The sequence below is a fragment of the Micromonospora sp. NPDC049175 genome (assembly GCF_043197345.1).
Taxonomy (GTDB): domain Bacteria; phylum Actinomycetota; class Actinomycetes; order Mycobacteriales; family Micromonosporaceae; genus Micromonospora.
In genome coordinates this window covers 112,216-169,445 of the sequence record NZ_JBICSY010000006.1, presented here as the reverse complement: position 1 = coordinate 169,445, position 57,230 = coordinate 112,216, and the positions used below count along the sequence as shown (strand labels likewise).

General features: G+C 73.9%; 49 protein-coding genes, 1 pseudogene and 1 riboswitch (2 of these 51 only partly in view). Of the genes and pseudogenes, 30 read left to right on the top strand and 20 right to left on the bottom strand.

Annotated features, from left to right (window positions below):
- The 4 genes from ACGFH8_RS24065 to ACGFH8_RS24050 form a co-directional block, all read right to left on the bottom strand.
- Positions 1–720, bottom strand: the 5' portion of a protein-coding gene (locus tag ACGFH8_RS24065) for a metallophosphoesterase (protein WP_393370850.1). Its footprint begins 93 nt before the window's first position; the window shows 720 of its 813 coding nt (coding positions 1–720); its start codon is at positions 718–720; its stop codon lies beyond the left edge, outside the window.
- Between the two features lie 19 nt (positions 721–739).
- On the bottom strand, positions 740–1,282 hold the full coding sequence (locus ACGFH8_RS24060; RefSeq protein WP_393370847.1) for a hypothetical protein: 543 nt from the start codon (positions 1,280–1,282) through the stop codon (positions 740–742).
- Between the two features lie 65 nt (positions 1,283–1,347).
- Complete coding sequence (locus ACGFH8_RS24055; protein ID WP_393370845.1) at positions 1,348–2,058, bottom strand: hypothetical protein; 711 nt, start codon at positions 2,056–2,058, stop codon at positions 1,348–1,350.
- Entirely contained in the window at positions 2,051–2,506 is a 456-nt protein-coding gene (locus ACGFH8_RS24050) for an RNA polymerase sigma factor (RefSeq protein WP_393370843.1), read from the bottom strand. Before ACGFH8_RS24050 ends, ACGFH8_RS24055 begins: the two co-directional genes overlap by 8 nt.
- Before the next feature lie 247 nt (positions 2,507–2,753).
- Between ACGFH8_RS24050 and ACGFH8_RS24045 the strand changes: the two genes are divergently transcribed.
- The 13 genes from ACGFH8_RS24045 (at position 2,754) to cobA (ending at position 20,304) form a co-directional block, all read left to right on the top strand.
- A complete protein-coding gene (locus tag ACGFH8_RS24045) occupies positions 2,754–3,089 on the top strand; it encodes a hypothetical protein (RefSeq protein WP_393370840.1) in 336 nt (111 codons plus the stop codon).
- A 255-nt stretch (positions 3,090–3,344) separates the two neighbouring features.
- Positions 3,345–3,474: riboswitch (cobalamin riboswitch) on the top strand.
- 333 nt (positions 3,475–3,807) lie between these two features.
- The gene (gene cobN, locus ACGFH8_RS24040) at positions 3,808–7,476 is read left to right on the top strand and encodes a cobaltochelatase subunit CobN (RefSeq protein ID WP_393370838.1); all 3,669 of its coding nucleotides are present in this window, start codon (positions 3,808–3,810) and stop codon (positions 7,474–7,476) included.
- Positions 7,473–9,773, top strand: coding sequence for a VWA domain-containing protein (locus ACGFH8_RS24035; RefSeq protein ID WP_393370835.1), 2,301 nt, complete (start codon positions 7,473–7,475; stop codon positions 9,771–9,773). Before cobN ends, ACGFH8_RS24035 begins: the two co-directional genes overlap by 4 nt.
- Positions 9,774–9,846: 73 nt before the next feature.
- Complete coding sequence (gene cobO, locus ACGFH8_RS24030) at positions 9,847–10,458, top strand: cob(I)yrinic acid a,c-diamide adenosyltransferase (RefSeq protein WP_393370832.1); 612 nt, start codon at positions 9,847–9,849, stop codon at positions 10,456–10,458.
- Entirely contained in the window at positions 10,452–11,807 is a 1,356-nt protein-coding gene (locus tag ACGFH8_RS24025; protein WP_393370830.1) for a cobyrinate a,c-diamide synthase, read from the top strand. The genes cobO and ACGFH8_RS24025 overlap by 7 nt, the downstream gene beginning before the upstream one ends.
- Positions 11,804–12,610: a precorrin-2 C(20)-methyltransferase gene (gene cobI / locus ACGFH8_RS24020; protein ID WP_393370828.1), complete on the top strand. Its 807-nt coding sequence runs from the start codon at positions 11,804–11,806 to the stop codon at positions 12,608–12,610. The genes ACGFH8_RS24025 and cobI overlap by 4 nt, the downstream gene beginning before the upstream one ends.
- Positions 12,607–13,452: a precorrin-4 C(11)-methyltransferase gene (cobM, locus tag ACGFH8_RS24015; RefSeq protein ID WP_393370827.1), complete on the top strand. Its 846-nt coding sequence runs from the start codon at positions 12,607–12,609 to the stop codon at positions 13,450–13,452. Before cobI ends, cobM begins: the two co-directional genes overlap by 4 nt.
- Positions 13,449–14,600: a cobalt-precorrin-5B (C(1))-methyltransferase gene (locus ACGFH8_RS24010; RefSeq protein ID WP_393370824.1), complete on the top strand. Its 1,152-nt coding sequence runs from the start codon at positions 13,449–13,451 to the stop codon at positions 14,598–14,600. The genes cobM and ACGFH8_RS24010 overlap by 4 nt, the downstream gene beginning before the upstream one ends.
- The gene (gene cbiE / locus ACGFH8_RS24005) at positions 14,597–16,096 is read left to right on the top strand and encodes a precorrin-6y C5,15-methyltransferase (decarboxylating) subunit CbiE (RefSeq protein ID WP_393370822.1); all 1,500 of its coding nucleotides are present in this window, start codon (positions 14,597–14,599) and stop codon (positions 16,094–16,096) included. The genes ACGFH8_RS24010 and cbiE overlap by 4 nt, the downstream gene beginning before the upstream one ends.
- Entirely contained in the window at positions 16,093–17,892 is a 1,800-nt protein-coding gene (cobJ, locus tag ACGFH8_RS24000) for a precorrin-3B C(17)-methyltransferase (RefSeq protein WP_393370819.1), read from the top strand. The genes cbiE and cobJ overlap by 4 nt, the downstream gene beginning before the upstream one ends.
- Positions 17,880–18,071 (top strand): 4Fe-4S binding protein, encoded by a 192-nt coding sequence (locus ACGFH8_RS23995; RefSeq protein ID WP_393370817.1) that lies wholly within the window; start codon positions 17,880–17,882, stop codon positions 18,069–18,071. Before cobJ ends, ACGFH8_RS23995 begins: the two co-directional genes overlap by 13 nt.
- On the top strand, positions 18,068–18,664 hold the full coding sequence (locus tag ACGFH8_RS23990; protein WP_393370815.1) for a precorrin-8X methylmutase: 597 nt from the start codon (positions 18,068–18,070) through the stop codon (positions 18,662–18,664). Before ACGFH8_RS23995 ends, ACGFH8_RS23990 begins: the two co-directional genes overlap by 4 nt.
- On the top strand, positions 18,661–20,304 hold the full coding sequence (gene cobA, locus ACGFH8_RS23985; protein ID WP_393370813.1) for a uroporphyrinogen-III C-methyltransferase: 1,644 nt from the start codon (positions 18,661–18,663) through the stop codon (positions 20,302–20,304). The genes ACGFH8_RS23990 and cobA overlap by 4 nt, the downstream gene beginning before the upstream one ends.
- A 3-nt stretch (positions 20,305–20,307) precedes the next feature.
- Here cobA and ACGFH8_RS23980 read toward each other — a convergent pair whose 3' ends face one another.
- From ACGFH8_RS23980 to ACGFH8_RS23950, 7 genes are all read right to left on the bottom strand, one after another.
- Entirely contained in the window at positions 20,308–22,461 is a 2,154-nt protein-coding gene (locus ACGFH8_RS23980; RefSeq protein ID WP_393370810.1) for an FtsX-like permease family protein, read from the bottom strand.
- Entirely contained in the window at positions 22,458–23,138 is a 681-nt protein-coding gene (locus ACGFH8_RS23975) for an ABC transporter ATP-binding protein (RefSeq protein ID WP_393370807.1), read from the bottom strand. The genes ACGFH8_RS23980 and ACGFH8_RS23975 overlap by 4 nt, the downstream gene beginning before the upstream one ends.
- Positions 23,135–23,659: a PadR family transcriptional regulator gene (locus ACGFH8_RS23970; RefSeq protein ID WP_393370804.1), complete on the bottom strand. Its 525-nt coding sequence runs from the start codon at positions 23,657–23,659 to the stop codon at positions 23,135–23,137. The genes ACGFH8_RS23975 and ACGFH8_RS23970 overlap by 4 nt, the downstream gene beginning before the upstream one ends.
- A gap of 78 nt (positions 23,660–23,737) precedes the next feature.
- Complete coding sequence (gene crcB, locus ACGFH8_RS23965) at positions 23,738–24,100, bottom strand: fluoride efflux transporter CrcB (protein ID WP_393370802.1); 363 nt, start codon at positions 24,098–24,100, stop codon at positions 23,738–23,740.
- Entirely contained in the window at positions 24,097–24,573 is a 477-nt protein-coding gene (locus ACGFH8_RS23960; RefSeq protein ID WP_393370799.1) for a fluoride efflux transporter FluC, read from the bottom strand. The genes crcB and ACGFH8_RS23960 overlap by 4 nt, the downstream gene beginning before the upstream one ends.
- Positions 24,574–24,655: 82 nt before the next feature.
- The gene (locus ACGFH8_RS23955) at positions 24,656–25,414 is read right to left on the bottom strand and encodes a class I SAM-dependent methyltransferase (RefSeq protein ID WP_393370796.1); all 759 of its coding nucleotides are present in this window, start codon (positions 25,412–25,414) and stop codon (positions 24,656–24,658) included.
- A 140-nt stretch (positions 25,415–25,554) separates the two neighbouring features.
- Complete coding sequence (locus ACGFH8_RS23950; protein ID WP_393370794.1) at positions 25,555–26,775, bottom strand: MFS transporter; 1,221 nt, start codon at positions 26,773–26,775, stop codon at positions 25,555–25,557.
- 137 nt (positions 26,776–26,912) lie between these two features.
- Between ACGFH8_RS23950 and ACGFH8_RS23945 the strand changes: the two genes are divergently transcribed.
- The 7 genes from ACGFH8_RS23945 to ACGFH8_RS23915 all read left to right on the top strand — a co-directional run bounded on the left by ACGFH8_RS23945 (position 26,913) and on the right by ACGFH8_RS23915 (position 33,498).
- Entirely contained in the window at positions 26,913–27,362 is a 450-nt protein-coding gene (locus ACGFH8_RS23945; RefSeq protein ID WP_393370791.1) for a MarR family winged helix-turn-helix transcriptional regulator, read from the top strand.
- A 78-nt stretch (positions 27,363–27,440) separates the two neighbouring features.
- The gene (gene paaK / locus ACGFH8_RS23940; protein WP_393370788.1) at positions 27,441–28,760 is read left to right on the top strand and encodes a phenylacetate--CoA ligase PaaK; all 1,320 of its coding nucleotides are present in this window, start codon (positions 27,441–27,443) and stop codon (positions 28,758–28,760) included.
- 58 nt (positions 28,761–28,818) lie between these two features.
- A complete protein-coding gene (locus ACGFH8_RS23935) occupies positions 28,819–30,069 on the top strand; it encodes an FAD-dependent oxidoreductase (protein WP_393370786.1) in 1,251 nt (416 codons plus the stop codon).
- 64 nt (positions 30,070–30,133) lie between these two features.
- Complete coding sequence (locus ACGFH8_RS23930; RefSeq protein WP_393370784.1) at positions 30,134–31,240, top strand: nucleotide disphospho-sugar-binding domain-containing protein; 1,107 nt, start codon at positions 30,134–30,136, stop codon at positions 31,238–31,240.
- A 55-nt stretch (positions 31,241–31,295) separates the two neighbouring features.
- Positions 31,296–31,862 carry a dienelactone hydrolase family protein gene (locus ACGFH8_RS23925; protein ID WP_393370782.1) on the top strand — a complete coding sequence of 189 codons (567 nt, stop codon included), beginning with the start codon at positions 31,296–31,298 and terminating at the stop codon, positions 31,860–31,862.
- A gap of 196 nt (positions 31,863–32,058) precedes the next feature.
- On the top strand, positions 32,059–32,877 hold the full coding sequence (locus ACGFH8_RS23920) for a class I SAM-dependent methyltransferase (protein WP_393370780.1): 819 nt from the start codon (positions 32,059–32,061) through the stop codon (positions 32,875–32,877).
- Between the two features lie 57 nt (positions 32,878–32,934).
- On the top strand, positions 32,935–33,498 hold the full coding sequence (locus tag ACGFH8_RS23915; RefSeq protein ID WP_393370779.1) for a YciI family protein: 564 nt from the start codon (positions 32,935–32,937) through the stop codon (positions 33,496–33,498).
- Positions 33,499–33,594: 96 nt separating this feature from the next.
- Here the strand turns inward: ACGFH8_RS23915 and ACGFH8_RS23910 are convergent, their stop codons facing one another.
- Positions 33,595–35,838 (bottom strand): AAA family ATPase, encoded by a 2,244-nt coding sequence (locus ACGFH8_RS23910; protein WP_393370776.1) that lies wholly within the window; start codon positions 35,836–35,838, stop codon positions 33,595–33,597.
- A gap of 193 nt (positions 35,839–36,031) precedes the next feature.
- Between ACGFH8_RS23910 and ACGFH8_RS23905 the strand changes: the two genes are divergently transcribed.
- The 5 genes from ACGFH8_RS23905 (at position 36,032) to ACGFH8_RS23885 (ending at position 44,493) form a co-directional block, all read left to right on the top strand.
- The gene (locus ACGFH8_RS23905; RefSeq protein ID WP_393370773.1) at positions 36,032–38,929 is read left to right on the top strand and encodes an AAA family ATPase; all 2,898 of its coding nucleotides are present in this window, start codon (positions 36,032–36,034) and stop codon (positions 38,927–38,929) included.
- 135 nt (positions 38,930–39,064) lie between these two features.
- Positions 39,065–39,835 (top strand): DUF5995 family protein, encoded by a 771-nt coding sequence (locus ACGFH8_RS23900; RefSeq protein WP_393370772.1) that lies wholly within the window; start codon positions 39,065–39,067, stop codon positions 39,833–39,835.
- A 380-nt stretch (positions 39,836–40,215) separates the two neighbouring features.
- Entirely contained in the window at positions 40,216–40,617 is a 402-nt protein-coding gene (locus ACGFH8_RS23895) for a PH domain-containing protein (RefSeq protein ID WP_393370769.1), read from the top strand.
- A gap of 87 nt (positions 40,618–40,704) precedes the next feature.
- Positions 40,705–42,801 carry an amino acid transporter gene (locus ACGFH8_RS23890; protein ID WP_393370767.1) on the top strand — a complete coding sequence of 699 codons (2,097 nt, stop codon included), beginning with the start codon at positions 40,705–40,707 and terminating at the stop codon, positions 42,799–42,801.
- Between the two features lie 174 nt (positions 42,802–42,975).
- On the top strand, positions 42,976–44,493 hold the full coding sequence (locus tag ACGFH8_RS23885; protein ID WP_393370764.1) for a hypothetical protein: 1,518 nt from the start codon (positions 42,976–42,978) through the stop codon (positions 44,491–44,493).
- A 134-nt stretch (positions 44,494–44,627) separates the two neighbouring features.
- On the opposite strand, the gene ACGFH8_RS23880 is transcribed toward ACGFH8_RS23885, so the two are convergent.
- Together ACGFH8_RS23880 and ACGFH8_RS23875 are read right to left on the bottom strand one after the other, a co-directional pair.
- Positions 44,628–45,587 carry a TIGR03557 family F420-dependent LLM class oxidoreductase gene (locus ACGFH8_RS23880; RefSeq protein ID WP_393370761.1) on the bottom strand — a complete coding sequence of 320 codons (960 nt, stop codon included), beginning with the start codon at positions 45,585–45,587 and terminating at the stop codon, positions 44,628–44,630.
- A 91-nt stretch (positions 45,588–45,678) separates the two neighbouring features.
- Positions 45,679–46,593 carry an NAD(P)-dependent oxidoreductase gene (locus ACGFH8_RS23875; protein WP_393370758.1) on the bottom strand — a complete coding sequence of 305 codons (915 nt, stop codon included), beginning with the start codon at positions 46,591–46,593 and terminating at the stop codon, positions 45,679–45,681.
- Positions 46,594–46,689: 96 nt separating this feature from the next.
- Between ACGFH8_RS23875 and ACGFH8_RS23870 the strand changes: the two genes are divergently transcribed.
- Entirely contained in the window at positions 46,690–47,031 is a 342-nt protein-coding gene (locus ACGFH8_RS23870; protein WP_393370756.1) for a winged helix-turn-helix transcriptional regulator, read from the top strand.
- 84 nt (positions 47,032–47,115) lie between these two features.
- Here the strand turns inward: ACGFH8_RS23870 and ACGFH8_RS23865 are convergent, their stop codons facing one another.
- On the bottom strand, positions 47,116–47,322 hold the full coding sequence (locus ACGFH8_RS23865; protein WP_306271566.1) for a hypothetical protein: 207 nt from the start codon (positions 47,320–47,322) through the stop codon (positions 47,116–47,118).
- A 252-nt stretch (positions 47,323–47,574) separates the two neighbouring features.
- Between ACGFH8_RS23865 and ACGFH8_RS23860 the strand changes: the two genes are divergently transcribed.
- Both ACGFH8_RS23860 and ACGFH8_RS23855 read left to right on the top strand, forming a co-directional pair.
- A complete protein-coding gene (locus ACGFH8_RS23860; protein WP_393370752.1) occupies positions 47,575–48,402 on the top strand; it encodes a hypothetical protein in 828 nt (275 codons plus the stop codon).
- The gene (locus tag ACGFH8_RS23855) at positions 48,399–49,148 is read left to right on the top strand and encodes an Asp/Glu racemase (protein WP_393370749.1); all 750 of its coding nucleotides are present in this window, start codon (positions 48,399–48,401) and stop codon (positions 49,146–49,148) included. The genes ACGFH8_RS23860 and ACGFH8_RS23855 overlap by 4 nt, the downstream gene beginning before the upstream one ends.
- An 18-nt stretch (positions 49,149–49,166) precedes the next feature.
- Here ACGFH8_RS23855 and ACGFH8_RS23850 read toward each other — a convergent pair whose 3' ends face one another.
- From ACGFH8_RS23850 to ACGFH8_RS23830, 5 genes and pseudogenes are all read right to left on the bottom strand, one after another.
- A complete protein-coding gene (locus tag ACGFH8_RS23850; RefSeq protein WP_393370747.1) occupies positions 49,167–50,324 on the bottom strand; it encodes a low temperature requirement protein A in 1,158 nt (385 codons plus the stop codon).
- 441 nt (positions 50,325–50,765) lie between these two features.
- Positions 50,766–51,944: a hypothetical protein gene (locus tag ACGFH8_RS23845; RefSeq protein WP_393370745.1), complete on the bottom strand. Its 1,179-nt coding sequence runs from the start codon at positions 51,942–51,944 to the stop codon at positions 50,766–50,768.
- 267 nt (positions 51,945–52,211) lie between these two features.
- Positions 52,212–53,561 carry an FAD-dependent oxidoreductase gene (locus tag ACGFH8_RS23840; RefSeq protein ID WP_393370743.1) on the bottom strand — a complete coding sequence of 450 codons (1,350 nt, stop codon included), beginning with the start codon at positions 53,559–53,561 and terminating at the stop codon, positions 52,212–52,214.
- A 175-nt stretch (positions 53,562–53,736) separates the two neighbouring features.
- A pseudogene (locus ACGFH8_RS23835) lies at positions 53,737–54,060 on the bottom strand (TcmI family type II polyketide cyclase); the annotation flags it as partial.
- A 91-nt stretch (positions 54,061–54,151) separates the two neighbouring features.
- Positions 54,152–54,949: a BTAD domain-containing putative transcriptional regulator gene (locus ACGFH8_RS23830; protein ID WP_393370741.1), complete on the bottom strand. Its 798-nt coding sequence runs from the start codon at positions 54,947–54,949 to the stop codon at positions 54,152–54,154.
- A 444-nt stretch (positions 54,950–55,393) separates the two neighbouring features.
- On the opposite strand from ACGFH8_RS23830, the gene ACGFH8_RS23825 reads away from it, so the two are divergent.
- On the top strand, positions 55,394–55,732 hold the full coding sequence (locus ACGFH8_RS23825; protein ID WP_393370738.1) for a TcmI family type II polyketide cyclase: 339 nt from the start codon (positions 55,394–55,396) through the stop codon (positions 55,730–55,732).
- Positions 55,729–57,230, top strand: the 5' portion of a protein-coding gene (locus ACGFH8_RS23820; protein WP_393370735.1) for an acetyl-CoA carboxylase carboxyltransferase subunit alpha. Its footprint extends 226 nt past the window's final position; the window shows 1,502 of its 1,728 coding nt (coding positions 1–1,502); its start codon is at positions 55,729–55,731; its stop codon lies beyond the right edge, outside the window. Before ACGFH8_RS23825 ends, ACGFH8_RS23820 begins: the two co-directional genes overlap by 4 nt.

Here is a 57,230-nt window from a genome sequence, read left to right as displayed (position 1 = left end):
GACGTCCTGCGGCGCCACACCGAAGTGCTTGGTGAGGGTGCTGTGGCCGTGGACGAGCACGGTGCCCCCGAGCGTGCGTAGCATCGTCGACACCCGGTCGTCGGGGTTCGCCAGCACCGCGTCGCGAAAGGCACCCCGGTCGCTCATCCGGCCACAGAACTCCAGCCAGGCCGTGGGGTCGCCGGAGGCGAGAGCCATGCCGACCGCCGCGTTCACGGTGTCCACGCTTCGCCCCATCTCCAGGTAGCGGGCGGTGTCGGAGTGCACGAGCAGGAACCCGTCGACGACCGCGACCGCGGGCAGCCGCGTCATCCACTCGACATGCCGGGGCGTCAGCCGGCGCAGGTCCTCCTCCCGTCCGCCGAACCGGGCCCAGCCGCCCCGAAACCCGCCGGGCTCGTCCCACCCGGCAACGGGCGTGGTGCCGAACCGGTACGCGGCGAGCAACTGCGCCTCGTGGTTGCCCAACAGCACCCCGACGTGGCCGCCCGCCGCCCGTGCGGAGTCGGCGAGCCGCCGGATGTCGTCGATGACACCGACACCGTCCGGGCCGCGGTCGACGTAGTCGCCGAGCAGCCACAACCGCGCGCCACCCCCGGCCCAGTGGCCGGTGTGGTCGACGAGCCCGGCCTCGCGGAGCGACTCCCGGAACTCCGACCGGTGGCCGTGGATGTCCGCCGCCACGTACAGCGGCGTGAGATCGTCGAGCAGAGTCACCATGGCCGCCACGGTACGTAGCTCAGGGGGCGTAGACCAGGTCCATCGTGTCGGTGTGCCCGGACCAGCGCAGGTCGAGATGCCAGCACCCGGCCTGCGGCATGTCGATGATCGACGGGCCCGGACCGCCGGCGACCTCTCGGGTCACCCGGGTGGCGGTGCCGTCCAGCGTCGCGGTGATCACCAGGGTCGACGGCGCGGTCGGGTCGGGTGAGGTCGTGGAGGCGCGGGCCACCCACAGGATCTTGTTGTTCGACCCGTCCTCGCGGACCTGGCGCAGCGGTTGGGCGAACAACACCGCCAGGATGTCGCCAGTCTTGCCGAAGACGTGCGGGACCTGGCTGCCCCCGTGGAACCCGGCGTCCGCCCAGTCGGGCAGCGACGTCGTCTCGATCCGCGAATGGCAGCCCGTCGCGGCGCTCGCCGCGCCCGTGGCGCCTGCCGCGCTCGCCGCGGTGGTGGCGGTGGTGGCGGACGGTGCCGCCGACCCGCCGCTGGCCGTGGTCGTGCAACCCGCCAGCAGCACCATGGATGCCGCCAGCAGCGACCTGCCCCATGAACTCATCTCGATCCCTCCGTACCGCGTCGGCGACTCGTATCTTGAGGACACCTGTCGCGCCCGTCCGGTTCCTAGCGCAGCGAACGGGCGATCTCGATCGCCTCGGCCTGGGTGCGGGCGCCCTCGAGCCGGTAGCTCACGTCGGCGTCCTGCCAGATCAGGGTCGAGGCGGCCAGCCGGGCGCTCTCCTTGTGGACCGTGCCCGCCCGGTCCACGTACGACAGCACGTGCGGGCCGTCGACCCACACCGCGAAGTCGCCGTTGACCTCGACCCACTCCGCTCCCGGCGGGATGACCTCCTTGTGGAAGGACAGGTTGAGACGACCGTCGAACGCGTCGATGCGCAGCGCGCCACCGTCGTAGAGCAACGTCGCCACCCGGCAGGTGCCCGTGGGGTCGGGGTCGGCGACGACCACCCGCTCGGGCGGCCCCAGCTTCGCCGGCAGGCGGATCGGGAACCGTACCGCTCGTCGTGCCTCGTCCAGACCGGCGATCCGCTGCCCGGGCAGCGGCGACGCGACGCCGCTGGGCGTCGTCTGGTCGGGCGAGACGGCGATGCTGACGCCGGCGAAGCGCAGCAGCCCGGACACCACGTCGGCGACGGCGGCACGGGTCGGCGGCAACACCGCCACCAGTACGGCGGCCAGCGCCGCCGCGGCGAGCGGACGCCACCGCAACGCCGGCCGGTGGAGCCGTTCGCGGACCTGGGCGCGCACGTCGGGCGGCTCGGGCGTCTCCAGCCAGGTGGACAGGTCACGCAGTTCCCGTTCGAGGTCACCCATGCCGGACCTCCTCCCGGTCGAGGAGGCCGCGAAGCTTCGCCAGGGCCCGGGACGTGCGCGACTTCACCGTGCCCCGGGGCCAGCCCAGCGTCGCCACCGTCTCCTCCTCGCTGAGGTCGAGGAAGAACCGGCAGACGATCACCTCACGGTCGCGTACCGGAAGTTGCCGTAGGGCCCGCACCAGCGCGGCGCGGCGCTCCCCGGCGAGGACCGCACCCACCGCGTCGTCCTCGGCGATCTCCGACGCCGGGTCCGCCGCCGCGGCGCGCAGGACGAGCCCGTCGCGCCGGCCGCGCGACCGGTGCAGGTTGCGGGTCTCGTTGGCGACGATCGCGAGCAACCAGGACCGGAAGGACGACTCGCCCCGATAACGGGACAACTTGCGGTACGCCTTCACAAACGCCTCCTGGGTGACGTCCTCGGAGTCCGAGCCCGCGCCGAGCAGCACCGCCGTCCGGTACGCGGACGCGGTGTGCCGAGCGACCAGCAGGTCGTACGCCTCCAGGTCACCTGCGCGAGCGCGGGTGACGAGCGCCTCGTCGTCCAGGGGAACCTCCGTTCGGGATCACACTCATGACACCGCCCACGCTCGGCGGGTTCCAACCCTCGTCGGGTCAGCTGTCTCCCACCCGGCGTGCAGCGTATTGCCAGGATTTGGTGCTGCACTGGAGGGGCGTCGAGGGAAGGGGTGGGGCATGAGCTGGTTCAGTCGGCGGTCACGGGGTGCCGAAGCGACCCCGACGAAGCTGGACCGGGAGGCGACCCGGGACGACCTCGCCGCGCTGGAGGCGTTCGTCACGAGCCGGCGCGGGGTGGAGTTCTACCTGGAGCCGGAGACCACCGCGACGGACACCACGGTGGTGGCGATCGCCCACGACGGGGAGTGGATCCGGCGCCGCACCGGCACACCACGGGCGGCGGGGTCCATCGCCCGCAAGCACGCGGTGCCGCTGTACGAGGCGGGCCGCACCGGCTATCCGGAACGGATGCGGGTGTGGAGCCGCGCCCACCCGGAACGCCACGCCCGCTGAGGCGGGTCCCCGGCTCAGGCTCGTCCGCTCAGGCGGTCGCGACGGCTGAGTGGCAAAGAGGAGCCGCACAGGCACTCGACCCCCTCTGCGGGCGCCCTCCGCCACCGGCCCATCAGCTTGCCGTCTGGTGCGTCAGGCGACCCCTGCGCGCCGATATTTCCGCAGGTCAATGTGGTGAGCGTGGCCGGACGACGCCGGGGTCGGCGTTGACCGGCGGCGCGGCGGTGTGGCAGCATTCGCGGCCTGACGGCAGTGAAGGAAGTCGGTGCGATTCCGACGCGGTCCCGCCACTGTCACCGGGGAGCGATCCCCCCTCGTGAGTCACGGCCGTGTGTCTGCGGCTGGAAGGCCGGGGGAGAGCGTCGATCCGGAAGCCAGGATACTTCGGCCGTCGGGATGTGCCCCAGGGCGTGGACACCCGAGGAGGACCCGATGACGCACAGCGTCTCATTCATCGACGATCATCGTCATGACCCGCATCGCGGGCGCTGCGCCGCGCCCACGGCCGGCCGCGCCGGCACGTCTCGGGCCGGCCGCCGCGGCGTACGCCAGGCCGTTGGCTTTCGGTACCGCTGAGTCGAACGCCTGGCGCTGACCGGCCCCGACGTCCGCGTCGGCATGCCGTCCACCCGGGCCGTCGTACCGGCTGACGCCGTACCCACCCGCTTCGTCCGGGCCGCCTCCGTGGCGGCCGGGGCGTCACTCTCCGGAGCCTGCCGTGCGCATCCTGCTGCTCTCCACCGCCGACACCGACCTGCTGGCCGCCCGCGCCAGCGGCGCCGACTACCGGCTCGCCAACCCCGCGCGGGTCGCCGCCGACGAGGTGCCCGCCCTGCTCGACGGGGTCGCCCTCGTCGTCGTACGCCTGCTCGGCGGTCGGCAGGCGTGGCCGGACGGTCTCGCCGCGGTGCTCGCCACGGGTGTGCCGACGGTGGTGCTCGGCGGCGAGGCGCTGCCCGACGCGGAGCTGATGGCCATCTCCACAGTGCCGTCCGGGGTCGTCACCCAGGCGCTGGCGTACCTGGTCGAGGGCGGGCCGGACAACCTGGCGCAGTTGGCCCGGTTCCTCTCCGACACGGTGCTGCTCACCGGCGAGGGGTTCGCCCCGCCCGCGCCGACCCCGGCGTACGGCGTGCACGGCGAGCACCCGACCGACCCGCGACGGCCCACCGTGGGGATCGTCTTCTACCGGGCGCACGCCCTCGCCGGCAACACCGACTTCGTCGACGTCCTCGCCGACGCGGTCCACCGAGCCGGCGGCAACCCGCTGCCGATCTTCTGCGGCTCGCTGCGGGGGCTGACCACGGGCGCGGGCCCGCTCGGGCTCTTCGCCCGCTGCGACGCGCTGCTGGTCACCGTGCTCGCGGCCGGTGGCGCGGTCGCCGCGGACGCCTCCGGTGGCGGCGACGAGGACGCCTGGGACGTCGGCGCCCTGGCCGCCCTGGACGTGCCGATCATCCAGGCGCTGTGCCTGACCAGCACCCGCGAGCAGTGGGCCGGCAGCGACGCCGGTCTGTCCCCGTTGGACGCGGCCATGCAGGTGGCCATCCCCGAGTTCGACGGCCGGATCGTCAGCGTGCCGTTCTCGTTCAAGCAGATCGACGCCGACGGGCTGTCGGTCTACGCGGCCGACGCCGACCGGGCCGCCCGGGTGGCCGGGATCGCCGTACGCCACGCCCGACTGCGGTACGTGCCCGCCGCCGACAAGCGGGTCGCCGTGGTGCTCAGCTCGTACCCCACCAAGCACTCCCGGGTCGGTAACGCCGTCGGGCTGGACACCCCGGTCTCGGCGGTCCGGCTGTTCGCCGCGCTGGCCGAGGCCGGCTACGACCTGGGTGACGCGCCGCCGCCCGACGACGGCGACGCGCTGATCCACGCGCTGATCGCCGCCGGTGGACACGACGTGGAGTGGCTCACCCCGGAGCAGTTGGCCGCCGCCGAGGCCCGGATACCGGGGCCGACGTACCGGCGGTGGTTCGACCAGGTCCCGGCCGAGCTGCGCGAGCGGATGCGGGAGCACTGGGGTGAGCCGCCCGGCCAGCTCTACACCGAGAACGGGGACATCGTCCTCGCCGGGCTGCGCTTCGGCAACGTGGTGCTGCTGATCCAGCCGCCGCGCGGCTTCGGGGAGAACCCGATCGCCATCTACCACGACCCGGACCTGCCGCCGAGTCACCACTACCTGGCCGCGTACCGCTGGTTGACAGCGCCCGTCGCGGACGGCGGCTTCGGCGCGGACGCCGTGGTGCACCTGGGCAAGCACGGCACCCTGGAGTGGCTGCCCGGCAAGGGCCTCGGCCTGGCCGCCGACTGCGCCCCCGACGCGGTCCTCGGTGACCTGCCGCTGGTCTACCCGTTCATCGTCAACGACCCGGGCGAGGGCACCCAGGCCAAGCGCCGCGCGCACGCCGTGGTGATCGACCACCTGGTGCCGCCGATGGCCCGCGCCGAGACCTACGGCGACCTGGCCAAACTGGAGCAACTGCTCGACGAGTACGCCACCGTGCAGGCCCTCGACCCGGCGAAGGTGCCCACCGTGCGGGCGCAGATCTGGGACCTCGTCCGCGCCGCCGAGCTGCACCACGACCTGCACGCCGAGGCGATGCCCGACGCGGACGACTTCGACGAGTTCGTGCTGCACCTCGACGGGTACCTCTGCGAGGTCAAGGACGTGCAGATCCGCGACGGGCTGCACATCCTCGCCGACGCGCCCACCGGTGAGCCCCGGGTCAACCTGGTCCTCGCGGTGCTGCGCGCCCCGCAGATCTGGGGCGGCGCCCACGCCCTGCCCGGCCTGCGGCAGGCGCTCGCCGTCGCGTACTCCCTCGACGAGCAGGAGCTGCTGGCGGCACCGGGAGAACGACTGACGGTGCCCACGGCCTTGACCGACGTGGTGGACGGGCCGGCCGGCACCGCCGCCGACGCGATCGACCTGATCGAGGCGCTCGCCCGGCGGTTGGTCGTCGGGATGGAGACGCTGGCCTGGGACGCCGGGGCCGTGGACGCCGTCGTCGCGGAGGTGACCGGCCAGTCGATCCCGGACGTCGCCGCCGTGCTGCACTTCGCCGCCACCGAGCTGGTGCCCCGACTGGACCGCACCACCGACGAGCTGACCAACACCCTCGGCGCGCTCGACGGACGGTTCGTGCCGCCCGGCCCGTCCGGCTCACCCACCCGGGGTCTGGTCAACGTGCTGCCCACCGGGCGCAACTTCTACTCCGTCGACCCCAAGGCCATCCCCAGCCGCAACGCCTGGGACGTCGGGGTGGCCCTCGCCGACTCGCTGCTGGCCCGGCACCTCGCCGACACCGGGGCGTACCCCCGCTCGGTGGGGTTGACCGTGTGGGGCACCAGCGCCATGCGCACCCAGGGCGACGACATCGCCGAGGTGCTCGCGCTGCTGGGCTGCCGACCGGTCTGGGACGAGCGGTCCCGGCGGGTCACCGGCATCGAGGTGGTGCCGACCGCCGAGCTGGGCCGGCCCCGCGTCGACGTGACCGTGCGGATCTCCGGTTTCTTCCGCGACGCGTTTCCGCACGTGGTGGCGCTGCTCGACGACGCCGTCCGGCGGGTCGCCGCCCTGGACGAGCCGGACGAGGAGAACTACCTGCGGGCGCACGTCGCCGCGGACCTCGCCGAGCACGGCGACGAGCGGCGGGCCACCGCCCGGATCTTCGGTTCCAAGCCCGGGGCGTACGGCGCCGGCCTGCTGCCCCTGATCGACGCCCGGACCTGGCGCAGCGACGCCGACCTGGCCGAGGTGTACGCGGTGTGGGGCGGCTACGCCTACGGCCGGGGCCTGGACGGGCGGGAGGCGCGCGCCGACATGGAACGCTCGTTCGCCCGGATCGCGGTGGCGGTGAAGAACCAGGACACCCGCGAGCACGACATCGTCGACTCCGACGACTACTTCCAGTACCACGGCGGGATGGTGGCGATGGTCCGCCACCTCACCGGCACCTCGCCGCAGGCGTACGTGGGTGACTCGGCGATGCCGCACGACGTGCGGACCCGCACGCTGGGCGAGGAGACCCGGCGGGTGTTCCGGGCCCGGGTGGTCAACCCGAAGTGGATCGCCGCGATGCGCCGGCACGGCTACAAGGGCGCGTTCGAGCTGGCCGCCACAGTGGACTACCTGTTCGGCTACGACGCCACCGCCGGGGTGGTGGACGACTGGATGTACGAGCACCTGGCCGCCGCGTACCTGTTCGACGACACCACCCGCGAGTTCCTGGAGCAGTCCAACCCGTGGGCGCTGCGGGGCATCACCGAGCGGCTGTTGGAGGCCGCCGACCGGGGGCTGTGGGCCAAACCCGAGCCGGCCACCCTGGACCGGCTGCGCGACACGTACCTGGCCAGCGAGGGCGACCTGGAGGACCGGGCATGACCGACACCACCTATCCGTTCAGTGCGGTGCTCGGCATGGCCGACATGCGGTTGGCGCTGCTGCTCAACGCGGTGTCCCCGGCGATCGGCGGCGTGCTGGTCCGGGGTGAGAAGGGCACCGCCAAGTCCACAGCCGTACGGGCACTCGCCGCGCTGCTGCCCCCGGTGAGCCGCGTCGCCGGCTGCCGCTTCGGCTGTGACCCGGCCGAGCCGGACCCGCGCTGCCCGGACGGCCCCCACCGGGCCGACGTCGCCGCCGAGACCCGTCCGGCCCGTCTCGTGGAGCTGCCGGTCGGCGCCGCCGAGGACCGGGTGGTCGGTTCGCTGGACCTGGAGAAGGCCCTCGGCGAGGGGGTACGCGCCTTCGAGCCGGGCCTGCTCGCCGCCGCGCACCGGGGCGTGCTCTACGTCGACGAGGTCAACCTGCTGCACGACCACCTCGTCGACCTGCTGTTGGACGCGGCGGCGATGGGTCGCAGTCACGTCGAGCGGGAGGGCGTGTCGGTCAGCCACGCGGCCCGGTTCCTGCTGGTGGGCACCATGAACCCGGAGGAGGGGGAGCTGCGTCCGCAGCTACTCGACCGGTTCGGGCTCACCGTCGAGGTGGGCGCCAGCCGGGACCCGGAGGTCAGGGTCGAGGTGGTCCGCCGTCGGCTCGCCGCCGACGCCGACCCGGCCGGGTTCGCCGCCCGGTGGGCCGACGCCGACGCGGAGATCGCCGGCCAGGTGGCCGCCGCCCGCCGCCGGCTTCCCGGGGTACGCCTGCCGGACGCCGCGCTGCGGCAGATCGCCGAGGTGTGCGCCGCGTTCGACGTGGACGGTATGCGCGCCGACATCGTCACCGCCCGTACCGCTCTCGCCCACGCCGCCTGGCACGGCCGGGACCGGGTCGGCATCGACGACGTCCGGGTGGCCGCCCGACTGGCTCTGCCGCACCGCCGCCGCCGCGACCCGTTCGACACCCCCGGCCTGGACGAGAAGCGCCTCGACGAGGCGTTGCAGCGTGCCCAGGACGCCCACCCCGACGACCCGGACGACGACGGCCCCGACGACCGCGGCCCGGACGGTGGCGGCCCGCAGGGCGGCGGTGGCCCGGCCGGCGATGGCGGTCCGAACGGGGGCGGCACGAACGGGGGCGGCCCGAACGGGGGCGGCCCGAGTGGCGGCGGCGCGCGGGGCGGTGACGGCGGCGACCAGGGTGGACCCGGGTCGCCTGGGCACTCGGCGGCGCGGGACGGCAGTGGCCGGGACGGGCGCACCGACGGCCCGGACGGTGCCGTCGGGTGGCCCCAGCACCAGACGGGCGACGACGGCTGGCCGCAGCGCCAGCGAGCCGACGACGACGGGCCGCAGCGCCAGCGAGGCGACGACGGGTGGCAGCGCCAGGCGGGCGACCGGGGCGGTGACGGCCAGAACTCGCGCCCGCGTGGGGGCCGGGAGTCGGCGACCGGTGACGACGATCCGACCCGGAGCGGCGGGAAGTCTCAGCCGGTGGCCGTACCCCGGGGTGGGTTGAAGGCGCGGGTGCTCACCGCGCCCGGCGTGGGTGACGGGGTGCCGGGCCGGCGGTCGCGGGCCCGCACCGGACGGGGGCGTACCACAGGCGCCCGGGTGCCGACGGGCCGTGTCGGCGCGCTGCACCTGCCGGCCACGATCCGCGCCGCCGCGCCGCACCAGGCGGTCCGGGGTCGGCGCGGCGGTCCGCTGCGACTGCGCCCGGACGACGTGCGTGAGGCCGTTCGCGAGGGACGCGAGGGCAACCTGGTGCTGTTCGTGGTGGACGCGAGCGGCTCGATGGGTGCCCGGCAGCGGATGGGCGCCGTCAAGGACGCGGTCCTCGCCCTGCTCACCGACGCGTACCAGCGGCGGGACAAGGTCGCGGTGATCGCGTTCCGGGGGAGCGGCGCACGGACGCTGCTGCCGGCCACCTCGTCGGTGCTGGCAGCCTCGACCCGGTTGGCCGAGTTGCCGACCGGTGGGCGTACGCCGTTGGCCGAGGGCCTGCTCGCCGCCGCCGATCTGCTGCGGGTGGAGCGCCTGCGCGACCCGAAGCGCCGCCCCCTGGTCCTCATCGTCACCGACGGCAGAGCCACCGCGGGTCAACGTCCGCTCGACCGCGCGGCAGCAGCGGCAAAAGTCCTGGCCGCGACGGCCGCGCCCTGCGTGGTCGTCGACTGCGAGTCCGGCCCGGTCCGCCTCAACCTGGCCACCCGTCTGGCAACCCAGCTGAACGCCCCGAAAACCACCCTGGAAGCCGTCACCCACCCCCGCGATCTTGCACTTTCTGTCGCGGCATAACGGGATCAAGTGCGCAGATGACCGACAGAAACTGCAAGATCGCGGGAGAGTCCGCGGGCGAGGGAGATCGCTGATGCCGCAGGGACAGCCGAGTCACGTGCCCGCCGACGGGCTGACCACCCGGCAGCGGCGGCATCGACCGCTCCTGATCGTCCACACCGGGCAGATGAAGGGGAAGTCGACGGCCGCCTTCGGGCTGGCGCTGCGGGCCTGGACGGCCGGTCTGCCGATCGGCGTGTTCCAGTTCGTCAAGAGCGCCAAGTGGCGGGTCGGCGAGGAGAACGCCTTCCGGGCGCTCGGCGAGGCGCACGAGCGCACCGGCCAGGGCGCGCCGGTGGCCTGGCACAAGATGGGCGAGGGCTGGTCGTGGATCCAGCGCGGCGGCGAGGCCGACCACGCCGCCGACGCCCTGGAGGGCTGGCGGCAGATCCAGCGTGACCTGGCCGCCGAGCGCTACGGGCTGTACGTGCTCGACGAGTTCACCTACCCGATGAAGTGGGGTTGGGTGGACGTCGACGAGGTGGTCGCCACCCTGGCCGACCGCCCCGGCTTCCAACACGTCGTCATCACCGGCCGGGACGCCGACCCGCGCCTGGTCGCCGCCGCCGACCTGGTGGCCGAGCTGACAAAGGTCAAGCACCCGATGGACGCCGGCCAGAAGGGCCAGAAGGGCATCGAGTGGTGAGCACACCCTGGGCGCTGCCCCGGCTGGTGGTCGCCGCGCCGGCCAGCGGCCACGGCAAGACGACAGTCGCCACCGGGCTGCTCGCCGCGCTGCGCCGTCGCGGCCTGACGGTCAGCCCGCACAAGGTCGGCCCCGACTACATCGACCCCGGCTACCACGCCCTCGCCGCCGGACGAGAAGGGCGCAACCTCGACCCCTTCCTGGTCGGGGCCGAACGGATCGCCCCGCTGCTGCGCCACGGCGCGAGCGTCCCGACGCCCGCCGACATCGCCGTCGTGGAGGGCGTCATGGGGCTGCACGACGGTGCGGTCGGTCGCCGCGACTACGCCTCCACCGCACACGTCGCCCGGCTGATCGACGCACCCGTGCTGCTGGTGCTGGACACCACCGCACAGGGCCGTTCGGCCGCCGCGCTGACGCTGGGCATGGCCGCGTTCGACCCGGCGGTACGCATCGGCGGCGTGATCCTCAACCGGGTCGGCTCCCCCCGACACGAGTCGCTGCTCCGCGACGCCCTCGCCGAGGTGGGCGTACCGGTGCTCGGGGCCGTCACCCGCGCCGTCGAGGTGGCCGCGCCGGCCCGGCACCTCGGGTTGGTCCCGGTCGCCGAGCGGGCCCCCGAGTCCCTGGCGATCGTCACCGCGCTGGCCGAACTCGTCGAGGCCACCGTGGACCTGGACGCGGTGCTCGACCTGGCCCGCACCGCCCCGCCGCTGACCGGCCCGGCGTGGGACCCGGTCGCCGCCGTCGGCGGGCCGGCCGACGCCGAACGGCCACTCGTCGCGCTCGCCGGTGGCCCCGCCTTCACCTTCTCCTACGCGGAGACCGCCGAACTACTCACCGCCGCCGGCGCGGACGTGGTCACCGTCGATCCGCTGCGTGATGCGGCGCTGCCCAGCGGCACCCGCGCGGTGGTCATCGGCGGCGGGTTCCCCGAGGCGTACGCGGAGGCGCTGGCCGGCAACGCCACGCTCCGCGCCGAGCTGGCCGACTTCGACGGGCCGATCGTGGCCGAGTGCGCCGGGCTGCTCTACCTCGGGCGGTCCCTGGACGGCGTACCGATGTGCGGTCGGCTGGACCTGACCGCCCGGATGACCGGCCGGCTCACCCTCGGCTACCGCGAGGCCCTGGCCACCACCGACTCCCCGGTGGCCCGCGCCGGCGAGCAGGTACGCGGCCACGAGTTCCACCGCACCACCACCGACCCGCGGCACGGCGAGGCGTCGGCGTGGCGCTGGGACGACGCCGAGCACGGCTTCGTGAGCGGTCGGGTGCACGCCTCCTACCTGCACACCCACTGGGCCGGTCACCCGGACGCGGCCCGCCGGCTGGTCGAGGCGTGCCGATGAGCGCCGACGACAGTCGGGCCGGCGGATCGGCCGACGCCACGCTGACCGGGGTGGGGGTCGGCCCGGGTGACCCGGAACTGCTGACCGTCAAGGCGGTGCGCGTGCTGCGCGAGGCCGACCTGGTCTTCGTACCCGTGATGGCGGACCGGGTCGAGCCCACCGCGACCGCCGCCGCGACGCCTGCGGGTGCGGACGCCGGGCGGGCCGAGGCGACCGTCCGGGCCCACGTCCCGGTGGACCGGCTGCGCCGGCTGCCGTTCGCCCTGGACGACAGGGGTGGGGTGACCGCCCGCCGGGCGGCGGCCTGGGACGACGCGGCCCGGGTGGTGGTCGAGGCGTTCGACGCGGGCGCGCGGTCGCTGGCGTTCGCGACGATCGGCGACCCCAACGTCTACTCCACATTCGGCTACCTGGCGCAGAGTGTGCGCGCCCTGCGCCCGGCGGTGCGGGTGGCGACGGTGCCCGGCGTCACCGCCATGCAGGAACTGGCGGCGCGCAGCGGCATCCCACTCTGCGAGGGGCGCGAACCGCTGACCCTGCTGCCGGCCACCGCCGGCCTGGCGCTGTTCGCCGACGCCCTCGCCGGGCCGGGCACCGTGGTCGCCTACAAGGGCTGGCGGCGGCACCCGGAGCTGCTCGCCGAGCTGCGCCGGCAGGGCCGCCTCGCCGACGCCGTGCTCGGGCGCAGCCTGGGGCTGCCCGGCGAACGCGTCGGCCCGGTCGACGACACCGCGCACGACCTGCCGTACCTGTCGACGCTGCTGGTCCCGGCCCGCCGCGAGCACCGAGGAGGAAAACTGTGACAAGCGACGGCAAGGTGTGGTTCGTCGGAGCCGGCCCCGGCGCGGCGGACCTGCTGACCCTGCGGGCCGCCCGGGTGATCGCCGAGGCGGACATCGTGATCTGGGCGGCCAGCCTGGTGCACGCCGACGTGCTGGAGCACGCCCGGTCCGGTGCGGAGATCGTCGACTCGTCGCAGCTGCCCATCGAGGGGGTGCTGCCGCTGTATGAGCGGGCCGCCGAGCAGGGGCTGACCGTGGCGCGGATCCACTCCGGCGACCCGGCGCTGTGGGGAGCGGTGCAGGAGCAACTGGACGTGTGCCGGGCGCTCGGCCTGGCCGTCGAGATCGTGCCCGGGGTCTCCTCGTTCACGGCCGTCGCGGCGATCGTCGGGCGGGAGCTGACCGTGCCCGAGGTGGCCCAGTCGGTGATCCTCACCCGCCTCGAAGGCGGCAAGACCCCGATGCCGCCCGGTGAGCGGGTCCGCGACTTCGCCCGGCACGGCACCACGATGGCGCTGTTCCTCTCCGCTGCCCGCTCCGGGCAGGTGCAGGCCGAGCTGCTGGCCGGCGGGTATCCGGCGGACACCCCGGCCGTCGTGGCGTACCAGGCGACCTGGCCCGACGAGCTGGTGGTGCGCTGCACGGTGGGCACCCTGGAGGCGACCGTCAAGCAGCACAAGCTGTGGAAGCACACCCTCTTCCTGGTGGGGGCGGCACTGGCCGCCGAGGGCACCCGTTCGCACCTGTACCACCCGGGGCACTTCCACACCTTCCGCCGCGCCGAGCCGGCCGCCCGCGCCGAGCTGCGCCGCCAGGCCGGCGCCCGCACCGGGGGGACAGCCACACCGGGGCACACACCATGACGTACGCCGAGCCGCCGCTGCGCGAGCCGGACCTGCCCCGGACCGCGAAGGTACGCCCCACCGCGCTGCGGACCGGCTGGACCACAGGCGCGTGCGCCACGGCGGCGGCCAAGGCGGCGGTGACCGCGCTCGTCACCGGCGAGATCCAGCCGGACGTGGAGATCGGCCTTCCCGCCGGCCGGCGGGTGCGCTTCGGAGTGGAACGCTGCGAGCTGACCGGCACCCCGCCGGTGCGCGCCGAGGCGGTCGTCGTCAAGGACGCCGGCGACGACCCGGACGTCACCCACGGGGCCGAGCTGACCGCCACCGTGGACTGGACCGACGTCCCCGGTCTGCGGCTCGCCGGCGGGCCCGGCGTCGGCACGGTCACCAAACCCGGCCTCGGGCTCGCCGTCGGCGGCCCGGCGATCAACGACACCCCCCGCCGGATGATCGGCGAGGCGGTGGCCGAGGTGGTCGACCTCAGCGAGGTGGGCGTCCGGGTGGTGATCAGCGTGCCCCGCGGCGAGATCATGGCCCGTAAGACCACGAACCGCCGACTGGGCATCCTCGGCGGCATCTCGATCCTCGGCACCACCGGGATCGTCCGCCCGTTCTCCACGGCGTCGTGGCGGGCCAGCGTGGTACAGGCCGTGCACGTGATGGCCGCCCAGGGCGAACGGACCGTGGTGCTCTGCACCGGTGGGCGTACCGAGCGGGCCGCCCGCGCGCTGCTGCCCGACCTGCCCGAGGTGTGCTTCGTCGAGGTCGGTGACTTCACCGGGGCCGCCGTCACCGCCGCCGTGGGTGACGAGATGACAGGTGTGGTCTTCGTCGGCATGGCCGGCAAGCTGGCCAAACTCGCGGCGGGCATCCTGATGACCCATTACACCCGCTCGAAGGTGGACCTGTCCCTGCTCGGCGCGGTGACCGCCGAGGCCGGCGGCGACCCGTCGCTCGTCACCGCCGTGACCGAGGCGAACACCGGGCGGCACGCGTACGAGCTGTGGGAGGCCGCCGGGCTGCTCGCTCCGGCCGGTGACCTGCTCTGCCAGCGGGTCCGCCAGGTGCTGCGGCGCTTCGCCGGGCCGACGGTCACCGTGGACGTGGCGATGGTCGACTTCGCCGGAGCGCACGTGGTCGCCTCGTCGGGGCGGTGGCCCCGATGAGTCGGACGGCCCCGGATCCGCCGGCGAACCTGGCGGCCCCGGACGCGCTGGTGACCGTGGCCGGCCCGGAGGCGCTGGTGACCGCGGCCGGCCCGGAGGCGCTGGTGACAGTGGTCGGGTTGGACGCGGCCGGCGCGCCGCCGCACCCGGCCCTCGCGCCCGCGCTGGCCGGGGCCGGGCTCGTCGTCGGGGCGGCCCGACACCTGGCCGCGGTGCCCGTACCGGCCGGCGCGGACACCGTCGCCCTCGGGCCGCTCGCCCCCGCCCTGCACCGGTTGGCCGAGGCCGTCGCCGCCGGGGTGCCGGCCGTGGTGCTGGCCAGCGGTGACCCCGGCCTGTTCGGCATCGTCCGGCGGTTGCGCGCGGCCGGGCTGCCGCTGCGGGTGGTGCCGGCGGTGTCGAGTGTGGCCGCCGCGTTCGCCCGCGCCGGCCTGCCCTGGGACGGCGCCGCTGTCGTCACCGCGCACGGGCGCGACCCGCGCCCGGCCCTGAACGCGTGCCGGGCGCTGCCGCTGGTCGCGGTGCTCACCGCGCCCGGCGCCGGTGCCGCCGAGCTGGGCGCGGGCCTGATCGGCTGGTCCCGCCGCCTGCTGGTCGCCGAGAACCTGGGCACCGACGCCGAACGGATCCGCGCGGTGACCCCCGAACAGGCCGCCGCCGCGACCTGGGCCGACCCGCACGTCCTGCTCAGCCTCGCCGACGCCGGGCCTGTCGAACCCGCGCCCGCCGACGCCGCACCCGCCCCCGCCGACGCCGCGCCCGCCGACGCCGCGCCCGACCGCGCTGACCCCGCGCCCGACCCCGCCGACCGCGCCGACCCCGCGCCCGACCCGGCCGAAGCCGCGCCCGACCCGGCCGAAGCCGCACCCGACTCGGCCGACTCCGCCCGTGGTCGGGTCGCGCCCGGTGGAATGCGCGCCGACAACCAGCCCGCCGCCGCCCCGGCCGGAGGCTGGGCCCTGCCGGAGGACCGGTACGTACACCGCGACTCCATGATCACGAAGTCGGAGGTGCGCGCCCTCGTCGTCGCCCGGCTGCGCCCTCGACTGGGTCGGCTGATCTGGGACGTCGGCGCGGGCAGCGGCTCGGTGGGCATCGAGTGCGCGCTGCTCGGCGCGGCGGTGCTCGCCGTCGAACAGGACCCCGCGGCCGGCACGAGCATCCGGGCCAACGCCGACGCCCACGCCGTGGACGTCCGGCTCGTTTCCGGTCGAGCCCCGCAGGCGCTGGTCGGCCTGCCCGAGCCGGACGCGGTCTTCGTCGGCGGCGGCGGGGTCGACGTCCTCGCCGCCGTGGTGGCCCGCCGGCCCGAGCGGGTGGTGCTCACCCTGGCCGCCCTGGACCGGGTCGCGCCGGCCGTGGGTCTGCTGCGCGCCGCCGGCTACACGGTCGAGGGCGCCCAGCTCTCCGCCGCCCGCCTCGCCGACCTGCCCGGTGGGTCGATCCGCCTCGCGGCCACCAACCCGGTGGTCGTCCTCACCGGGGAGCGCCCGTGAACCACGAGAATCCGCCCGCCCGCATCGGTCTGGTGGCGGCCACCGCCGCCGGCCGTCGACACGCGCACACCGTCGCCGCCGCCTGGCCGCACGCCCGGCTGGTGCAGGGGGAGAGCGTCGCCGACGCGCTGCGGACCGCCTGGGTGGAGTGCGACGCGGTGGTCGCGTTCCTGGCCACCGGGGCGGTGGTGCGGATCCTCGCGCCGCTGCTCGCCGACAAGCGCAGCGACCCGGCCGTGGTGGTCGTCGACGAGGCGGCCCGGCATGCCGTGGCGCTGCTCGGCGGACACGTCGGCGGCGGCAACGACCTCGCCGAGCGGGTCGGCGCCCTGCTGGACGCCCGACCGGTGATCACCACGGCCACCGACACGGTGGGCCTGCCCGGGTTGGACACCCTCGGCTGGCCCGTGCAGGGCGCGGTCGCCGCGGTGTCCCGGGCCATCCTGGACGGTGAGCCGGTCCAGTTGGTCGCCGACGCCGACTGGCCGCTGCCCGCCCTGCCCCCGAACGTCCACCCACAGCCGATCGCCACGAACATCGGCGCCGACCGCGCCGACCGCGCCGACCGCGCCGACCGCGCCGACCGCGCCGACCGCTGCGACGCGGTGGGCGTCGGGTATCGGCTGCTGGTCACCGACCGGGTGGTGCCGCTGGACGGGCGGACCGCTGTGCTGCGACCGCCGTCGCTTGTCGCCGGGGTCGGGGCGAGTCGGGGCGTACCGGCCGGCGAGGTGGGGGAGCTGCTGCACCGGGTGCTGGCCGAGGCAGGCCTCGACCCGGCGAGCCTGCGCTGCCTGGCCAGCGCCGACATCAAGGCCGACGAGGCGGGCATCCTGCGTACCGCGGACACGCTCGGCGTACCCCTGGTGACCTGGCCGGCGACGCGGCTGGCCGCCGTCGACGTGCCGCATCCCAGCGAGGTGGTCCGCGCCGCGGTCGGCACGCCGAGCGTGGCGGAGGCCGCGGCCCTGCTCGGACCGGACGGCCGGGCCGACGACGCGACGCTGCTGGTCGGGAAGACCGCGACGGCGATGGCCACCGTGGCGGTGGCCCGGCACGCGCCGCGCGGCCGGCTCGCCGTTGTCGGGCTCGGGCCCGGCGCCGCCGACCTGCGCACTCCCCGCGCGGTGGCGGAGCTGCGTCGCGCGGCCGTGGTGGTCGGCCTGGACCAGTACCTCGACCAGGTCCGCGACGTGCTCCGGCCGGGCACCCGGGTGCTGTCCAGCGGCCTCGGCGCGGAGGAGGCACGGGCCCGCGCCGCCGTCGCCGAGGCCGTCGCCGGCCGCGCGGTCGCGCTGATCGGGTCCGGCGACGCCGGGGTGTACGCGATGGCAAGCCCCGCCCTGGAGTACGCCGACGAGCGCATCGACGTGGTGGGTGTGCCCGGGGTGACCGCGGCGCTCGCCGCCGGCGCGCTGCTCGGCGCCCCGCTCGGCCACGACCACGCCTATGTGAGCCTGTCCGACCTGCACACCCCGTGGGAGGTCATCGAGCGGCGGGTGACCGCGGCGGCCGAGGGTGACTTCGTGACGCTGTTCTACAACCCGCGCAGTCGGGCCCGGGACTGGCAGCTCGGCAAGGCGCTCGGCATCCTCGCCGCGCACCGGCCACCGGACACCCCGGTGGGTGTGGTGCGCAACGCCAGCCGCCCCGGCGAGCGGGTGCACCTGGCGACCCTGACCACCCTCGACCCGGCCGTCGTCGACATGTACAGCGTGGTGGTGGTCGGCAGCAGCGACACGAGGCTGGTCGCCGGCCGGATGGTGACACCGCGGGGGTACCGGTGGCGCTCGTGACCATCGACGCCTGCCAGGGCTGCGGCGCGTGCCTGCTCACCTGCCCCACGCACGCGATCTGGCCGGTCGCCGGCGGCCTGACGGTCCGCGCCGACCGTTGCACCGGCTGCCTGGAGTGCCTGGAGATCTGCCCGGTCGACGCGATCCGCGTGCTCGACCCTCAGGAAGGAGCCCGATGAGCAGGGTGGTGCACCCGATCGAGGTGGAGTCGTACCGCATCCTGCGCGAGCGGGTCGACCTGTCGCACCTGCCGCCGCTGAGCCGCGCGGTGACCGAACGGGTCGTGCACGCCAGCGCCGACCTCGCGTACGTCGACGAGTTGGTCTGCCACGAGGCCGCCCTGGAGTCGGGGCTGGGGGCGTTGCGCGCCGGGGCTCCCGTCGTCACCGACGTGGCGATGGTCGCCGCCGGCATCACCCGCGCCGGCCTGGAGCTGGTCTGCCCGGTCGCCGAGCCGGCCGCCGCCGAGCTGGGTCGCTCGGCCGGCATCACCCGCTCGGCGGCGGCCGTGCGGATCGCGCTGGAGCGGGTCGGTCCGGGCGCGGTCTGGGTGGTCGGCTGCGCGCCGACCGCGCTCGTCGAACTGCTCACCCTGGACGCCGCACCGGCGCTCGTCGTCGGCCTGCCGGTCGGCTTCGTGGGGGCCGCCGAGTCGAAGGCGGCGCTGCGGGCCAGTGGCCTGCCCGCCGTGTCGAACGTGGGGGAGAAGGGCGGTTCGGCGGTCGCCGCCGCCGCCCTCAACGCCCTGCTCTACATCGAGGAGAAGTCATGACCGGGTTGGTCATCGTCGGGCACGGTACGCGCAGCGCGGCCGGGGTCGACCAGTTCGCCGCCCTCGTCGAGCGGGTCCGTCGTCGCGGTGACGTCGGCGACGTCGAGGGTGGTTTCATCGAGCTGTCCCGCCCGCCGCTGACCGACGCGGTCGGCGCGCTCGTCGCGCGCGGGCACCTGGCACTCGTGGCGCTGCCGCTGGTACTGACCGCCGCCGGGCACGGCAAGGGCGACATCCCCGCCGCGATGGCGCGGGAACAGGAGCGGCACCCCGGGTTGACCTACCGCTACGGTCGCCCGCTCGGCCCGCACCCGCTGCTGCACGACGCCCTCGAACAACGCATCGACGCGGCGCTGGCCGGTGCGGCTCAGGCGGACACCGCCGACCGGGCCGGCACGTGGGTCGCGTTGATCGGACGGGGCTCCACCGACCCGGACGCCAACGCCGAGGTCGCGAAGGTCGCCCGGCTGCTCTGGGAGGGGCGCGGCTACGCCGGCGTCGAGCCGGGCTTCGTCTCCCTGGCGCAACCGGCGGTGCCGGCGGTGCTGGAGCGCCTGCGTCGGCTCGGCGCGCGGCGGATCGTCGTGGCCCCGTACTTCCTGTTCGCCGGCGTGCTGCCGGACCGGATCGTCGCCCAGTCGACGGAGTTCGCCGCCGCCCACCCCGACCTGGACGTGCGGGTGGCCGAGGTGATCGGCGACTGCGACGCCCTCGCCGACCTGGTCCGGGAACGCCACGCCGAGGCGCTGGGCGGGGACATCCGGATGAACTGTGACACCTGCGCGTACCGGGTGCTGATGCCCGGCTTCGCCGACAAGGTGGGCCGCCCGCAACGCCCGCACGACCACCCCGACGACCCGGTCGGCCACCACCATCACCACGGCCACGACCATCACCACGACCACGGGTCGGTCGCCGTGGTCGGCGGCGGGCCGGGACCCGACGACCTGATCACGGTACGCGGAAAGGCCCTGCTCGACGCCGCCGACGTGGTGGTGGTCGACAGGTTGGCCCCGCAGGGGCTGCTCGCCGGGCTGCGCCCCGACGTGCTGGTGGTGGACGCCGCGAAGGTGCCCCGTGGCCCGTCGATGGCCCAGGAGGCGATCAACGAGGCCCTGGTCTCGCACGCTCGCGCCGGCCGGCGGGTGGTCCGGCTCAAGGGCGGCGACCCGTACGTCTTCGGACGCGGCCACGAGGAGGTGCAGGCCTGCGCGGCGGCCGGTGTGCCGGTGACAGTGGTCCCCGGGGTGAGCAGCGCGATCGCCGCGCCGGCCCTCGCCGGTGTGCCGGTGACGCACCGGGGCGTGGCGCACGACGTCACTGTCGTGTCCGGACACCTACCGCCCGGGCACCCCGACTCGCTCGTCGACTGGGCGGCGCTGGCGCGGGCCCGGGGCACTGTGGTGTTGCTGATGGCCGTCGACACGATCGCCAAGATCGCGTCAGTGCTGATCGAGCACGGCCGTGCCCCGGAGACCCCGGTGCTCGCCGTGCAGGACGCCGGGCAGCCCAGCCAGCGGTCGCTGCCCGCCCGGCTGGACGAGATCGGCGCGCTCGCCGCCCGGGAGGGCGTCGGCCCGCCCGCCGTCTTCGTGCTCGGCCCGGTGGTCGCTCTCACGACCACCGGACCGCACACCTGACGACTACTCGCTGCGGGCGGTCTCCGGACCGGTGATCCGTTCCAGCAGCGGCATCGTGGAGGCGATGACGCCGAGGCAGGCGACCAGTCCGACCACGACGATCACGTAGAAGCGCGGCTCCGGCGCGACCAGCGTGTAGTGCATCTGTGCCCGCAGGAACAGCTGCGCGGCGAGCAGGCCCATGCCGATGGCGACGGCGGCGACGGCGAGCATCGGCACCGCGCTCTCCAACGCGACCACCCGGCGCAGCACCCGCACCGGCGCGCCGCTGAGACGCAGCAGGCTGAACGGGCGTCGGCGCTCGGTGAGACCGCCGATGACGCTGACCGCGAGGCTGCACCCGCCCAGCGCGAGGCTGGCCACGATGATGACGTTTGCCAGTTGCTCCCAGCCGCGCAGCGTGTTCGCGAAGTCCGCCTCGAAGTCGCCGGGCACGTTCGGCCCGACCCAGAAGGTCGGGAAGGCGGCCTCGAGGACGGTACGTGAGCGTTCGATGGCGGCTGCCGAGCCGTCCGTGTCGACGACGATCGACATCACCGGGAGCTGTTGAAGATCACCGAGCGGGACCGACGCGGCAGGCCAGACTCTGGCGGACGACGCCGACTCCCGGAAGGGGACGAGACCCGTCGCGACCTCGGCGACGGTGGCGCCCTCGGCGCACCGGCCGTACGCACTCGGAATGTCGGTGCACGCGATCAGGCCGGGCTCGCTGGCGGTCATCCAGTCCGGGTTCTCGCGTACTGCCGTCGCGGACCGCACGCCGGTGATGGAGCGAAGCCCGGTGAGAAGTGTGTCCGGCGCTGCCGGCGCATCGTCGGGAAGGGCGAGAGACACCCGCCCCGCCTCGGCCGAGCCGACCGGCGCCGGACCGCGGTTGGCAATGATCGTGGTGATCACGCCGACGGCCACACTCGTGACGAAGAGCGCGAGCATGATGCCGCTGATCGCCCGGAAGCCGGCCTTCGGGTTGTCGGCGAGGCGACGCGCGGCGATGAGCGTGGCCGGACGGTTGGCGTACCGGGCCAGGATGCGGGCGCCGACCATCGTCAACCACGGGCCGGCGAGGACCAGGCCGGCCATGATGAGCAGCAGGGCGGGCAGGAAGATCGCGGTCTGGCCGTCGGACGTTTCCGGTTTGAAGCCGATGGCGAAGAACAGCACCGCGACGCCGAGCAGGGCCGGGATCAGCCGGTACGCCCGCGGTGCCCGTGGGGTGACCCGCCGGGTGACGCCCAGCGGCGAGATCCGTACCCGGCGCAGCGAGACCTGGGCGGCCACCGCCGCGCCGGCCGGGACGCCGAGCGCCACCAGCAGGATGTCCAGCAGGCCCAGCGACATGTCACTGGGGAAGAACGGCATGCCGGTGAACGGGATGCCCGCGAGCGGGTCGCGCAGGGCGTAGAACAGGGCGAAGCCGACGGCGGTGCCGGCGACGGCGGCGGCGGCCGCCTCCACCGCGGCGACCATCGCGATCTGCCGGGGCGTCGCGCCGACCAGGCGCATCGCGGCGAAACGCTGCTCCCGGCGGGCGGCGCTGAGCCGGGTGGCCGTGCCGATGAAGATCAACACCGGGAAGAGCAACCCGCCGGCGATCACGCCCAGGATGAGGTTCACCGTGGTCTCGGGGAGGGCGGGGGTGTCGCCGACGCTTGTGACCTTCTTCGCGTTCGGAAGTGCGGCGACCCGGTCGGGGGTGCCGCCGGCGATGACGAGCAGGGTGTCCGGTGAGGTCAGCGCGGCCGGACCAACGGTGCCGAGGTCACGCCCCGGGTAGCGGTCGCCCAGTTGGTCGGCCGGGTGGGCGGCCAGCAGGTCGCGCAACGCGGGCGAGGCGTAGAACTGGCCGGGACCAGGGGTGGTGGGGACACCGACCGGGGTGGGCGCGGTCGCGCCGGTAGCGGCGACGTCGATCCGGATGATCTGCTTGCCGTGGAAGTAGTCGAACCGGGTCGACCACCACAGCGGGTCGGCGTCGCCGGCCGACGCCTGCGGATACATCGAGGCGTACCGGGTGAGCTGTGCGTTGACCGCGTTGACCCCGGCCAGGGTGGTCAGCAGCAGCCCGCTGCCGATCGCGACGGCGGCGGCGATGACGAGCAGGCGGGTGAGCGCCTCCCGGCCGCCGGCCACGGCGAGGCGGAGCCCGAAGCGGATCATGAGGCGACCCGGTCCGGCGCGTTCACGCGCCCGTCGCGGACCATGACCTCGCGGTCGGCGTACGCGGCGATCCGGGGCTCGTGGGTCACCAGGATGACGGTGGTGCCCTGTTCGCGGGCGGCACCGACCAGCAGGTCCATCACCTGCTCGCCGGTGAGCGAGTCGAGCGCGCCTGTCGGTTCGTCGGCGAAGAGCACCTGCGGCTCGGCGACCAGGCCCCGGGCCAGGGCGACGCGTTGCGCCTGCCCGCCGGACAGCTCGCCCGAGCGCCGCTGCTCCAGGCCGTCCAGGCCGAGGCGCGCGAACCAGGCACTCGCCTTCGGCAGCGCCTGCTTGCGGTGTACGCCGCTGAGCAGGAGCGGCAGGGCGACGTTCTCCACGGCGGTGAGCTCGGGGACGAGCTGGCCGAACTGGAACACGAAGCCGAAGCGGTCCCGGCGCAGGCCGCTGCGCCCGGTCTCGGCCATGGTGTCGATCCGGGCCCCGTCGAGGAGGATCTCGCCGGAGTCGGGCACGAGGATGCCGGCCAGGCAGTGCAACAGGGTGGACTTGCCCGAGCCGCTGGGGCCCATGACGGCGAGGATCTCGCCGGCCTCCACGGCGACGCTGGCGCCGCGCAGGGCGGGGGTCTGGCCGAAGGAGAACCGCACGTCACGTGCTTCGATCATGACGCTCACGGCCGCACCTCTTTCCGCAGGGCGTCCAGCCGGGCGCCTGTCATCTCGATCCACCGGAGATCCGCCTCCAGGTGGTAGAGGCCGTGGTCGGCCAGCAACGCGTCGACGAGGCTGCCGGCGCGCTTGATCTCGGTGAGCTCGCGCATCCGGTGCAGGTGCGCGCTGCGCTGGGTGTCGAGGTATTCGTCGGCCGGCCGGTCCAGCATCAGCGCGAGCACGACCTTGGCGAAGAGCACCGTCTGCAGGTGCGGCTCCGGGTCGACCGGCTGGGTCAGCCACTGCTCCACCTCGGTCGCGCCGACGTCGGTGATGACGTAGCGCTTGCGGTCCGGGCCGGCGCCCGGCGCGACGTCGCTGATCACCACCTTGCCGTCCCGGGCCAGGCGGCTGAGGGTGGAGTAGACCTGGCCGAACGGCAGTGGCTTGCCCCGGCCGAAGAAGGCGTCGTAGTCGCGCTTCAGGTCGTAGCCGTGGCGGGGCTCTCGTTCGAGGAGGCCGAGAAGGGTCAGTGGCACGCTCATGGGAGGAGACTACACCGGGGGTATACCTCGCGTATATACCCCCGGTGTCTTCCCCGATCCGGGCAGGATTTCCGCAGGTCAGCCCAGTAGGGCGCGGGTCAGGGCGTAGCCGGCGGCCGCCGCGGCGAGCCCGGCGGCGACACTGCCCACGACGTTTGCCAACGCGAGGAGGCGGTGGCCGCCCCGCGTCAGCCGCAGCGTCTCGTAGCTGAAGGTGGAGTAGGTGGTCAGCGCCCCGCAGAACCCGGTGCCGAGCAGCGCGGTGACCGCCGGGCCGGTCGGCCACCCGACGAGCGCGCCGAGCAGCAGCGAGCCGACCACGTTGACGGTGAGCGTGCCCCAGGGGAACGCCGAGTCGTGCCGGGACTGGATCGCCCGGTCGGTGAGGTAGCGCAACGGCGCGCCGACGGCCGCCCCCAGGGCGATGAGCAGCACGGTCATCGGGCCGCCCGCCGACCCAGCAACGCGGCCGTGACGGCGTCGCCCAGCCCGACGGCGACAAGTGCCCCGAGCAGCGTCGCCGCCAGGTACGCCAGCGCGGTGCCCGGCGCGCCCGAGACGAGCGCCTGCTGGATGTCGACCGCGTACGCGGAGAACGTGGTGAACCCGCCGAGCACACCGACCCCGAGGAACGGGCGGGCCAGCGGGTGCCCACCGCCGCGGTGGGCGAGCACCGCCATCAGCACCCCGATCAGCAGGCAGCCGGACAGGTTGATGCCGAACGTCGCCCAGGGGAAGCTGGTCGGCGAGTGCGGAGCGGCGTGTTGCAGGCCGGCCCGGGTCAGCGCGCCGAGCGCCCCGCCGGCCGCGATCGTGGCGAGAATCGTCGCGGGGCGCGCGGTCAGCTCGCGGCGGTCGGCGGGGACGCGCAGGTCGACGTCGGGGTCGCCACGCTGCTCGGATGGCTCTGGCACGGGTCCTCAGCGTAGTGCCGGCGACGGCAGCGTCAGCGTAGTGCCGGCGACAGTCGCCTCAGCACTGGCGGCGACGGCCGCGTCAGCGCACCGCCGCGACGGCGGCGTCCGGACCGCCGCGCCACACCGTGCCGACCTCGCTGAACCCGGCCGCGGTGAGTGCGGTCAGGTGCCAGGACACCGGCGGGTTCCACTCCGGGCTGTGCCCGGTCGGGTAGATGTCCTGCCGCTGGGCGACCAACGGGGCCAGCGCCGGGTCGGCCCCGGCCCGCTCCCACCAGTCCGACCAGGAGAGCACCGCGCCGGCGGCGTACCGGGCGTTGCGCCGGTCCCGGGCCCGGTCCAGCAGCCGCTTGGTCAGCTCCGGCAAGGTGTCGTCGGGCATGTGGTCGGCGTTGACGAAGACCCCGCCCGGCCGCAGCACGTCGCGCAGTTCGGCGTAGAGCTGCCCGAGCCGGTCGGCCGGCAGCCAGTGCAGGGCGGTGGCGGTGAGGACGGCGTCGTAGTCGCGGTGGGGGAGCGCGGCGCGCCACTCGGGGGTGCCGAGGTCGGCTGGGACGATCGTGGCCCGGTCGGCGAGGGTGGCCCCGGCGATGGCCAGCAGTGCCGGGTCGAGATCCAGCAGGGTCACCTCGGCGCCGGGGAAGCGCGTCAGTGTCCGCAGCGAGATGGTGCCGGTGCCGCCGGCCAGGTCGAGCACGCGTGGCGGCCGGCCGTCGCGCACCGCGTCGACGGTGTCCAGCATGGCGGTGAACCGCTGTTCCCGGTCCGGCAGGTACGCCTCCTGCTGGTGATCCCAGCTCTCCTGCCAGGCCCAGGGCTCCAAGATGTAAGGACTCATAGCGAGCAGGCTAGTTACGTACCGGACGTGTTGTCCAGACCTTGTTGCACATAACTTGCAATTGCGGGAAGATGGCAGAGCGATGATCAGAGTGACGCCGGGTCGGGCCTCCGCCCGGCCCGGCGTCCGTCTCCGGCGGGTCAGGCCGCCGTGTCCACCAGGGCCGCGTCGGCCGTCGCCGGCTCCCGGCGGCGGGCCAGCCGCAGCGCTGCCAGCAGGACACCCAGGCCGGCCAGGGTGAGGGCCGCGCCGGCCCAGATCGGCGAGGTGTAGCCGAGCCCGGCGGCGATGGTCACCCCGCCGATCCAGGCGCCCAGCGCGTTGCCCAGGTTGAACGCCGCGATGTTGGCCCCGGACGCCAGGGTCGGCGCCTGGCTGGCGTAGTGCATGATCCGCATCTGCAACGGCGGCACGGTGGCGAACCCGAACCCGCCCATCAGCACCAGCGAGACGACTGTCAGCACCGGGCTCGACGCCGTCAGCGCGAAACTGACGAGCACCACGGTGAGCACCGCCAGGACGGTGACCAGGGTGCGCGACAGCGACCTGTCCGCCGCCCGGCCGCCGAGCAGGTTGCCGGCGAAGAGCCCCACGCCGAAGAGGACGAGCAGCCACGGCACGGTGCTGCTGGCGAAGCCGCTGACCTCGGTGAGCGTGTAGGCGATGTAGGTGAACGCGCCGAACATGCCGCCGAAGCCCAGGACCGTGATCACCAGCGACAGCCAGACCTGCGAGTGGGTGAAGGCCCGCAACTCGCCACGCAGCCCACCGGCCGGCCGGTCGGCGTTCGCGGTGTCGCCGGCCGGAACGAGCAGGGCCAGCCCGATCAGCGCGACCACCCCGATCGCGGTGATCGCCCAGAACGTCGACCGCCAGCCGAAGTGCTGCCCGAGGAAGGTGCCGAAGGGAACGCCGAGCACGTTCGCGATGGTCAGGCCGGCGAACATCATGGCGATGGCGCCCGCCCGGCGGGCCGGTGCCACCAGGCCGGCGGCGACCACGGCGCCGATGCCGAAGAACGCGCCGTGGCAGAGCGCGGCGACGATCCGGCCGGCCATCATCACGGCGTAGTTGCCGGCGACCGCCGAGAGCAGGTTGCCGACGATGAAGAGCACCATCAGGCCCAGCAGCACCGGTTTGCGCGGCAGTCGGGTGACCGCCGCGGTCAGGGCCACTCCGCCGACGGCCACGCTGAGCGCGTAGCCGGAGATCAGCCAGCCGGCGACCGGTTCGGTGACGGCGAAGTCGGCGGCCACCTCGGGCAGCAGCCCCATGATCACGAACTCGGTGAGGCCGATGCCGAAGGCGCCGATCGCCAGCGCGATCAGGCCGGGTGGCACGGACTTCTGGCGTACGGACATGGTGTTCCCATCGCGGAGGGGGCAGATATGCGGCGCGTGCAACTACACGCGCCAGCAACGAGATAGTTGCACGCGCCGGATACCGGCGCAAGCGTGCTAGCGTGGGGCCGTCGAGATCACACCCGAGGAGGGCCGGCATGGGCATCGCCGACGACGCGGTCGAGATCCGCGCGCAGGGCTGGCGCACCCTCGCCGCCCTGCACGGGCTGATCGAGGCGTCCCTGGAACGGGCGTTGCAGGCCGACCACGACCTGTCCGTCGTCGAATACACGGTGCTCGACGCGCTCTCCCGCCAGCACGGCTGGCACATGCGGATGAACCAGCTCGCCCGCGCCGCAGCCCTCTCCGGCAGCGCTACGACCCGCCTGGTCACCCGACTGGAACAGCGCGGGCTGCTCACCCGCATCCTCTGCGCCGACGACCGGCGCGGCATCTACACCGAGCTGACCCCGGCCGGCTCCGAGCTGCTCACCCAGACTCGACCCACCCACGACCGGGTGCTCAGCGAAGCGCTCACCGAGGCCGAGGCCACCCCCGAGTTGGCGCCGCTCGTCGACGCCCTGCACCGCCTGCCGACCGCCCGCTGACCGCCCCACCAGCCCGGCCCACGGCGGGCGTACGGTACCCGCAGCCCCACCGGGACCGCCGCGCCAAGGAGGCACGCGATGCAGGACCGCACCCCTCGTGCGGAGGAGTTGGAGCCGATCGAGCGCGCCGGCATCGACGAGCTGCGCGACCTGCAACGCGAACGGCTGCGCTGGTCGGTGCGGCACGCGTACGACAACGTGCCGCACTACCGTCGGGCGTTCGACGCGGCCGGGGTGCACCCCGACGACTGCCGGGACCTCGACGACCTGGCCCGCTTCCCGTTCACCGGCAAGGCGGAGCTGCGGGAGAACTACCCGTTCGGCATGTTCGCCGTCCCCCGGGAGCGGGTGGCCCGCCTGCACGCCTCCTCCGGCACCACCGGCCGGCCGACGGTGGTCGGCTACACCCGCGACGACCTGCGCACCTGGGCGCGACTGATGGCCCGGTCGATCCGCGCCTCCGGTGGCCGTCCCGGCGACCGGGTGCACGTCGCGTACGGCTACGGGCTCTTCACCGGCGGCCTGGGCGCGCACTACGGCGCCGAGGAGCTCGGCTGCACCGTCATCCCCGTCTCCGGCGGCATGACCGAGCGTCAGGTGATGCTGATCCGCGACTTCGAACCCGAGGTCATCATGGTCACCCCCAGCTACATGCTCGCCATCGTGGACGAGATGGGGCGACAGGGCGTCGACCCGCGCGCGACCTCCCTGCGGGTGGGCATCTTCGGGGCGGAGCCGTGGACCGAGGACATGCGGCGGGAGATGGAGCAGCGGCTGGACATCCACGCCGTCGACATCTACGGGCTGTCCGAGGTGATGGGCCCCGGCGTGGCCACCGAGTGCGTCGAGACCAAGGACGGGCTGCATCTCTGGGAGGACCACTTCTACCCGGAGATCATCGACCCGTTGACCGGTGCGGTGCTGCCCGACGGTGAGCGGGGTGAGCTGGTGTTGACCTCGCAGACCAAGGAGGCGATGCCGGTGGTGCGCTACCGCACCCGCGACCTGACCCGACTGCTGCCCGGCACCGCCCGTCCGATGCGCCGGATCGAGAAGATCACCGGCCGCACCGACGACATGATGATCGTGCGCGGGGTGAACATCTTCCCGACCCAGATCGAGGAGCTGATCCTGCGGACCCCGCAGCTGTCGCCGCACTTCCAGTGCGTCCTCGATCGGCAGGGCCGGTTGGACACCCTCACGGTACGGGTGGAGCGGCGCACCGGCGTCACCGCGGATGCCGCCGAGCGGGCCGGCGCGACGCTCGTGGAGTTGGTGAAGAACACCATCGGCGTGAGCGTGGCGGTCGACGTCCTCGCGCCGGACGCGGTGGAGCGGTCGGTGGGCAAGATGCGCCGCATCGTCGACAGGCGACAACCTCCGCGGGCGGCGGGATGAGCGGGCGTTCGACGATGATGGCTCAGCGGGTCGTCCGCCGGTACGACGGGCGAAGGCGTTGAGCGGCGGTCTGCGAGTGGCGGTGGCCGGTGCCGGCCTGGGCGGGCTGTGCCTCGCTCAGGGCCTGCTGCGGGCCGGTGTCGACGTCGACGTCTACGAGCGGGACGCCGCGCCGGACAGCCGCCGGCAGGGTTACCGTCTGCACGTCGACGCTCGCGCGGCCCTCGCGCTGGAGAAATGTCTGCCACCGCGGCTGTTCCGGCTGTTCCTGGCGACGGCGGGCCGCCCCGGGAGCAGGGTGACGGTGCTGTCCGGGCGGCTGCGTGTCCTGCACCAAACGCCCGCCAGCCCGCCCCGTGACCCGGACGATCCGGCAACTCTGTCCACGTCGGTCGATCGAGGTACGCTGCGCGAGATTCTCGCCGCCGGGCTTGCGGAGCGGATTCACTACGGCCACGAGGTCGCCGACTACGAACAGGACCCGGACGGGGTGACGCTGCGCTTCGTGGACGGCTCGACGACGCGCGCCGACGTCCTCGTCGGCGCGGACGGGGTGAGTTCGGCGGTCCGCCGCGTACTCCTGCCACACGCACAGCCTGTCGACACCGGCACGCGGATCATCTACGGCCGGACGCTGTTGGACGACGCGGCGAGGCGGCTCGTCCCACCGGCCATGTCCGACGGGTTCACCGCGATCCTGGGCGGCCACGTCGGTCTGGCCGCCGGACTCGTCGAGTTCCGGCGTCGACCCGTGGACGCGGCCGCCGCGATCGCGCCGGACGTACGCCTGAGCCCGGCCGGTGACTACCTGATGTGGGCGGTTTCCGCACCGCGCGACCGGCTGCCGGCGTTCGACGGGACGCTCGAAGAGGCCGACGCGACGACCCTGCACTCCGTCGCCTGCCGGGCGATCCGATCGTGGCACCCCGACCTTCGCGCCCTGCTCGGCGCGGCGGCCGTGGAGGAGACGTTCGTCATCCGGGTCCGCAGCAGCCGCCGTGTGCCGGCCTGGGTCCCGAGCAGGGTGACCCTGTTGGGTGACGCCATCCACGCGATGAGCCCGGCCCGCGGCTCCGGCGCGAACACCGCGCTCATGGACGCGGCACATCTGTGCGAGGCGCTCACCGGTGGCGGCGACCTGGTCGCGGCGATCGGCGACTACGAGGAACGGATGCGGGACTACGGCTTCGCCGCGGTCGAGGCGTCGCGGCAGGCCGAGGCGGAGGCCGCGCGTCGGAGAAACCTGCTGTGGCTGTGGGTTGTCGACCACCTGCCGAAGCCTCGTGGCACGGCGAAGCGGACGCGCTGAACGCACGCCGCAGGCGGCCGCGGCGGGGCTTCACCACCGGCCCGATCGACATAGGATCCGGCCCATGCGCGTCCTGGTGGTCTCCGCCCCGCTGGTCGGGCACGTCTTTCCGCTGGTGCCGCTCGCGGTCGCGGTGCGCGACGCCGGCCACGAGGTGCTGTTGGCCACCGGCGGCGGTGGCCTGGCCGCCGCCGACGCGGGTTTGTCGGTGCGCGACGTCGCGCCGGGCTTCGACTTCGGCCGGATCGCGCTGCGGGTCTTCCCCCGGCACCCGCTGATCGCCCGCGCCGAGATGGCCGGCACCGCCGACACCCGGGGCGCCGGCCTGCTCTTCGGTGCCCTCAACGATCGGCTCATCGACCCGGTCGTCACGCTGGCCACCGAGTGGCGGCCGGATCTGGTGCTGCACGAGCCGTTCGCAGTCGCCGGCGCGGTGGCCGCCGCCCGGCTGGGCGTGCCGGCCGTACGCCAGGAGAACTCCCTCTTCGACGGCCGGGACCTGGTCCGCGCCACCACCGCCCGGCTCGGTTCCGCCCTGCGGCGGCACGGCCTGACCGAGCTGCCGCCGCCGGCCGCCGCCATCGCCGTGGCCCCGCCCAGCGTGGCGCGGCAGGATGGCTGGCCGATGCGCTACGAATCCTACGTCGGCGGCGGCGAGCTACCGGACTGGCTGCGGCAACCGGGCGAACGACCGCGCATCCTGGTCACCCGCAGCACGGTGACCGGCCCCGGTGATCGGGGGCCGATGCCCGCCGTGGTCGCTGCCGCCGCCGAGGTGGACGCCGAGATCGTGCTGGTCCGGCCGGACGAGCGGTCGGCCCGTTCGCTGCCCGGCAACGTGCGGGTGGTCGACTGGATCCCGCTCGACGTGGCGTTGCCGGTGAGTGCGGCACTTGTGCACCACGGCGGGGCGGGCAGCGCCTTCGGCGCCCTCGCCGCCGGCCTGCCGCAGCTCGCCACGACGGGTCCGGGGGACCGGCGGCACAACGCCGAGCTGGTGGCCCGCCGGGGCGCCGGCCTGGCGCTGCGCCCTCGGGACATCACCGCGCGGGCACTTACCCACCTGCTCACCGACGAGCGCCTGCGTACCGCCGCCGTCCAGGTCAGCCGTGAGATCGCCGCGATGCCGCCACCGGCCGACCTGGTCGCGCGGCTGGCGGCGCTGGTCTGAGGTCGGCCCCGCGTGGCCACACCGGACGGACCCGCGGCTGCGGCAGGATGACCGGATGCCACACGTCGTGCTGTTCCACTCCGTGTACGGGCTGCGACCCGCCGTCCGCGCGACCGCCGACCGGTTGCGCGCCGCCGGGCACCAGGTCACAGTCCCCGACCTGTACGGCGTCCCGGCCGCCGACACCGTCGAGGAGGGCTTCGCGCTGCTCGACAAGATCGGCCACGACGTGGTGCTGGACCGGGCCCGAGCCGCGCTGCGTGACCTGCCCCCGGAGACGGCGCTCGCCGGCCTCTCGATGGGCGCCGGCGTGGCCGGGGCGCTGCTGGCCGAGCGACCCGACGCCGCAGGTCTGCTCCTGCTGCACGGCACCGGCGGCGCACCGGACGCGGTCCGACCCGGGTTGCCGGTGCAGCTACACCTCGCCGACCCCGACCCGTACGACGCGCCGGACGAGGTCGACGAGTGGCAGCGGGCGCTCACCGACGCCGGCGCCGATCTGACGGTCTTCCGCTATCCCGGAGCGGGTCACCTGTTCACCGATCCGGACCTGGCCGAGCACTCCCCGGAAGCCAGCGCGGCGATCTGGCCGAGGGTGCTGGCCTTCCTCAGCGTCCGCTGAGCGCTCCGAACGGCGACGTCGGGGACGACCCAGACTCGGTCCCTCCGCGACGATGAGCCCATGTCGCTTGTCGCCATGTGGCCGGTCCTCGGGATACGGGTCCACACACCGGCCGAGGAACTGTTCGTGCCCGACGAGGAGGCGCTCGTCCGATACCGTGGCACCACCGTCAAGATCCACGAGGAGGATGTGCCGAGTGCCGACGACAGCTTTCGACGAGCACGAGCGGTCGCGGTGGGCCGGGCGCGCGGCGGCGTTCGACAGCAGTTTCGCCGCCCTCTGCGCCCATCCCGCCCCAGCGTTGCTGGACGCCGCGGGCGTCGCCGCGGGCCTGCGGGTGCTCGACGCCGGCACCGGCTCCGGGACCGTGGCCAGACTGGCCAGCGCGCGCGGCGCAACGGTCGTGGCCGTCGACGCCGAACCCAGCATGGTCGAGATGGTGCGCGGCCGCGTCCCGTCCGCCACCGAGGTTCGCCTCGCGGCCCTGCCCCACCTGCCGTTCCCCGGCGGGAACTTCGACGCGGCCGTGGCGAACTTCGTGATCAATCACGTCGGCGATCCGCTGGCCGCGATCAGCGAACTGCGACGGGTCGTCCGGCCGGCCGGACGGATCGCCGTGACGATCTGGCCCGACCCGCCGCCCGAGGCGCAGCGGCTGTGGGGCGCGGTGTTCGACGCCGCCGGGGTCGACCGTCGGACCTCGGCGCCGACGGTGGACGCGGAGCGGGACTTTCCGCGTACCCCCGACGGGTTCGCGGGTTTGTTGGACGCCGCAGGGCTCGCCGACGTGCGCTGCGACACGATCACCTGGGCGCATCGCACCCACCCCGAGGCGTGGTGGAGCGGCCCGGCCAACGGCATCAGCAAGGCGGGTCTGGTGCTGGCGGCACAGCCGCCGGACGTGATCACCCGGGTGCGTGCCGCGTACGACGAGCTGACCGCCGCCTACCGGGACGCGGACGGCCTGCTCGTCCTGCCGACCGCGGCGCTGCTGGCCTCGGCGTCCGTACCGTAGGCGGCGGGGCGACACCCGGCCGTCCGGAGGTCCGGCACCACGTCGAGAATGCCGGCCATGGAGTTCCTCTGCTACCACCGCGACCGGCCCGGCTCGGCGACGTTGCGCGACGAGTTGCTGGCCGAGCACTGGTCCTACATGGATCGGTACGCGCAGAAGTTGATCGCCCGCGGCCCGACCTTGTCCGGCGACACGGCCACCGGCAGCGTGCACATCGTCGACGTGCCCGATCCGGCCGCCGCACGGGCGTTCGCCTTCGACGAGCCCAACTACCAGGCCGGCGTGTACCGGGACGTGCTGCTGCGCCGATGGCGCAACACGCTGGGCCGCACCATGTGGGACTTCCCCGGTGGTCGGACCGGCGGCAACCGCTACCTGGTGCTGGGCCTCGGCGAGGGGCAGGCCGTCGACCTGCCCCTGCCACCCGACCCGGACGAGCTGATCGCGTACGGGCCGCTGCTGTCCGACGACGGCGCCACGTGGCTGGGCACCGCCGCGCTGGTCCGAGCGCCGACCCCGGACGCGGCGCACGCCATCCTGACCGCGGACCGGTACGCCGCCGTCGAGGTGCACAACTGGCAGTTCGGCGGCCGGCCGTCCGGGAACAGTGGTTCGTCGTGACGTACCCGCCTCGGCCGGGGTCCTCGTGCCTCGAGCTGGACCACTCCGAGTCGGATAGTGGTCTCACCCCGACTCGGTCCGCCGTGCGGCGGACCCTCAGGCTGAGTCGGCCAGGCCGTCCGGCTGGTGGATCAACGGCGGGCGGGGTACGGCGCGCCTCGCGCCGGGCGTAGCGCCGACGCCGGGTCCGGCCGACCCCGCGACGATGGGCGCCACGCGGATCGCCACCGGGACGCGGCCGACGTCCGAGGGCCAGTGACCGCCCCCGTTGGCCCGCGCCGCCGACACCGTCGCGGCCGAGGTCGGTGGCACGTCACCGGCCGGCGCGACGGCTCGGAGCCGGTTGACGCCCGCCGCACGGTTGGCTGCCCGGGGCAGCGCGGCCGGCGGAGTCGCCATCGTCGGGGCGGGGAGGCGCGGCGGGTTGGATCCTGGCGCGGGGGCCAGCGTCACGAGGGCGGTGTCGCGGCCGACCCGGGAGCGCACCGCGTCCAGCCGTACGACCTCGGCGGGCCGGTTGGCCGAGCCGTCGCCGAGCGTACGAGCGACGGGGTTCACGGCAGCGCCGTGTGGCCGGCGGGCGGTGTCGTGGCGCGGGACGGTGGCGGCCCGGCGGGTGAAGACGGCCCGCAGCGCGCGGGGCAGCCGCTCGGCCGCGACCTGGCACAGCGCGGGCGACGCGAACCCGTACCCGCCGGCGTGCTGGGGGATGAGCAGCCCGGCGGCGACCAGCCGGCGCAGCGCCGACACGGACCGTCCGGGCGTCCAGCCGAGGGCCCGGTCGACAGCCGCGCCGGAGATCACGCCGCCGAGGACACCGGCGGCCATCAGGACCGCCCGCCGCTCACCGTCGAGGTGGTCCAGCTCGGCGCCGACGGCCCGGCGTACGGCCTCGGGCAACGGGAGCGCCGCCGGGTCGGCCCCGGCCACGATCGACGCGACGTATGCCGCCGCGTGCCCGGGTCGGCCGCCCACCAGCGGTAGCAGCCGGTCCACCAGGGGGACCGGCTGACCGGCCCGGGTCAGGAGGTGGCGCAGCAGCCGCCCGGACTGCACGGTGGCCAGCGGGCGGATCGTCACCCGGCGGGCCGAGCCGGGCCGGGTGTCGGCCCACTGCGGTTGGTGCAGCGTGATCACGGCCAGTGGTAGGCCCCGTGCCGTCGCCGCGCTGAACAGCGCACGCAGGAATCCGCTCACCGCCGGCGCCGCCCGGTCCACGTCGTCCACGGCGACGACGAGCGGCACCTGGGTGGCCAGGCGCAGCAGGACGTCACGGCAGATCGCCGCGCCGGCCATCGCCGCGGCCGAGCCGTCCGGGTTGGCCAGCATCCGCTGGAGCGCCGGGACGGCGGCGGCGACCCGCTCCGGTGGGAACAGGGCGGTCAGCGCGGCGACGAGCCGGTCGTGGACCGCCGCCGGGCCGTCACCGCGACGGACCCCGGCGACGCCACGCAGCAGCTCGGCGACCGGTTCCAGGACCTGATCCGGGTACGGCTGGCAGGCCGTCACCGACCAGTGCACGAGTGCACCATCCACAGTGGTCATCCCACGGACCAGCTCGTGCAGCAGCCGGCTGCGTCCACTGCCGGTGGGCCCGACCAGGGAGATCCAGCACGGCTTCCGCTCCCGGATGGCCAGGGTCAGCTGGTCGCGGATGGTGGCCAACTCGCGGCGGCGGCCGATCAGCGGGCCGTCGTGCCTGTCGACGCCGGGACGCACCGGACCGACGGCGTGCCAGACCGGCACCGGCGGCACGTGGCCGGCGACCGGCACCGGCGGCAGTTGACGCTGGTTGATCAGGCCGGCGGTGGCCCGCGCGGTGGCCGCGCAGAGCGCGACGGCGCCCGGTGGCGCGTACTCCTGGAGGCGGGCCGCGGTGGTGATCACCGCGCCGCTGGCCACGCCGTGCCCGCCGCTGACCGCGTCGCCCAGGTCGACCACGACCTCGCCGGTGGCGACACCGACGCGCACCCGAAGTCGGATGTCCCCGACCATCGGTCGGCGGTCCAGCGCGGCCTGGATCTCGAGTCCGGCGCGCACCGCGCGGTACGCGTCGAAGCCGTCGGAGTGCCGAGCGCCGAAGAGCGCCATCACCGCGTCGCCGACGTACTTCTCCACCACTCCCTGCCAGCGGTGCAGCACGCGGGCGACGGTGTCGAAGTAGACCCGCTGCAACGCGCGGACGTCCTCCGGGTCGAGTCGGTTCACCAACGCCGTGGAGCCGACGATGTCGGCGAAGAGCACCGTGACGGTGCGTCTCTCCTCGGGGACGGGCCAGCGCGGGGTCACGGGTCGCCGCGCGTCGCCGACGATGATGCTGGTAGTGGTGGTGGTGATCATGGTTTCGCACCAACCCTTCTCCCCGCTGATGCCTGGTGACCTCCGGAGATTGGCATTCCTGGGCTGACGGGGGATCTGCCGAACGACGTATGTCGGCCACTCGCAACCTTTAGTCGCAAAGTCGACGCGAGGAGTACCACAAGCGGCACTTGGCCGTAGAACGCTTCGGGGATCGGTGATTAGGCTGCGTGCCATGGCCAGCGATGTGGACACCGCACCGCTCGTGGGCCGGACCGCGCTGGTGCAGACGGTTCGGTCCGCGCTGCTCGGTGACGCCGCGCACGGGCAGACCGCCGCCGTCTTCCTGACCGGTGAGAGCGGTGTGGGCAAGACCCGCCTGTTGGGTGAGGTCGGCGACCGCCTGCGCGCGCAGGGCGCCGTGGTGCTCACCGGCAGCTGCCTGGACATCGGCGACGCCTCCCCGCTGCACCCGCTGTTGCAGGCGCTGCGCCGCTTCGACGCCGACCTGTCCAGCGCGCACGCGCGCACCTCCTCCGCCGTGCGGGGGCTGCTGCAGATGTTCGCCGACGAGACCGCCGGCCCGGACGGCGCGGGCGCGTTGCTGGAGCGGGTCAGCCGCGGCCTGCACCTGATCGCCGAGGGCCGGCCACTGGTGCTGATCCTCGACGACCTGCAGTGGGTCGACCGGAGCACCCGACAGTTGCTGCTCTACCTGTTGGCCGGGCTCGGCGACCTCCAGCTCTCCGTGCTGGCGGCGGTGCGCGCCGAGTCGTTGCAGGGCGCGCACCCGCTGCGCCGGGTGCTCACCGAGCTGCGTCGGCTGCGGACGGTACGGGTGCTCGACCTGGCCCCACTGGACCGGGCCGACACCGAGAAGCTCGCCGCCGCCGTGGTCGGCCGACCGCTGGCCGCCGAGGCGGCCGATCAGGTCTGGCAGCGCAGCGGCGGCAACCCGTTCGTCATCGAGGAGCTGGCCCGCGATCTCCGCGACGGCCGCGACGGCCTGTCCGAGACGCTGCGGGAGATCTTCCTCGACCGGGTCGACGCGCTGCCCCAGCACGCGCACGCGGTGGTGCACGCGGTCGCCGCGGGTGTCGAGCCGGTCCAGCACTGGCTGCTGGCCCGGGTGCTGCGGTTGCCCGAGGACGAGCTGATCGAGGCGGCCCGCGCCGCGGTGGCCCATCGGCTGCTGGTCGGCGCCGACGACGGTTACCGGCTGCGGCACCGCCTCGTCGCCGAGGTGCTCGCGCACGAGCTGCTGCCGGCCGAGCGTTCCGGGCTGCACCGCCGCTACGCCGAGGCGCTCACCGCCGCTCCGGGCGAGCTGCACCAGGCGCGTCTGGCGCACCACTGGCGGTTGGCCGGTGAGCCGGCACGCGCCTTGCCCGCCGAGGTGGCGGCGGCGCAGGAGGCCGAGCGGCTGCACGGTTACGCCGAGGCGCACCGGCACTGGTCGGCGGCGTTGCAACTGGCCACCGACCCGGTTCCGCTGGGGGTGGACCGGGTGGAGTTGCTCAAGAACGCCGCCGAGTCGGCCCACCACTGTGGGGAGCACGCCCGCGCGCTGGCCCTGCTGGAAGAGGTGGCCGCGCTGCCCGGTGGCGAGCCGAGCGCGCTGCACATCCGCCGGGCCCGCTACCTGGCCGCCGCCGGTCGCTCGGCGCTGGCCGAGGAGGAATACCAGCGGGCGCTGACGGCGGCCGACTGTTCCCCGCGCGACCGGGCCACCGCCGCCGCCCGTCTCGCCGAGCTGCTCCTGCACCTGGGTCGCTACGCCGACGCCGGCCAGCGGGCCCGGGAGGCGCTGGCGTTGGCCGTCGACGTGGAGGGCTCCGCCACCGAGGTGGTGTTGGCCAGCGCGGCGCTGGGCTTCAGCGACGCCTACCTGGAGGACCCGGACGCGGGGCTCGCGGTGATGCGCGACGCCCTCGAGACCGCCGAGCGCGCCGGGCAGCCCGAGGATGTGGCCTGCGCGTACCTGCACCTGGCGGAGCTGTTGACCGGGCCACTGAACATCCTCGAGGAGGGTGTGGTGGTGGCCCGGCGCGGTGCCGAGCGGGTCGCCGAGCTGGGACTGGGCCGCACCTGGGAGACCCGGCTGCTGGCCGTCGCCATCAACGGGCTGTTCCGGGTGGGCCAGTGGGCCGAGGCGGAGAAGGTGGTCGCCGCCGCCCTGCGGCACCGACCGTCCGGCGCGGACGCCGTGGAGCTGCTGCTGGCCCGCTGCCGGCTCTCGGTGGGCTACGGCGACATCGACGCCGCCAGCCGCGACCTCGACGCGGTGGCGACCCTGCTCGCCGGTGGCGGGGCGCGACACGTCATTCCGCTGCTCACCCTGCGCGCCGGGCTGGCCATGTGGGAGGGCCGGCACGACGTGGCGCGGTTGGCGGTGCAACGTGGCCTCACCGAGAGCCGTTCCGACGACGTGACGATCCTGTCGGCGCTGGTCTGGCACGGCCTGCGGGCCGAGGCTGAGGCGCACGCCAGCCGTACCGTGGCGGTGGACCCGACGGTGGTCCGCCGGCTGCGCGACGTGGCGGACCGGGTGGCCCGCAAGAGCGTCGGAGCGGCCCGTCCGGTGCGCTCGGTGGTGGAGGGGTTCCTGGCCCTCTGCGCCGCCGAGGTGAGCCGTCTCGACAGCAGCGACCCGGACCTGTGGGCCGCGTCGGTCGCCGAGTGGGATCGACGCCACCACCCCTACCCGGCGGCGTACTCGCGGCTGCGGCAGGCCGAGGCGCTGCTGGCCCGGCGCAGCCGGCTGGCCACCGCCGGCAAGCTGTTGCGGGAGGCGTACCGGGTGGCGCAGGGTCTGGGCGCGGTGCCGCTGACCTCGGAGATCCGCGAGCTGGCCGGGCGGGCCCGGGTGTCGCTCGAGGAACGCGAGGCTCTCAACGGGACGCGGGGGGCGCCGGCCGAGGCGTCCGACGACGAGTTGGCGGCGCTCACCGCACGGGAGCGGGAGGTGCTCGCGCTCGTCGCGGAGGGCCTGACCAACAGGGAGATCGGGCAGCGGCTGTTCATCAGCGAACGGACCATCGGGGTGCACGTGTCGCATATCTTCGACAAGCTCCAGGTCCGGACCCGCGTCCAGGCCAGCGCGATCCAGTTGCGCAACGTCGTCCGAAGCTGACGCTCGGCCACCGCCCACCGGCGTGTGCGCGCCGGGATACGTCGTTCTACTGATTCGGTGAGTGGGTGTCGGCTGAGAGGCTGGGCCGCGTCGACGACGGCACGGGGGATGCCGCCGACCACTATGGAGGCAGAGATGATCGAAGCGGTCTGGGGGCCCGTGCACCGGGACATCGTCGATCTGCTCGCCGACCATCCCGCCGACGTGCCGGCCGTGGTCGATCACCTCACCAAGCTGCAGGACCTGCTCGTACGGTTGCCCCCGTTGGAGGCCAGTTGCCCCCTCGCGGACTTCAACAGGCTCTACCTGACCATCACCAGCAGTGTGTTGGACGGCTTGTACGACGACCGTTTCGTCGACCCGGCCTTTCTCTCTCGGCTGGACGTGGAGTTCGCGGCGCGGTATTTCGACGCGATGCGGCTCTGGACCGACTCCAGCCCGGGCACTCCGAAGGCGTGGTCGTGCCTCTTCGAGCGGATGCGTGGGCCGGACGCCCGCCCGCTGCCGTCGGCGGCGGCGGGGGTCAACGCGCACATCAACTTCGACCTGCCCTTCGCCCTGGTGACCACGTTCGACCACCTGGAGTCGGAGCCGGTCGACGGCAGTGACCAGCACCACGACTACCTGGAGATCAACAAGATCTTCGCGGACAAGATCCCCGGTCTGCGCCGGGGCTATCTGGAGCGGTGGCAACTGCTCATCGACATGCTCAACGGCGACATCGACGACTGGTACCAGGGGGAACTGGTCGAGTACACCCGCGATGTCGCCTGGCGTAACGCGCAGAAGATCTGGCGGTGCCGGCACGATCCGGACGCCCGCGAGTGTGAGCGCACGCGGTTGGACGACAACGCCGCGGCGCTCGGCCGGCTACTGCTCTCGCCCCTCGGGGCGTTCCTGCAGTAGCCGGGACGGGGGGTCCCCGCGCTCCGCCCCGTGGGGGGTGGCGGAGCGCGGGGGCGCGTCCCAGCAGATCCACCCGCCCCTGGTGTCCGGCCGGAGTCCGGTCGGGCCCGGGAGGTGCAGCCGGTCGGCCCCGGGGGGTGTCGACCGTCTGCCACCGTCGGCCGGCCCCGGGGGGCGCCGGCCGACGGTGGGGGAGGGGCGTGGGGCTCGTCGGTGACGGTGGCGGCCGTCGGGGGGTGTCGGCGGGCTCATAGCGGGTACGCCCGCGCCATGACCGTCCTGGCCCGGCGTCGGCCCGCCGCCCGCCCTCGGCCCGCGCGGCCCGGCCCGCTGCGGCCGGGTGGCCCGGTGCCGCGACCCACAGTTCGTCCCGGTGCGCGATGACAGGTGCCGCGACGCGGTTCGCGTTCCGCTTCGATCCGGTGTTCCGCCCGGTCTTGGCGCTGCTGGGGGTCCGCCCGGCGACGACCTGGGTCGCCGTCACCGACCGGGACCTGGTGATCCGGTACGGGCCGTGGCGGTTGCGGACCGACCGGGAGAACGTGACAGCCGTCGAGCTGAGCGGCCCGTACCGCTGGTGGCGGGTGATCGGGCCGCACCTGTCGCTGGCCGACGGAGGTGCCAGTTTCGGCAGCAGCACGGCCGGCGGGATCTGCCTGCGCTTCGGCACGGCGGTGCCGGCGGTGGTGCCGGGCGGGTGGCCACGACACCCGGCGGCCACGGTGACCGTCGCCGACCCGCCCGCGCTGGCCCGTGTGCTCGCCGTTCCGGACCTGTCCTGAGCTGGCCATCCACCTGCCCGGTTCCGCCGGTCGGGTCCCGCGCCACCACCTACCGTCGGATCAGGACCTGTGAGGGTGGGACTGGCGATGGGTGACGAGCACCGGGCGAAACCACGACGTTGGAACGGGCGCCGCCACGCGCCGACGGGACCGGACCCGGCGCTGCGGGCGGCCCGCGACCCGGCGCGCCCGCACCGGGGCGGCCGGCCGGGTGTCGTGGTGCCCGAACGCGTGGCGACGGCGGCGCGGTCGTCGCCGCCGGCCAGTCCACTGCGCCGGTGGCTCTTCCAGCACCAGGTGCAGCCGCCGGGCCCGGAGGCGGGCGAGGGACAGAACCGCCGGCACGCCTGGTGGCAGGTGATGTGCCTGACCGGCGTCGACTACTTCTCCACGCTGTCGTACCTGCCGGGCATCGCGGCGGTGGCGGCCGGGGCGCTGTCCCCGCTGGCCACCCTGCTGATCGTCGTGCTCACCCTCCTCGGCATGCTGCCGATGTACCGGCGGGTGGCCCAGGAGAGCCCGCACGGGCAGGGGTCGGTGGCGATGTTGGAGCGCCTGCTGCCGTTCTGGCGGGGCAAGATCTTCGTACTCGTGTTGCTCGGCTTCGTGGCCACCTCCTGGATCATCACGATCACCCTGTCCTCGGCGGACGCCACCGTGCACCTGCTGGAGAACCCGTACCTGCCGGACGCGCTGCACGGCCCCGCCGTCCCGGTCGTGGTCACCGTGGTGCTGCTGCTCATCCTCGGCGGGGTGTTCCTGCTCGGCTTCCGCGAGGCGGTGGTGGTGGCCATCCCACTTGTCGCCGTCTTCCTGGTGCTCAACGCGGTGATCGTCGTGGTCGCGGTGGCCCAGCTCGTCGCCGACCCGGGCATCGTGTCGGACTGGACCGCCGCGCTGACCACGAGCGGCGGCGGGCCGGGCCACGTGCTCCTCACGGCCGTGCTGGCGTTCCCGCTGTTGGTGCTGGGCCTGTCCGGATTCGAGACCGGGGTGAGCATGATGCCGCTGGTCCGCGCCGACGGGGCGGACAAGCAGGCCCGGCTCGCCGCCCGGATCCGCAACACCCGCCGGCTGCTCACCACCGCCGCGCTGATCATGTCGGTGTACCTCATCTCGACGACATTCGTGACCACGGCGCTCATCCCGCGGGAGGAGTTCCGACCCGGAGGGGCGGCCAACGGGCGGGCCCTGGCGTTTCTGGCGCACGCTCACCTGGGCGAGGCCTTCGGCACCGTCTACGACGTGAGCAGCGTGCTCATCCTCTGGTTCGCCGGCGCCTCGGCGATGGCCGGGCTGATCAACATCGTGCCGCGCTACCTGCCCTCGTACGGCATGGCACCGGAGTGGGCGCGGGCGGTGCGTCCGGTGGTGATCGTCTACACCGTCGTCAGCGTCGCCATCACGATCGCCTTCCGGGCCGACGTCAACGCCCAGGCCGGGGCGTACGCGACGGGCATCCTGGCGATGATGGTCTCCGGCGCGGTGGCGGTGACGATCTCCGCGGTCCGCCACCACCAGCGCGCCACCGCCGTCGGTTTCACACTGCTGACCCTGGTGCTGCTGTACGCGTTGCTGGAGAACGTCATCGAGCAGCCGGACGGGATCACCATCTCCGCCCTGTTCATCCTCGGCATCATCGTGGTCTCGTTGGTCTCCCGGGTCACCCGGACCACCGAGTTGCGCGCCGAGCGGATCGAGTTCGACGAACCGGCCCGTCGGTTCATCACCGAGTCGCTGGCCCACGACGGGCAGCTGCACCTGATCGCGAACAAGCGGCAGAGCGGGTCGGTGAAGGAGTACACGATCAAGGAACGGGCGCAGCGGGGGATGAATCCGGTGCCCGGTGCGGCGGACGTGCTGTTCCTGGAGATCGACGTGGTGGACCCGTCGGAGTTCAGTCAGGTGCTGCGGGTGCACGGGATCGAGGTGGGTGGCTTCCGGGTGTTGCGGGCCAGCAGCTCGGCCGCGCCCAACGCGATAGCCGCGATCCTGTTGGCCCTGCGGGACGCCACCGGGGTTCGGCCGCACGCGCACTTCGAGTGGTCGGAGGGCAGCCCCATCGCGCACCTGGCGCGCTATCTCATCCTCGGTCGGGGCGACACCCCGCCGGTGGTGCGGGAGATCATCCGGCGGACCGAGCGGGACCCGCTGCGTCGCCCCGGCATCCACGTCGGCGGGTGACCCGACTGCCCGTTTGACGGGGTTGAAAGATGAATAGGGGCACTATTCACGTTCACACCTTCCTGTCCGTATTGCGGACCTATCGTGACGTTTGGCGGTCGACGCTACGTCGAGCGCCCCGCGCCCGGATCGGCGCGCGGTCACGTCTTGTCGGCAGGAAGGCAGGCACCTTTGATGTCCACTTACCAAGGAGGAGACCGCGAGATCCGACCCAGACGGCGGTCCCGCTGGTTCTTGGCCAGCGGGTTGCTGGCGGGAAGCCTGGTCGTGGGAGGAGCCGGCGTGGCCGGTGTGGCCGCCGCGGCCGACCGTGACCTCTCCCTCCCCGGTCTGAGCCGGCTGAGCACGCCGGCCGGAAACGACGACGACCGCCGTGCCGGCGACCAGGGTGGGGCGCGGCGCGACCCGGACGGGGCCGAACGGGGACACGCCCCCAGCCCGGGCACCGGCAAGCGGGGAGTGGTGTCGGTGCCCTGCGACGCCGCGAAGCTGGTGGCGGCGCTTGTCACGGCCAACGCCGAGGGCGGCGCGGAACTGCGGCTCGCGCCCAAGTGCCGCTACCTGCTCACCGAGGCGTTCCACGAGACCGACCAGTACGACGGGGGGATCCGCGACGCGCGGGAGGCTGCCGACGCCGCGGAGACCCCCGGTGACGCCGACGCGCCGCCGCACAACCCGGCCGACGACACCGCCGGCCTGCCGGTGATCTACCAGGCCATCACGATCGACGGCGCCGGCGCCACCATCGCCCGCGACGCCCAGGCCGCGCCGTTCCGCTTCTTCACCGTCCGCGACGGTGGCGAGTTGACCCTGCGCGACGTGGAACTGCACAACGGCCGCTCGGCCATCGAGGGCGGCAGCGTGCACGTGGTGCACGGGGCGACCGCCGTGGTGGAACGGGTCACCGTCTCGCAGAGCACCTCGCTGTCCCCGGAGGGCGGCGGCGGTGGGATCTTCAACGACGGCAACATGGTGGTCACCGACTCCACATTCGTCGGCAACAGCGCCTCCGGTGCCGCGGGCAAGGGCGGGGGCCTGCTCAACGGCGGTGTGTTGACGCTGAAGCGCTCCGAGTTCCACCACAACAGCGCCAACGGCTACGGCGGCGGGCTCGGCAACTATCGCGGCGCGGCCGACGTGGAGAGCGTCTCCCTCACCCAGAACAGTGCGGGCCAGGGCGGCGGGCTGGCCAGCTTCTCGGCCCGGACGAAGGTCTCCGACACCGAGTTGCTGGACAACACCGCCCAGGTCGGCGGCGGTGCCGCCAACTCCGACGCCGTGCTGGTCATGCGCACCATGACCATCCGCGGCAACACCGCCACCGTCAGCGGTGGCGGCATCTCGACAGTCAAGGGTCTGACGCCGATCGACGACAGCGTGATCGACGGCAACACCACCCACGGCATCGGCGCCGGCATCTACGCCGAGAAGTCCAACCTGCTGGTCCGCGGCAGCGACGTGACCCGCAACAGGGCGGTCGGCGCGACGTCCAAGGGCGGCGGAATCTACGCCACCGCGGGCTCGGTGGCGATCTACACCAGCAAGATCACCCACAACGCGTCGACGGTGAAGCCCGGTGGCATCTTCGGCGAGCACGCCCAGGTCAGGATCGACGACGAGAGCGTGGTCATCGAGAACGAACCGACCAACTGCGAGGGCAGCGCGGTACCTGTCGCGCACTGCTTCCGCTGAGCGGACCCCCGGGGCCGCCCATCCGGCCGCCCGGACGATCACCACGATCGTCCGGGCGGCCGTTCCGACTTACCGGTGCGACCGTCTCGGGCTGGCGTCGCCCCCGCCCCGCCGTTGGGACACCTCCCGGCAGTTCAGGACATGGCGCGCAGCCGGGCGGCGAGGGTGCCGGCGAAGAAGTCGAGGAAGCCGTCCGGGTCGGGGCCGGCGTTCTGCAGGACGACGTGGTCGAAGCCGGCCTCGACGTACGACCTGACCTTTGCCACGTGCGGCTCCGGGTCGGGGCCGACGGCGAAGAGCTGGCGGACGTGCTTCTCCTCCACGTGGGCGCTGGCGGCGTCGAAGTTGACCGGGTTCGGCAGTTCGCTCATCACCTTCCAGCCGGTAACCATCCATCGGCTGGTCTGCAACACCGCCTGCACCGCCTGCTGCTCATCCGTGGCCCAGGCCAGCGGCACCTCGGCGTAGCGCGGACCGGAGCCGTGGGCCCGCTGGTAGTGCTCGACGATCGAGGCCTCCGGCTCGGTGGCGAACAACCCGTCGCCCAGCTCGGCGGCGAGCCGGGCCGACGCCTCGCCGCTGGCGGCCACCGCGATCACCGGCGGGGTGTCCGGCAGGTCGAAGACCCGGGCGTCCTCCAGGTGCAGGTGCCGGCCCTCGTAGGACTGGTAGCCGCCCTGCCAGAGCAGTCGGATGATCTCCAGCGCCTCGCGGAGCCGCTCGTGCCGTCCCCGGACGCTGGGAAAGCCCTGCCCGACCACGTGCTCGTTGAGTCGTTCACCGGCTCCCACCCCGAGGGTGAACCGTCCGTCGGAGACCAGCGCCATCGTCGCCGCGGCCTGCGCGATGATCGCCGGGTGGTAGCGGACGGTCGGGCAGGTGACGCCCGTCGCGAGACGAAGGGTGCTGGTCCTGGCGGCGATGGCGCCGAGCACGCTCCAGGTGAACGACGAGTGGCCCTGCGCCTCCAGCCAGGGGTGGAAGTGATCGCTCATCTCGACGAAGTCGAATCCAGCCTGCTCGGCCAGGACAGCCTGCCGGATGATCTCCTGAGGGCCGTACCCCTCCGCGGCCAGCTTGTAGCCGATCTGCATGCCACGCCCCCGCTCGTCGTCCGCCGGCTGACGCGGGTCGGTTCCCGGCCTCCGCCTCGACAAACACCGACGACGCCCGCAGACCAGCCTCCTAGGACGCCGTACGGGGTGTGCGGCGCGTCAGCAGGTCGACCACGCCGGCCAGATCCTCCTCACCGGCGCCCTCGCCGGCGCCCTCGGCCAGGCGGCGGCCCATCAGCGCGAAGAAGGGGTCGAGCAGTTCCGCGCTGACACCCTGCTGCTCGGCGGTGCGCAGGAAGGTAGGCGTGCCGGCCACCTGCATGGCGAGAGTGGAGACGACATTCGTGGTGTAGTCGCCGCTGCGCAGCCGGTCGGCGGTCTGGTGCACGGCCGGGGCCATGGCGACGAGCCAATCGGCGAGCAGTGCCGCGAACGCCGCGGGATCGATGTCCTCCCCGCGGATCAGGGCGAAGGCGTGGGTGACCCCGGCGAACATCCCGTACATGCCGCTGAGCAGGGCCACGTCGTACAGGGCCGCGAAACCCGGGTCCTCGCCCACGAAGGTGGTGCCGACCGGGACACCGAGCGTCTCCCGGTGCCGCTCGAACAGCTCCCGCGAGCCACTGTAGAAGACGTAGCCGCCAGCCTCCGGTACGCCGATCATCGGGGGGACAGCCATGATCCCGCCGTCGAGGTAGCGGGCACCCCGCTCGTGGGCCCAGACGGCGCGGGCGCGGGCCTGGGCGGGGGTGCTGGTGGTCAGGTTGACCAGGTCCCGGCCGGCCAGGTCGACGCCGGCCATCGCCTCGTCGACCGAGGTGTCGTCCAACAGGCAGACGACGACGAGGGTGTTCGCCGCGACCGCCTCGGCGGCGCTGGTCGCGACCCGTGCGCCCTCGGCGCCGAGGACAGCGGCACGGGTCGGGGTGCGGTTCCAGACGGTGAGCCGGTGACCGGCGGCGAGCCAGGCGCGGGCCAGCGCGGAGCCCATCGCGCCGAGCCCCAGCATCGTGACGGAGGTCTTCTGCACAGCGTTCGGTGTCATGCCGATTAGGCTTGTCGGAAGCACTCCGGTGATCAAGTACGCACCTCGGAGTGGGTGCTTACCCCCGGGTGAGCGAGGAGGTCGGAAGGGGTGGCCATGACGACGCTGAACCGGCCGGGCGCAGCAGAGGGACACATCTGTGGGATCGACGCCGCGATGGAGGTGATCGGCGGCAAGTGGAAGGTGCTGATCCTCTGGGCGCTGCACGAGCACCCGTACCGCCGCTTCGGCGAGCTGCGTCGACTGCTGCCGGGGATCACCGAGAAGGTGCTGGCCTCGCACCTACGGGAGATGGAACGCGACGGCGTCGTGCACCGTGTCTCCTACGACGAGGTGCCGCCCCGCGTCGAGTACTCGTTGACCGTCGACGGCACGCGACTCAACGAGGCGCTCGAGCCGCTGGCCGCCTGGGGGCGCGAGCGGCGGGCCGGCGCGTAACGTCTCGGGACGGCCGAGCCGTCCCCGTGCGGACACCGGCCCGCGCCCCGGGGGTCGAGGGGCGCGGGCCGGTGCACGTCTGTCCTACTTGGAGGGTTCGGGCAGCTTGCAGTCGACCTTGGGGTTGGCGCCGATGTAGTTCAAGGGCCCGGCCACGATGGTGACCAGGATGGTGCCGGCCTCGGCGCAGTTGGTGTCGTCGCCGCTGTAGTAGCCACGCTGGCCGGCGGCGACAGCGCCGATCACCAGCCAGATCACGACGATGACTCCGAGTATCGAGGTGCCGCGCATCGCTGCCTCCTGAGGAAATGTGGTGGATCTGAGGTGCAGTCGTTGTACCCAATTGGGTCGTGCGGCTAACTGACACCGAGGCGGGGCCACGCTGGATCCCCCATCCGGCCGAGGCCGTCCGCCGTTGCGTACCGCCCGGGATCGGCCGCTCGCACGGGGTAACGCGTGTCGGCTATCGGATCGGCGACCGATCCCGCCGTCGCACCGTTCGGCGGACGTAGAACTGCCTCACGGCCCCGCCGAGGAGGACTCATGGACGCCCCGACACCGCACCTGTACATCGACCGCCCCGAGGACGTGGCGGTCGCGGCCCGCGCGCTGGCTCGCGGCGCGGTCGTCGCCGCGGCGTTCGCCAACTTCTACGTCATCGTCACCCGTCCCGACGAGGCCACCGTCCGCCGGGTCAACCTGGCCAAGGGCCGCCCAGCCCAGCAGGTCGGCAGCATCACCACCGCGATCGGCCGGATCCCCGGGATGTTCGACTGGACGCGGATCTCGCCCCGACTGCCGGTCGGTCGGGTGCGGGCACTGATGGACGCCCTCTACGGCGCCGGGCCGTTCGGGTTCCGGGGGCCGGCGGCGGAGCGGCTCCCCGAGCACCTCACCCAGATCGACCAGGGGCTGCGCACCACCCAGGTGATCGCACCGGGCCTGACCTGCCCGTCCAACCTCTTCTTCGAGCGGGCGCTCGCCGAGACCGGATCGGACCACCTCTACATCACCTCGGCGAACAGGTCCCGGCATCTCACCGGCGCGGCCGAGGAACCGGCGCACTGGAAGGCTGGCGCCCTCGCCGCCGACTTCGCCCACCTCGACGACCTGGTGGTGCTGGCCCACCGGGACGAGTCGGCGGCCCGCGCCGCGTACCCGGGCTACCTCACCACCTCCGTCACCCTGCTCTCCTTCCACGCGCCGGACGGCGACCTGGAGGAGCCGCCGGTGCTCACCGTGGACCGGCACGGCTCGCTGCACCTGGACGACGTCCGGCGCGCCGCCGCGCCGCTGGGCCTGCAGGTGCGCCTGGGCGGCACCGCCGCGCAGCGGCTGCAGGTCCGCGCGTACACCGGGGTACTGGTGTGAGCGGTTACCGCGTCGGCCTGGTCGTGCCCAGTTCGAACACCACGATGGAGACCGAGATCCCGGCCATGCTGCGCCGCCGCGAGGCTGTCGACGCGACGGTCCGTTTCACCACACACAGCAGCCGGGTACGACTGCGTCAGGTGACCCCGGACGAGTTGGCCCGGATGAACCGGTCCGCCCTCCGCTGCGTCGCCGAGTTGGCCGACGCCCGCTGCGACGTGCTCGCGTACGCCTGCCTGGTGGCGGTGATGTGCGAGGGCCCCGGCGCGCACGATCGGGCCGAGCGGCGGCTGGGCCGGGCGGCCGGTCGCGCCGGGCACGACATGCCCGTGGTGAGCAGTGCGGGGGCGCTGGTCGCCGGGCTGCGTGTGCTGGGAGCCCGTCGGGTGGCCCTGATCGCGCCGTACCTGCCTCCGTTGACCGCGACCGTCGCGGCCTACCTCGCCTCGTACGGCGTGCGGGTGACCGAGGCGGTGAGCCTGAGCGAGCCGGACAACGTGGCGGTGGGGCGCATCCCCACCGCTCACCTGGTCGAGCTGGCCGAGCGGCTGGACGTGACCGACGTGGACGCGGTGGTCCTGTCCGCCTGCGTACAGCTGCCGTCGTTGGCGGCGGTGCCGAGGGTGGAGGCCCGGCTCGGCCGTCCGGTGCTCACCGCGGCCACCGCCACCGTGCACCAGTTGCTGACCACGCTGGGTGTCGAGCCGTACGTGCCGGACGCCGGGCGGCTGCTCGCCGGGGTGTGAGCCGGGCGGCCGGTCGGCTCAGTGCGGTGGGGACGGGGCCTCGGGTGGTTTGCCGTAGCTGCGCCGGAAGTCCGCGTAGGCCACACCGATCAGCACCAGGAGGGCGCCGAGCGAGGCGAACACCGGCGGCAGGTAGAGCACGGCGGGCGCGATCGTCAGCAGCGCCAGCACACCGCCGGGGCGGGACAGTGACACCCGGCTGAACACCTCGTACTCGAAGGACGCCCGGCCGGCCAGGAAGAGGGCCGGGCCGCCGAGGATCACCGCCGCCCAGGCCGGCGGCGTCCGCCCGGTCGAATCGTGCAGCACCAGGTCGAACCCGGCCGCCGTGGTCACCACCCCGGCCACCATCAGCAGATGGGTGTACGGCGCGGTGAACAGGAACTTGCTCGGTGACCCGGACCCCTTGATGGCCATCGGCAGCAGCTGACCGGACTTGTGCACGTAGATCCGCCAGAGCAGCAGGGTGGTCAGGAACGCCACCGCGAAGGCCCCGATGTTCTGCGCCTCGCTGTGCGCCTCGCTGAACATGGTGCCGATGGTCAGGATGGCGTCGCCGAGGGCGATGATGAAGAACTGCTGGTAGCGCTCGGAGAGATGCTCCGCCGTGACGTTGCGCTGGGGCTCGGGCACCACGCCGAGCCCCGGCACCGGGTACGCGAGCCGGAAGCCGACGTAGTCGATGGCGAGCGCGAGGGCCCAGCACGCCAGGCGGGCCTCCCCGCTGACGAACGCGCCGATGATCCACGGGATCGCGGACACCGCGAACCAGATGAAGATGCGTGCCGCGCGGCGCTGGGTCTGCGGCTCGCGGCGGACGGCCGGCATCAGGAACAGTCCGCGCCCGAGGTGGATCGCCACGTAGGTGCCGGCGAAGGCGAGCCCGCGGTCGCCGAACGCGTCCGGGATCGCCGTGGTCATCAGCAGCGCGCCGAACATCACGGCGCTGATCAGCAGCTTGATCTCGGTGCGTTCCGGGTTGTACAGGTCGGTGACCAGTGTGGTGATCACCCACGTCCACCACACCGCGGCCAGCAGGATCAGCGCCTGTGCGGCCCGGTGCCAGTCGAGCTGGTCGACCATGCCCTGGGAGATGAGCGTCAGGGCGACCACGTACACCAGGTCGAAGAAGAGCTCGAGGAGGGTCACCCGGCGCGGGGCCTCCGGATCACGCACCGGAGGACGACGGGACCGCGGGGACCCGGGCTCCGGCGCGGCGAGGTGCACGGGCTTCTCCTGCGGAACCTGTCGACTCGACGGACCTGTCCGGCCCACCTGAACGGACGGTAACGATCGGTCGACCACCCGGCCGCGAATTCGCCGCGCCTTCCCCCAACCGAGGTGATCGACTCGGGTTCCTGGATATGGCGGTGTCCGGGCCGGTGGGATGGCCCGGTTTCCTAGAGTCCGAGTCGATCGTGTGGGCGCGGTGGGTGGGCTGGGGTGATCGACTCGGCTTTCTGGATGTCGGGGTGTCGGGGCGGGTTGGATGGCCCGGTTTTCTGAAAGGCGAGTCGATCACCCCTTCGGTGGGGGCCGTGGATGGTGCGGCCTCGACGGCAGAACCCCCGGCCTACCGTCGCGTCGGACGGTGGACCGGGGGCTCGATGTCGCGCGTCAGGACGGGTTGCCGCCCGGGAGCACGGCGGCCATCTCGTCGCCGGCACCGGCGAGCACGCGGGCCTGCTGTGGCCAGGTGGCCAGCCCGGGTGCGGCCCGCAGGCCGGCGGCCCGGATCAGGTCACGCAGCGCCGCCTCGTCCAGCGCACCGAGCTGGACGTACGTGCGTACACCGGCGTCCTGCAACGCGGCCGCCATCTTCGGCCCGATCCCCTGGATCCGGCGGAAGTCGTCGGCCGAGCCCGCCGGGTCCGCGCCCGCGCCGTTGGCAGCGGTCGTGGCGACCGGAGGAACCTCGGCTCCGGCCGGTACGACCGCGGGCGCGGCCACCGCCGACGGCACCGACTCCGGCTCGGCGTCCGCGTCCGTCGGCGCTGCTTCCACGCCGTTGGCGTCCGTCGGGTCCGTGTGCAGCGCGTCGGCGTTCACCGGCGCCTCGGCCGGCACCGCGGCCTCGGTCGCCACATCGTCGGCCGAGCTGCTCGCGATCGGCTCGTCGGCCGGGTCGGTCGCAATCGGCTCGTCAACCGGCTCGGTCGCGATCGGCTCGTCGGCCGGGCTGGCCTTGGTCGCCGCATCGTCGGCCGGCTCGGTCGTGGTCGGCTCGTCGGCCGGGGTGACAGCGGTCGGCTCATCGGCCACCGCGGCCTTGGTCGCCGCATCGTCGGCCGGCTCGGTCGCGATCGGCTCGTCGGCCGGGGTGGCGTCGAGCGGAAGGTCGTCCGCGGGTTGGCGGGGGGCGATCACGGCCGCCGGGGCGGGCTGCTCGTCGGCCGCGACCGGCTCGGGGGTCGACTCCACCACGGGCTCCGACGGAAGGTCATCCGCGTCGGACGGTGCCGACGGCGGGGCCTCGGTCAGCGCCATGTCGGCCGGGTCGACGGTGCTCGGGGCCTCCGCCGGGACCTCCACCGGCGTGGGCGCGCTGTCCGGTCCGGTGACGGCGGCGGGCGCGCTGATCGTGTCCACCGGCACCGGTTCGTCGGCGACCGCGACGGGGGCCGGGTCAACGGCGGCCGCGGGCCGGGCCTCGTCGGTGGTGGCCGCCGGCGTCGGCGTTTCGAGAACGGCCAGCCCGGCGACGGGGTCTCCGTCCACTATCGAATTGCCCTGTACGCCCCGCCGGCCGCGCAGCAGCCACCCGGCGGCCAGGCCCAGCAACAGTGCCAGTACCACTATCAGCGAGTGTCCGATAGACCACGCCACGGCGAACCTCCCTCTCAACTCGTTGGAAAACTCACGAGAAAAACTCGCCGCAGCTTCGCACACGCGTGTTGCCGGCAAGTGAGAGGATCGGCCGCAGGTGTCCCGGTCACGGTGACCACCTCAGGCGGTGCCCGCCGGGTAACGCAGCGTCGCACCAGGACCCCACGAAGACCCGCCACGACGGGACCCGGACCCGGCGGGGGACGCCGGGCCCGGGTCGACGGGCTGATGCAGGACTCAGTCCTGGTCGCCCTCGTAGGTGTGGAAGTCGTCGACGAACCGGCGCCGCAGCCGCGGCACCCGACTTGTCACTCCGAAGTAGCCGCGCGCGCCGAGCAGCGCGAGTCGACCCACCACCGGCCGGTACATCCGGTCGTCGCCGCTGGTGCCGCTGCGGTTCAGTGACTCGGCGACCCGCGCGAAGCCGTACGGCACCATCGCGGCCTCGTAGTCGGCGACCGCCTGCACGAGCGTCTTGTCACCGGTGACAGCATGGCCGAGCTGGTCGCAGAGCAGGCGGGCGTCGCGCAGCGCGGTGTTGGCGCCCACCCCGCGGCCGGGGGTCATGGTGTGGATGGCGTCGCCGAGCATGGTGACGGTGCTGCTCTTCCAGGGTGGTGTCGGCTCGGAGGTGGACACCCTGATCGACAGGGCGCTGCCCGGGTCCGCGCGGGTCAGCAGCTCCCGCAGGTTCGGATGCCAGTTGGGGGTGAGGTCCAGGGCGACGTTCACCAGGTCCTCGCCGCGACGGTCCAGGACGTCGGCCGGGAATCGGCGGCCCGTACTCCAGATGATCAGGTTGATGTTGTCGGTGGTGGTGTCGTGGGACAGGCCGGGCCAGTTTCGCAGCAGCGCGGCGTCGGCGTCGCTGACGCCGGGTTTGACCACCCGCTGGGCGTCCCACTTGAACTCCATGACGTGCAGGACACCCATCATCCCGCCGACACCGAAGATCAGCGAGATGCCCTGACGGACCCGCTCCGGGACGAGGCCGCGGGTGTGCGCGGTGAGCGGGATCCGGGTGGCGATGTTGATGGTGCCGGCGTCACGGGTGACGGCGTGCGGCAGGTACTGCCGGCGTACCGCCGAGTGGGTGCCGTCCGCGCCGACCAACAGGTTGCCGGTGGCGTCGGTGCCGTCGGCGAAGTACGCGGTGACCGTGCCGTCGTCGCGCTGCTCGTAGCGGGTGAACGTCTTGTCGAAGTGCACCACGTCGTCCAGGCCGGTCAGCAGCACCTGGCGCAGCACCATCCGGGCCACCGAGTGTTCGGTGTGCACCGGGTCGGCGCTGGGTCGTAGTGGGAACGACGCGGTCTGGCGCAGCCCCTGGGTGACCACGTTGAAGTAGTGCGGTGGGCGTGCGCAGGTGGCCAGGAAGGTGGCGAACAACTCCGGGGACAGGCACTGCCGAAGCGCCCGGCTACCGGTGGGGCCGATGCCGACCCGGTAGCCGAGCAACCCCTCGGCGCGGTCGCGGTGCCGTTCGTAGACGGCGACGCTGATCCCGGCACGGCGCAGGCCGTGCGCCAGGCACAACCCGCCCGTGCCGGCGCCGATGATCAGGACGTGCGGCGGGGCGGCGGGCACGTCAGCCCGCCGGGTGTGCCGCGGGCGCGTCGGTGCTGGACGGGCGGGCAGCGGGCGCGTTGGTGCCGGCGGGGCGTGCCGCGGGTGCGTCGAGGCCGGCGGGGCGTGCCGCGGGTGCGTCGAGGCCGGCGGGGCGTGCCGCGGGCGCGTCGAGGCTGGCGGGGCGCGTCGGGGGCGCGTCGGGGGCGTCCCACCGGTAGAAGCAACCGGCGATCGCGTCGCGGGGGGAGCGCCAGGTCGGCAGGTACGGCGACGTGTGCGCGGAGAGCCGCTCGTTGACCTGTTGGAAGAGTGGGTGGTTGCGGGCCGCCGCGAGCGCGTCCGGATCGACGTCCGAGGTCTCCAGCAGGTGTACGCACAGGTCGTGCAGGCAGTACAGGGATCGGTGCGTGACGCCCGTCAGACCGGGCAGGTCGGTGGCGTCGGACTCGGCGAAGATCTGTGCGACCCGCCCCTCCGCGCCCGGGATGATCCGGCTGACGATCAGTAGACGACTCATGGGACCCCTTCCGCCGGTGGCTCTTCCGATCCTCGGATCGGCGCCACGTGCTCTGTGCGCCTACCGTGCCGCAGCGTCTGTCACATCACCGTCACGTCCGTCGCCCCGCCGGTGACGGGCGGTCGGTGACGGCGTCGCGGGTGGCCTGGCGGATCGGGGCGAGCGTGTCGTCGAGCAGGGCGCTCATCGCGGGGCTCGGCTCCAGACGCAACTCCCGGCGCAGCAGGTCCCGGTAGACGTAGAAGGCGTGCACGGCCTCGAAGGCGTTGCCCTCGGCGAGGTGGATGCGGACCACCAGGCGGTGGGGCGTCTCCCGGAGCGGCTCGGCGGCCATCGCCTCCAGCGCGGCTTCGAGGGCCTCGCCGTGCCGCCCCGCGGTCAGGTGCTGCCCGGCCACCTGTTCCAGCATGTGCAGGCGAAGTTGGCGCAGCCGCTCCCGGTCCAGCAGCACCCAGTCGTCGTACCAGCCGGGCAGGAGGTCGTGCCGGCCGGCGGCGAGCGCTCCCGCCGCGGTGCCCGGGTCGTCGCCGTCGCGGACCCGGGCCGCGGTGCCGACCAGGTCGTCCACGTCGAGCCGGACCGTCGGGCCGAGCCGTACGGTGTCGCTGGCCACGGTCATCGGGCAGCACGGGTCCTGTCGGAGCCGCCACAGCGCGGTGCGCAGTGAGGACAGCGCCCGTTCCTCCGACGCGTCGGGCCAGAGCAGGCCCGCGAGTTGGCTGCGGGTGGCGCCGGGGCGCAGCCCGATCAGGGCGATCACCCGTTGCAGCCCACGTGGCACCACGACCGGCGCCGCCTCGCGTAACAGTCGGAAGCCGCCGAGCAGGTGGAGTGCGACGCCTTCGCCGGGCGGTTCGCCGGCGGTCGGCACGGACGGGTCAGCGGTCACGGCGGCACCCCCTGCCGGAACGCTCGTCCCGACTGTCTGCTGTGTCCCGGATCGGTTGCCCGTGACGCCACTGTCGGCCCCACCGGTGCGGGCGCGCCCCACGGCTGACGGGCGGCCCCGCCCGCCGGGACGGCCGGGCTGACCACCGTGAAGATTATCAATAGCGGTCACGGTGAGTCAACGGCGCGGTGAATGTTCTATTGGCCGACAGGCAACCTGAGATCGGTTCTGAACTGCGGAAACGTTCGTCGGCTCGACCGCTGCGGGTGCAGCGTACGCATAGCTGGTACACAGGATGCGTCAACGCAGCGTCACCGTCCTACGTCGCTGGCCGGTGCGTCACGGTGACGCCGCCGTGACGAGGACTGCCGCATCGTGTCCGCAGTCGTCCAGCGCGTCCGGGGCCACCCGTCGCCGGCCGGACGCTGTGGGGGGAGGCCCAGTATGGACCGATCACTGATCGTCGCGAAGGTGGATCCGACCGCCGAGGAGCGGGTCGCCGAGATCTTCGCCGAGTCGGACGCGACCGAGCTGCCGCGCCTGGTCGGCGTCCGGCACCGTTCGCTGTACCGGCTCCACGATCTCTACGTGCACCTGCTCGAGACCGAGCATCCGGCAGCGGACGCGGTGGAGGGCGCCCGGGATCACCCGGAGTTCATCCGGGTCAGCGACCGTCTGCGCCCGTACGTGTCGCCGTACCTGCCCACCTGGCGCTCGCCGCGCGACGCGATGGCGCAGTGCTTCTACCGGTTCGACGCCCCGGACACCCGGCGGCGGTCGTGACCGCCACCGCGCCGCGGGAGGAGCAGCTCTGGTCGCGCTGCGCCGGCTGCGCCAGCCTGCTCTACCGCAAACGGTTGCGCCGCAACCTGGACGTCTGCCCGGAGTGCGGGGAGCACGCCCGACTGAGCGCCCCGGAACGCCTCCGTCAGCTTGTCGACCCGGGGTCGCTGGGGCTGATGCCCGACCAGCTCCCCGAGACGGACCCGATCGACTTCGTCGACGTGCTGCCGTACCCGCACCGGCTCAGCGCCGCCCGCGCCAGCACCGGCCTGTCCGAGGCGGTCGTGTGCGCCACGGCCACCGTCGGCGGGCACCCGGCCGTGTTGGCGGTGATGGATTTCCGTTTCCTGGGCGGCAGCCTGGGCTGCGCGGTGGGTGAGCTGATCACCCGGGCCGCCGAACGGGCGCTTGACGACCGGGTCCCGCTCATCCTGATCACCGCCTCCGGTGGGGCGCGGATGCAGGAGGGCGCGCTGTCGTTGATGCAGATGGCCACCGTCAGCCAGGCCATCGCCGCGCTGCGCGAGGCAGGCCTGCTCACCGTGAGCGTCCTCACCGACCCGACCTACGGCGGGGTGGCCGCGTCGTTCGCCACGAACACGGACCTGGTGCTCGCGGAGAGCGGCGCGCGGATGGGCTTCGCCGGCCCCCGGGTGATCCGCCAGGTCACCGGCCGGGCGCTGCCGGAGGGCTTCCAGAGCGCCGACGTCCTGCTGCGCCACGGTCAGGTCGACATGGTGGTGCAGCGCCGGTCCCTGCGGGGACGGCTGGCGGCACTGCTCGCCGCCACCCGTGCCGCCCGCCCGACCCGTCCGCCCGTACCCCGGCAGGAGCCGGTGCCGCGCCGCGAGCGCCTCGCCGACGCGGCCCCGGCGGCCACGCCGGGCGGAGGTGACACCCCGGCGGTACGCGACGCGTGGGACACGGTCCGGCTGGCGCGACACCCCGGTCGACCGACCACACTCGACTATCTCGACTCGGTCTTCGACGGGTTCCTGGAGCTGCACGGCGACCGGCTCGGCGGGGACTGCCCGGCCGTCGTGGGCGGTGTGGCGCGGCTGGCCGACCGGCATGTCATGGTCATCGGCCACCAGAAGGGGCACACGACCGCCGAGTTGGTGGCCCGCAACTTCGGCATGGCCAGCCCGGCCGGGCACCGCAAGGCGCTGCGGTTGATGCGCCTCGCCGCCCGACTCGGCCTGCCCGTGATCACCCTCGTGGACACCCCCGGCGCCGACCCCGGGGTGAGCGCCGAGGAGCAGGGCCAGGCGGCGGCCATCGCGGAGAACATCCTCACCCTCACCGTGCTGCCCACCCCCGTGCTGGCGGTGATCACCGGAGAGGGCGGCAGCGGCGGCGCGCTGGCGCTCGCGGTCGCCGACCGGGTGCTCATGTTGGAGAACGCCGTCTACTCGGTGATCAGCCCCGAGGGTTGTGCGGCCATCCTCTGGCCGGACCGGTCGGCGGCGCCGCAGGCCGCCCGCGCGCTCCGACTCAC

Excerpts from the sequence above, each read along its gene's own strand:
- ACGFH8_RS24060 (WP_393370847.1), bottom strand. The coding sequence starts at position 1,282 with ATGAGTTCATGGGGCAGGTCGCTGCTGGCGGCATCCATGGTGCTGCTG.
- cobO (WP_393370832.1), top strand. The coding sequence starts at position 9,847 with ATGCCGCAGGGACAGCCGAGTCACGTGCCCGCCGACGGGCTGACCACC.
- ACGFH8_RS23885 (WP_393370764.1), top strand. The coding sequence starts at position 42,976 with ATGTCCACTTACCAAGGAGGAGACCGCGAGATCCGACCCAGACGGCGG.
- ACGFH8_RS23930 (WP_393370784.1), top strand. The coding sequence starts at position 30,134 with ATGCGCGTCCTGGTGGTCTCCGCCCCGCTGGTCGGGCACGTCTTTCCG.
- ACGFH8_RS23925 (WP_393370782.1), top strand. The coding sequence starts at position 31,296 with ATGCCACACGTCGTGCTGTTCCACTCCGTGTACGGGCTGCGACCCGCC.
- cobI (WP_393370828.1), top strand. The coding sequence starts at position 11,804 with ATGAGCGCCGACGACAGTCGGGCCGGCGGATCGGCCGACGCCACGCTG.
- ACGFH8_RS23945 (WP_393370791.1), top strand. The coding sequence starts at position 26,913 with ATGGGCATCGCCGACGACGCGGTCGAGATCCGCGCGCAGGGCTGGCGC.
- ACGFH8_RS24010 (WP_393370824.1), top strand. The coding sequence starts at position 13,449 with ATGACGTACGCCGAGCCGCCGCTGCGCGAGCCGGACCTGCCCCGGACC.
- ACGFH8_RS23990 (WP_393370815.1), top strand. The coding sequence starts at position 18,068 with ATGAGCAGGGTGGTGCACCCGATCGAGGTGGAGTCGTACCGCATCCTG.
- ACGFH8_RS23955 (WP_393370796.1), bottom strand. The coding sequence starts at position 25,414 with ATGAGTCCTTACATCTTGGAGCCCTGGGCCTGGCAGGAGAGCTGGGAT.
- crcB (WP_393370802.1), bottom strand. The coding sequence starts at position 24,100 with ATGACCGTGCTGCTCATCGCCCTGGGGGCGGCCGTCGGCGCGCCGTTG.
- ACGFH8_RS23900 (WP_393370772.1), top strand. The coding sequence starts at position 39,065 with ATGATCGAAGCGGTCTGGGGGCCCGTGCACCGGGACATCGTCGATCTG.
- ACGFH8_RS23880 (WP_393370761.1), bottom strand. The coding sequence starts at position 45,587 with ATGCAGATCGGCTACAAGCTGGCCGCGGAGGGGTACGGCCCTCAGGAG.
- ACGFH8_RS23895 (WP_393370769.1), top strand. The coding sequence starts at position 40,216 with ATGACAGGTGCCGCGACGCGGTTCGCGTTCCGCTTCGATCCGGTGTTC.
- ACGFH8_RS23875 (WP_393370758.1), bottom strand. The coding sequence starts at position 46,593 with ATGACACCGAACGCTGTGCAGAAGACCTCCGTCACGATGCTGGGGCTC.
- ACGFH8_RS23870 (WP_393370756.1), top strand. The coding sequence starts at position 46,690 with ATGACGACGCTGAACCGGCCGGGCGCAGCAGAGGGACACATCTGTGGG.
- cobA (WP_393370813.1), top strand. The coding sequence starts at position 18,661 with ATGACCGGGTTGGTCATCGTCGGGCACGGTACGCGCAGCGCGGCCGGG.
- ACGFH8_RS24045 (WP_393370840.1), top strand. The coding sequence starts at position 2,754 with ATGAGCTGGTTCAGTCGGCGGTCACGGGGTGCCGAAGCGACCCCGACG.
- ACGFH8_RS23915 (WP_393370779.1), top strand. The coding sequence starts at position 32,935 with ATGGAGTTCCTCTGCTACCACCGCGACCGGCCCGGCTCGGCGACGTTG.
- ACGFH8_RS23865 (WP_306271566.1), bottom strand. The coding sequence starts at position 47,322 with ATGCGCGGCACCTCGATACTCGGAGTCATCGTCGTGATCTGGCTGGTG.
- ACGFH8_RS24055 (WP_393370845.1), bottom strand. The coding sequence starts at position 2,058 with ATGGGTGACCTCGAACGGGAACTGCGTGACCTGTCCACCTGGCTGGAG.
- ACGFH8_RS24035 (WP_393370835.1), top strand. The coding sequence starts at position 7,473 with ATGACCGACACCACCTATCCGTTCAGTGCGGTGCTCGGCATGGCCGAC.
- ACGFH8_RS23980 (WP_393370810.1), bottom strand. The coding sequence starts at position 22,461 with ATGATCCGCTTCGGGCTCCGCCTCGCCGTGGCCGGCGGCCGGGAGGCG.
- ACGFH8_RS23950 (WP_393370794.1), bottom strand. The coding sequence starts at position 26,775 with ATGTCCGTACGCCAGAAGTCCGTGCCACCCGGCCTGATCGCGCTGGCG.
- ACGFH8_RS23970 (WP_393370804.1), bottom strand. The coding sequence starts at position 23,659 with ATGAGCGTGCCACTGACCCTTCTCGGCCTCCTCGAACGAGAGCCCCGC.
- ACGFH8_RS23860 (WP_393370752.1), top strand. The coding sequence starts at position 47,575 with ATGGACGCCCCGACACCGCACCTGTACATCGACCGCCCCGAGGACGTG.
- ACGFH8_RS23825 (WP_393370738.1), top strand. The coding sequence starts at position 55,394 with ATGGACCGATCACTGATCGTCGCGAAGGTGGATCCGACCGCCGAGGAG.
- ACGFH8_RS23890 (WP_393370767.1), top strand. The coding sequence starts at position 40,705 with ATGGGTGACGAGCACCGGGCGAAACCACGACGTTGGAACGGGCGCCGC.
- ACGFH8_RS23910 (WP_393370776.1), bottom strand. The coding sequence starts at position 35,838 with ATGATCACCACCACCACTACCAGCATCATCGTCGGCGACGCGCGGCGA.
- cbiE (WP_393370822.1), top strand. The coding sequence starts at position 14,597 with ATGAGTCGGACGGCCCCGGATCCGCCGGCGAACCTGGCGGCCCCGGAC.
- paaK (WP_393370788.1), top strand. The coding sequence starts at position 27,441 with ATGCAGGACCGCACCCCTCGTGCGGAGGAGTTGGAGCCGATCGAGCGC.
- ACGFH8_RS23905 (WP_393370773.1), top strand. The coding sequence starts at position 36,032 with ATGGCCAGCGATGTGGACACCGCACCGCTCGTGGGCCGGACCGCGCTG.